This is a genomic window from Acinetobacter sp. 1124_18A, from assembly GCF_052824995.1.
This window is the reverse complement of sequence record NZ_VTDF01000002.1, coordinates 288356-346026: the sequence shown is the minus strand read 5'-3', so window position 1 is coordinate 346026 and position 57671 is coordinate 288356. Positions and strand designations below refer to the sequence as shown.

Genomic DNA, 57671 nt, shown 5'->3' with positions numbered 1-57671 from the left:
ATTATAGTGCTCGCCATGACTGGTCTACATGTTGGATGTTAGATCCTCTTGACGGAACAAAAGAATTTATTCATGAGCGTGATGAGTTCACGATAAACCTAAGTTTGATTAAGGGTAAAGAGACAATCTTTTCAGCTATTGCTGTGCCATGTGAACAAGTCGTCTACTTAGGATATCTGCAAGATTTACCTTTTAAATATAGTTTCACTCAAAAACAGTGGTATCAATATCAAATAACTTCGCCTTCGTCGGAGGAGCCTATACAAATAGGACTGAGTCATGGCAGTAAAAATCCTAAATATCAGAAATTTATTCAACCTATTGAAGAAAAACACAGCATTATTCGAAGAGAAGCAGGAAGTGCCTATAAGTTTTGCATGATGTTAGAAGGTGAAATAGATATTTACCCACGATTTCATCCCACTTCTGAATGGGACACAAGTTCTGGTCAAGGTCTATTAGAGAGTATAGGCGGTGGTTTACTTACTCTTGATGGAAAACCTTTTGAATATAACCAGAGACATACGGTTTTAAATAAGGGCTTTATCGCATTTCGTGATCAGGAAAGCAAAAAAATAGCATTTGAAGCATTGGCCCAATCGGGTGTTATAGATTGAGAGTTATGCCAGACATGTTATAGTGGCAAAGTATTGAAAAAAGATGACAAGATAACAATGGCACTCGATTTATTGCCTAAAAGTATGTTTGAAGCAATTGATTTATTGCCCGATGCTTCAACTCCTGTGACCTTATTTACGCGCCATTCTCTAAGAGAACTTGTGGATGGGCAGGGTTTAGCTGGATATGATCTGCAACTCACTCCTCAGGGGCGTGAGCTTGCGCAAGCATGGGGCAACTATTTAATTAAAAATACAGATCGTGTTATTCAACATTGTATTTCAAGCCCAATACAACGTTGTGTCGATACGGCAGCGCTCATGATTGAAGGGGCTGATGATGTAAGTCCTGAATTTAATACGCATACGATTGAAATTATTGAGCAAGGACTACTGGTTGAGCCGGGTAGCTTTGTACTAGATATACAACAAGCAGCTCCTTATTTTAAAAAGCAAGGTGCTTTGGGTTTTATTAATAGTTTTGTAAATAATGCATTACCTGGCATGAAACACCCCATTACTGGTGTTTTAGACGTGCTAGAGCTTATTTATCATACGCATCCTAAAACTCGAGGCGGACTAAGTTTAGCTGTCAGTCATGACACCATTATTGCTGCAATTGTTGCTGTAATTTCTGGTGAAAATAATATTAAGAAAGAAGATTGGCCTGAAATGATGGAAGGCTTATTTGTATGGTTTGAAGGCGAAGAATTTCCAAATTGCAAATTAAAATGGATTTGGAGAGGCAAGGCCTATGAGCTGAATGTAGCCAAATTTCGAAATACGCTATAAGCTCAAAAAAGATGGATAATAAAAAAAGCCCTATTGGGCTTTTTTTACATGCTTTAATTAGTTAGCTAACGCTTTAACTTGAGCATTTAAACGGCTCTTATGACGAGCAGCTTTATTTTTGTGGATGATGCCTTTATCAGCCATACGGTCGATTACAGGAACAGCTTTTTGGAAAGCTTCTGTAGCAACAGCATGATCACCACCAGCAATTGCACTTAAAGTGCGTTTGATGTATGTACGAACCATAGAACGCAAGCTTGCGTTGTGTTTACGTGCAGTAACGTTTTGACGCGCACGTTTTTTAGCTTGAGCAGAGTTTGCCACTCTTGCACTCCTTGAAAATAAGTTGGTCTGGGCGGGCTGTGGTCAATCCAGTAAACTGGTGCAACCATCACCAGCCCGTAAACAAGTGCCATATTGTGATGAATAGACACCGCGAAGTCAAGCCTTGAGAACGTTTTAAGCTGTTTTAGGGGCTGTTAAAACGGTAAGAAAAGGTTAAATTTAAAACAAAGTTAGATAGGGATGGATAAAAAATGACAGCAAGTAAGAAAAAAGCGATTGTGCTCGGTGCAACAGGGCTGGTCGGATTAGCACTCGTAGAAAAGCTTCAGCAGGCTCCAGAATTTGAAGCCATTACCGTAGTCGTTAGAAAAGAATCTCAAGTATTTAATACATATGACAAAGTTAATCAGCTCATCATAGAAGATTTCTTAATGTTGAATGATGAAGATGTGAATGGTCATACCCATGCATTTAGCTGTCTGGGAACAACGTTAAAAAATGCGGGCTCTAAGCAAGGTTTCTATGCCGTAGATTATGAAATCAATGCTCATTTGGCAGATTTGGTACAAGATAAACATATTCATCTATTGCTAGTGAGTGCACTTGGTGCAAATGCCAGTTCACCAATTTTCTACAATAAAGTGAAAGGACAACTAGAAGATTATATTGAGAGTTTAGAACTCGAAAAATTGTCTATCTTTAGACCATCTTTACTTATTGGTAAGCGCAGTGACGTACGGTTTATTGAGGACTTAGGGCAAAGTCTATTTAAATTTATTGAGAATAAATTACAAAAACCATTCAAATATAAGCCTGTAACTGCGGAGCAATTGGCTCATACGATGGTCGTAGCGGCGCTAACGCAAATTGAAGCCTTTAAACGATATGATAATCTGAGCATACAGAAAACTCGATAAGGGAGAATAAAAGTGTCGACAGTACCATTCGTAACATGTGATTTATTAGATGGTAACCCTGAAAAAGACTTACAGGTTGTAATTCCTTCAATGGATGGAAAGTTCTTTCAAAGTTATGGAGCGCGTAAAACTTTTGAGGGGCAGGTCGTAACAGTAAAGTGCTTTGAAGATAACTCGCGTGTAAAAGAGTTACTGGCAACAGATGGTACAGATAAAGTATTAGTGGTAGATGGCGGAGCATCTATGCGCTGCGCACTAATAGGTGACATGATTGCTGAATCGGCCGTTAAAAATAACTGGAATGGTGTCGTAATTTACGGCTGTGTACGAGATGTTGATGCACTTGCAACTTTAGATTTGGGGGTGCATGCATTGGCTGCAATTCCGCAAAAAAGTAATCGTAAAGGCATTGGCGAAGTAGGCACCACTTTGTATTTTGGTGGTGTCACAATTCAATCGGGCGATTTTATCTATGCTGATAATAATGGAATTGTGATTTCAAAAGAAAAATTAGTTTAATCACAATTTATAGAGGATTGCAGGATGGTGAATCATCAAATTAAGGTATTACAGGCAGTTGTATCTGCAATTGCTGAAGGTGGTAGGGGCGTAACAGGCACTGCTTTCCCTCAGCAACCTGTAAAAGCTTTGAAGCTATATGAGTTTGAAGGTTCGCCATTTTGTCGTCGTGTTCGTGAAGTGATTACACTTTTGAATCTCGATGTCGAAATTTATCCATGTCCTAAAGGTGGGTTGAAATATCGTTCTATTGTTAAAGAGGCTGGCGGGAAATTACAGTTTCCTTTTTTAATTGATGAAAATACTGGTGATAAGTTATATGAATCACAAGAAATTATTCATCATTTATTTAAACACTACGGTAAAACTGGAAAGACACCTCAGAAATTTTCGAATTATCCGAACATGCCGTATGTGGCATTTGCTGGAACCATATTAAATGGTGCTCGGGGTGTCTGGATAAATAAAAAAATTGTTGATAGAGCTGCGCCTGAACAAAAACTTGAGTTATGGAGTTTTGAGGCAAGTCCTTATTCGCGAATTGTAAGAGGTTTACTCTGTGAGCTTGAGCTTCCATATATTTTGCATAATGTTGCAAAAGAAAGATGGCAAGATCAGGGCCCAGCTATTCTTCGTTTAAAACCGGGTAAATATGTGCCTTTAAAAGGTGGAAAAAGAGAAAAAATATTGCCTGTTATGCAAGGTAAAATGCAGGTCCCTTATTTGGTAGACCCAAATACTGGAGTGAAGATGTTTGAGTCTGCTCAAATCGTAAAATATTTAAAGAAGCAATATGGACGTTAATTAAGATCATTTTTAGTAAGAGTTTAAGGCGCTTAACTTAAACTCTTAACAACATCAGATTTCATTACAAAATGTATGAAAATAAAGTGAGTATGCTAAATTAATAAGGTTAAATACCTAAAAGGCATATTTTATGGAATGTATGAGAATTCAGCCTGTAACAAGCGCTCCTGGTGAAAATGCATTATTTATTGTATTGGGGCTAGCTCAAGGTGATTCTGTAATAGAAAAAGTAAAAGACTTTGCTGCTAATTTTTCAGCATTAACCAGAAGCCTGTCTAATCGTTATCCAGAAAGTAAATTTAATGCTACATTGGGTTTTAGTTCAAATGCATGGGATATTTTATTTCCAGAGCAAGCGAAGCCTCAAGAGTTAGAAACATTTCAAGAAATTAGAGGGCCGAAATACACAGCTGTTTCAACCGCAGGTGATTTATTTTTCCATATTCGCGCCGATCGTCAGGCTTTATGTTACGAACTAGGCAATATAATTAATCAACAACTTGGTAAAGTAACGCATCCAATTGATGAAGTTCATGGTTTTCGTTATTTTGACGGACGTGCAATTATTGGCTTTGTAGATGGAACAGAGAATCCGGAACCTGTTATTGCAGCGCAGTGGGCATTAGTGGGTGATGAAGATCCTGATTTTATCGGGGGAAGTTATGCTTTTATCCAAAAATATACACATGACATGGAAAAATGGCGTGGGTTGAGTGATGAAGAGCAAGAAAAAGTGATTGGACGCAAAAAGTTTAATGATGTTGAACTTGGTGATGATGAAAAGCCTTTAACTGCTCATAATGTTGTAAGTAAAGCGCATGATGCAGAAGGCAATGAACTTAAAATTATGCGAGCTAATATGCCTTTTTCAAATCCTTCTAGAAATGAATATGGCACTTTTTTTATTGGCTACTCGCGTAAATTTAGTACAACGCGACAAATGCTTGAAAACATGTTTTTAGGAAATGAGCAGGGTAATCTTGATCGGTTACTTGACTTTAGTACTGCTCAGACTGGTACCTTGTTTTTTGTACCCACTGTCGATTTTCTTGATGATTTAGGCGATGAATAGTCGTTAAACTTGAAGGCTTAAATGATGGAAGTAACGAGATTGCTTCCATGACTTAAATTTAAAATTAATATGATGTGATGAAATGTTAAAGAAGATAACTCAGCTTTTTCAAGGCTCAAAAGAAACGCCGGAGCAAATTTACTTGCAAGAGAACCAATTAAAATTTGATTCTGAACGCGGACCTATCATTAACGATGTAGTGATTAATGAGAAATGGTCAGAACATCTGGAATATTTCTCAAATCGTAAATTACAAAATTTTGATAATCTTCAGAAGTTATTCCTCATTACTCCACAAATTAATGAAAAGATTGATCTGGAAATCGCAACCCAGCGCTATGTAGAAAGATTGGAAAATACGCAAGAAAATCTACTTGAGCTTAAAGCGATTATACAAATGTTAAATCAATATTACGTTTTGTTTTTGCGTGATAATTAATAATAGTTGATTGATTAAAAAATATAAAAAGTAGACCTAACTAGTAGTTTGATTTTCAAAAAAATAACTCAATTCACTAAAAACATCATGCTACTATTAGGCTTATATCTTCTTAGCTGATAAAAGCCATATACATGTTTCAACAAGAAATCTCTCAATTGAATTTACAACAGCTCAAAGCCGGTGAAAAGCGTTGGGTGGGGTCGTTATTAGGTTCATCTGCTGCATTATTATTCAAAGAAATTGCTGTTCAGCATTCGTCTTTACTTGTTGTTGTCGCTAGAAATAACCAGCATGTTGCTCAATTAGAAAGTGAACTTGAGTTTTATGGCATAAAACCGACAATTTTTCCTGATTGGGAAATCTTACCGTATGATCGTTTGTCACCTCATCAAGATATTGTTTCAGAGCGCCTCGCAATTTTATCTAATATGCCTCAGAAGGGCGTATTGCTCCTTTCAGCAAGCACTTTAGCTCAAAGAGTTGCACCATATTCATGGGTTTTAGGTGAGCATTTTGATATTCGTGTAGGTCAAAAATTTGATTTAGAGCAACAGAAATTACGTTTGGTACAAGCTGGGTATCATTTAGTAGATACTGTTTATGACCACGGTGAGTTTGCTGTGCGTGGCAGTATTATGGATATTTTTGCGTCAGGGCAAGAAGCGCCTATCCGTATCGATTTGTTTGACGATGAAATTGATACATTAAAATTCTTTGATCCAGAAACGCAAAGAACTACGGCAGCTTTAAAAAGTTTTACAGTTTTACCTGCAAAAGAATTCCCGTTAAAAGAAGCGCGTTCAATTTTTAGAGATCGGTATTCGGAGCTTTTTCCTACAGCAAACCCTAAGAAAAATCCGATTTATCAAGATGTTTTAGAGGGAATTTCTTCACCAGGAATTGAATTTTATTTACCATTGTTTTTTGATAAAGCCCAAATGCAATCGCAAAGTACACTTACAACGTACTTTCCAAATAATTGCATTGTAATTACAACTAATGATGTGGATGCTGATTTAACTAACTTTTGGAAAGAAGTTTTTCGTCGTTATGAAGATAGACGTCATAACGTAGATCAGCCAATCCTTCCACCTGAAGAGTTATTTATTGCTCCAAATCATTTGCTCAGTGCTTTAAACCAGTTCCCACGTATGCTTGTGAGTGCCGAGACGGTTGAAGAAAAAGCTGGTGCATTAAACCTTAAAGTAGAGCAGCCACCAAAGTTAGCGGTTGATCCGAAAAAAGAAAAACCGTTTGCCGTTGTTAAAAAATATATTGATGAAGCAAATCATCCCGTTTTATTGGTTGCAGAAAGTGCAGGTCGACGTGAAAGTTTAAGAGATGGTTTGCGTGCCAGTTTAGGAGATATTCCTGGCGTAGACAGTTTTGAACAATTTCAGACGAGTCAGTTTGCAATTGCTATTACAAATGCTCCGCTAGACCGGGGCTTACTTTTAACGGACCAATTGTCGGTTATTTCAGAAAATCAGTTATATGAACATCGGGTAGTTCAGCGGCGTCGTAAACGTCAGCAAGAAGTTTCAGAAGAGTTCTTAATTCGAAGTTTGACTGAATTAAGTATTGATGCCCCTGTTGTTCATATTGATCATGGTGTGGGGCGTTATGCAGGATTAGTGACTTTAGCAATTGAGGGGCAAGATTATGAATTCTTGCAGCTCAATTATGCTGAAGGGTCAAAAGTTTATGTCCCTGTAACTAATTTGCATCTTATTAGCCGCTATAGTGGTGGAGATCCAGATTTAGCTCCACTTCATAAAATTGGAAGTGATGCGTGGAGTAAAGCTAAACGTAAAGCTTTAGAACAAATTCATGATGTTGCAGCTGAATTGTTACATATACAAGCACGCCGTCAATCAAAACCCGGTTTTGGTTTTGAACTCGATCAATCGCTTTATATGCAATTTGCCAGTGGATTTGCTTATGAAGAAACGCTCGATCAGGCAAATGCTATTGAAGCCACCCTTCACGATATGCAACAAGCGAGACCAATGGATCGACTTGTTTGTGGAGATGTAGGTTTTGGTAAAACTGAAGTTGCCATGCGAGCTGCGTTTGTTGCTGTGCAAAATGGCAAGCAAGTTGCTGTTTTAGTGCCCACAACTTTACTTGCACAACAACATTATGAATCTTTTAAAGATCGCTTTGCTGATTGGCCTGTGCGTATAGAAGTGTTGTCACGCTTTGGCTCAAATAAAACCCATACAAAAAATATTGAAGATTTGATTGCTGGTAAAGTCGATATTGTTGTGGGAACACATAAGCTTTTACAAGAAAATGTGCAATTTAAAGACTTGGGTCTAATGGTCGTCGATGAAGAGCATCGATTTGGTGTACGTGATAAAGAGCGTATCAAAGCATTGCGTGCAGATGTAGATATGTTGACGCTTACTGCAACGCCAATCCCACGAACTTTAAATATGGCTTTTTCGGGAATGCGTGATCTATCTATTATTGCTACACCGCCAGCCCGTCGTTTAGCAGTTAAAACCTTTGTACAAGAACATACGGAAGCTTCTATTAAAGAAGCTATCTTGCGTGAATTACTACGTGGCGGCCAAGTATACTTCTTACACAACGAAGTCGATACGATTGAAAGGGCTGCTGAAAACATTCGTTTTCTTGTGCCAGAAGCTCGTGTGGCGGTCGCTCATGGACAAATGAGAGAACGAGAGCTTGAACAAGTTATGCAGCAGTTCTATCACAAAGAATTTAATGTATTGGTATGCTCAACAATTATTGAAACTGGTATTGATGTTCCAAACGCCAATACAATTTTGATAGAAAGGGCCGATAAACTTGGTTTGGCTCAATTACACCAATTACGTGGGCGTGTTGGACGATCACATCACCAAGCCTATGCTTATTTGTTAGTTCCTTCTATGAAGCACTTGAAAGGTGATGCAGAAAAGCGTTTGGATGCAATCCAGCGAGCTTCTACTCTAGGTGCTGGATTTATGCTAGCTACAGAAGATTTAGAAATTCGTGGTGCGGGTGAGCTTTTAGGTGAGCAACAAAGTGGTTCAATGCAGGCAATTGGATATAGTCTGTATATGGAAATGCTTGAGAAAGCCACTAAGGCAATTCAGCAAGGCAAAACACCGAATTTTGATGCACCTTTGTCATTAACTGCGGAAATTAATTTACATATTCCAGCACTTATTCCAGATGAGTATTTAGGCGATGTTCATCAGCGTTTGTTGTTTTATAAGCGTATTAGTAATACAGATACTCAAGAAAAACTCGACAATATCCGTATGGAGTTAATTGACCGTTTTGGTGTTCCACCACAATCTGTAAAACACTTATTTAGTGTTCATCAAATTAGATTGAAAGCAGAGCAGTTGGGTATTACCAAAATTGATATCAATACACAAGGCGGTAATATTGAGTTCTCACCAGATACACCTGTTCAGGCAATTAGCATTATTCAGCTCATGCAAAAGCATCCGACCTATTATCGTATGGAAGGTGGGCAGCGTTTAAAAGTGATGGTTCAGCTCGAGGAACAGGAGAAGCGCATTCAATTTATTAATGATTTGTTAGCTAAATTATTAAATGAATTACATGCTTAAACAGTGTTTTGAAGTGATTTTCATCCCCTACAAATTTTTTGTATGCTGATCTCAGAATTTTATGCACGATTTCTCCAGTCACAGGGGGAATAAGTGCATAAAATCATTGTTATTTGTAATCAAACCAGCCACTAGCAATACTCACATCAAAACTGATGTGATAGTATTAGCCATTATTGTTTATTGTCATTTATAAAAGATATGTTTAGTTTGCATCCACAACTTGCTCAAGATACTTTTTTTGTAGGCGATTTTCCGCTTTCAACATGTCGTTTAATGAATGATATGCAATTCCCTTGGCTGATTTTAATCCCTCGTGTGCCGGGAATCACAGAATTATATGAATTGAGTCAAGCTGATCAAGAACAGTTTTTACGTGAATCAAGTTGGTTGTCTAGCCAGCTAGCTCGAGTATTCCGTGCTGATAAAATGAACGTTGCAGCTCTAGGTAACATGGTACCTCAGTTGCATTTCCATCATGTCGTGCGTTATCAAAATGATGTTGCATGGCCTAAGCCAGTTTGGGGCACACCTGCAGTTCCATACACAAATGATGTACTGGCTCATATGCGTCAAACCCTTATGCTTGCTTTACGTGGTCAAGGTGATATGCCTTTTGATTGGCGCATGGATTAATCGATGCAACGCCACATTTATATGAATGTGGCTACATTGAGGTGTGGAGGATAGGGTGCAATTAGAGAGGTTTATCGATAGAGAGCCTAAGCAGTTTGCATATTTTCATCGCTTGATGGGATATTCAATTCTGTCCTTAATTTTAGTGATCTATGCTTTTACCTCACCTAATACAAATTATCAGATCTACATTCCTCCTTTTTTTCTGTTTTTACTTTTTATTAGTTCGAAGTTGGAACATTGGCTTCAATACCAATTTGATAAAAAAACTCAAAAAAGTGTATTTTTTGCAATTGATGCAATTGTCGTAGCAGTTACCTTGGCGGGTCTGCATCTTAATTTGGTGCCTACATTTATTGCAATATTTGCATTATTTTATTCTGCAATTAATAGCCGTATTTCTTTCGCAGTCATTTGTTTGACGAGCCTACTAGGCGCGATTATTTTTTATTTAAGTACGTTTTTCCTATTTGGTTTTTATACATATTTTGAACCTACTAGCCAAGAGTTAACTGTTATTACACTCTTGGGTTTGGTTATGTTTATTACCATTGGAAATTACTACCAGCATCGTTGGGTTAAAAAAATCAGTCAGCAGCGTCAACATTACTATGATCAAATGACGCGGTATATTGCTTTTGCTAATCAGTTAAGTCGTTATGCACCACTACAGTTGTGGCAATCAATCATGCGCGGTGAAGCGGAAGCAAAAATTGAATATAAACGAAAAAAAATGACTGTATTTTTTTCTGATATTCAGGGCTTTACAGAGCTATCTGAAACGTTAATTCCTGATGATTTGGCTTTTTTACTTAATGATTATTTAAGCCATATGACTGAAATTGCCAAGCAGTATGAAGCTACTGTCGATAAATTTATGGGAGATGCCATCCTCATATTTTTTGGTGATCCGAATTCTCAGGGTGTAGAACAAGATGCCAAAGCCTGCGTAGAAATGGCAATCGCTATGCGTCAACAAATGAAATTGTTGCGCGAACGTTGGAAAAAAATGGGCTATTCAGCCTTGCACATTCGTATGGGAATTAGTACCGGTTACTGTCACGTAGGAAATTATGGCGCAACACATCGTATGGCTTATACCATTGTAGGTCGAGATGTGAATTTAGCAGCTCGTTTACAATATGCTGCTGAAATAGATGAAATCTTAATTTCGGATGATACTTATCAAATAATTAAAAGTGATTTTCTTTGTGCTCCCAAAACGCCAATTTACTTAAAAGGTATTCAAGGTGCTGTAAAGACATGGCAAGTGATGGAGAAATACACAGGGAATAAGTCAGATCATCAGCAATGGTTCGACTATGAGTATAAGGGCTTCCATTTAGTACTTAATTTAGAAGAAGTACAAAACTATGAATATCCTGAATTAGTAGAAGTACTTGAGAAAATGATTCAACGACTTAAAGTTCAACAAACTTTAATTAATACTCAAGGCATTGCACGGTTAAGACTAGAAGATGAAGTTAAACCTGTTGAAATTGATCAACAAGATCAAGTTTAAAGCTTAAAATGAGAAGCAAAAAAAAGCTGCTTTAAAAGCAGCTTTTCTATTTTAATGACTTTCGGAAGCGTGATTGATTGTGTATTTAGGAATCTCAATTTCCAAATCTTCATCAACAATCTTCACTTGGCAAGAGAGACGAGAATCAGGTTCAAGACCCCAAGCCCGATCTAGAAGATCTGCTTCAACATCATCCATTTCTTCTAGGCTGTCAAAACCCTTGCGAACAACTACGTGACAAGTTGTACAAGCACACGACATGTCACATGCATGTTCAATTTTAATTCCTTGATTGAGCAAACTTTGACAAAGATTTGCATTTTGTTCGACTTCAAATTCTGCACCTTCAGGGCAAAATTGAGCATGAGGAAGTACTTTAATACGGGGCATATTGATCACCTATACCTTTAGTTTGAATTTGACCAATCTTCAAGTTTTGTACCTTTTAAGGCGTGGTCAATATGTCGATTCATACGTAGTGCGGCAAAAGCATCACTATGTACTTTAAGTTGTTCTACAGCTTTTTCAATTGCTTGAATATCATTGCCTTCAAGCTGTACTTTCAGCAAATTTTCAGCAGTTTTAAGTGCTTCAAGCTGCTCATCATTAAGCAAATCGGCATCAACTTTGAGAGCTTGTTCTAAAGCTTCAAGTTCACGTTGTGCTTCAACTTTAGTTTCTTTTAAATGACGCAGGTTTTTATCTTCTTCCGCGTGTTGGAAGCCTTCAATTAATAAGCGTTCAGTATCAGATTCTGATAAACCATAAGATGGTTTAATATCAATTTGAGCCTGTACACCTGAAGTTGTTTCACGAGCCGAAACAGTGAGTAGGCCATCTGCATCTACCTGAAAGGTAACTTCAATGCGTGCTTGACCAGCAGTCATAGGGGGAATGCCGTGAAGGACAAATCTTCCTAATGAACGACAATGTTCTACCAAATCTCGTTCACCTTGAACTACATGAATAAGCATGGCTGTTTGGCCATCTTGATAAGTTGTGAATTCTTGACGACGAGCAACAGGAATAGCGGTATTACGTGAAATAAGACGCTCTACTAATCCACCCATGGTTTCTAAGCCAAGTGAAAGAGGGGTTACATCTAAAAGTAATGAACCGTCTTGACTGTTTCCAATTAATTGGTTGGCAGTAATCGAAGCACCAATTGCAACTACTTCATCAGGATTGATCGTACAAAGTGGTTCTTGATTAAATACATTACGAACTGCTTGCTGAACAGCATAAGAACGGGTAGAGCCACCAACTAAAACAACATTCTGAATATCAGTTAACTCAAGTTTGGCATCACGTAAAACACGTTTACAAACACTGATTGTTTTATCTAAAGCAACTTGAATAATGCTTTCAAAAGTTGGGCGATCAAGTGTTAGTACGTTTTCAAGTAGTTTTAACTGAACTGATTCTTGCGTAGATAGCTGTTCTTTCGCTTGACGAGCAGCAACAATAAATACTGCATAAGTTTCATCGTTAAGAGTATCGATATTGAGCTGCTTTTTAGCCCATTTAACAATGAGACGATCTAAATCATCACCACCTAAAGCAGTGTGGCCGCCTGTCGCTAATACTTCAAAGACACCTTGTGAGAAACGCAAGATTGATACATCGAAAGTACCACCACCTAAATCATAAATTACATAGTTATGATCTGTAGCTAAATTAGTTTCTTGGTCTAAACCATAAGCGACAGCAGCAGCGGTTGGCTCGTTTAATAAACGTAATACATTTAAGCCAGCAAGTTGTGCAGCATCACGAGTTGCTTGTCGCTGAGCTTCATCGAAATAAGCAGGAACAGTAATGACGGCTCCATTTACTGGATTCTGCAAGCTAGTTTCAGCACGATCTTTTAATTGTTTTAAAATTTCAGCAGAAATTTCAACAGGGGTTTTACGACCAGCGCGTGTTTCAAAAGCTGGCATCTCATTTTCAGAACCCATTAATTCATACGGATGCTGAAATTTGATATCTGCTTTTGAACGACCCATAAAGCGTTTTACAGAAACAATTGTATTTTTAGGATCGGCAATAAGGAAAGGCTTTGCTTCTTCCCCATAGTGAGTTACATCATTTCCATAGTGCACAATAGAAGGAAGGAGTCTTCTTTCTTTTTCGTCATTGAGTACTTTAGGTTTGCCTGATAACACTGTCGCAACTAAAGAATGTGTTGTTCCTAAGTCGATACCAATCGCAATGCGGTGTTGATGTGGGGCGCTGGATTGACCCGGTTCAGCAATTTGCAAAAGTGCCATGAGTTAAATCCCTTGAATATAATTTGGAAAAAGCAAAATTAAAAATCGTCGTCTAAATCAAAGTTGTCTTCGTCATCCAACATTTGATCTTCTGCTTTTTCAATATCGTTAAGAACGCGCTGAAAGAAACGTAATTTACGTACAGTATCTCGAGCTTCACCCCAGTCTTCATCTGAGTAATCAATTTTAAATTCGCGAACTAAACTTTCTATCCACTGAAGCACTTCTTGTTTAAGAGTGCTTAGATGCTCTTGTGAGGTTGCTTCATCAAGTTGTTCACGAAGTTCCAACGCTGATTGTAAGAACTCAAAATCGCTAATAGATTGATCGAGGTGATGGTCTTGCTTTTTTAATGCTAAAAGATAAGCGGCGCGGCTGTCTATTTGCGATAGTGTTTTAAAAGCTTGATTGATTTCACTTGATTTGATCAAAGCCTGATTTTTATCTTCTGCTTTATCAGGATGATGTTGCTGCTGCAAATTCAAGAAACTAGATTTTAAGCTCGCCAAATCGATATCGAGTTCTACGGGTAAATTGAACAACTCAAAATGATTCATTAGAAAGGAGGTCCACGTTAATTAAATACATTAAAACAGTGCTATAAAAAGTCACTGTTTTAATGAGAGATGGAAGGAGAAGGGTTATACAGTGAAAGACTCACCGCAACCACATTCACCTTTTTTATTGGGATTGTTAAATTCGAACCCTTCATTAAGGCCATTTTTGACGTAGTCCATTTCTAAGCCTTCTAAATACACGTGACTTTTTGGATCTACAAATACCTTAACGCCAAATTGTTCGAAAACTTCGTCATGTTCGTCGATAGAATCAACAAATTCAAGAACGTAAGCCAATCCAGAACAACCAGAAGTTTTCACACCCACGCGAATGCCTTCACCCTTACCTCGGTTTTTAAGGTAATTGCTAATATGAGTCGCAGCATTTTCAGTTAAATGAATCATGAAAACTCCAACGTTTACAGTAATAACAAATTAAGCTTTTGATTTCTTAGTGCGATAATCTTCAATCGCAGCTTTAATCGCATCTTCAGCTAATACAGAGCAGTGAACTTTTACTGGTGGAAGAGCAAGCTCAGTTGCGATATCAATATTCTTGATTGATTGAGCTTCATCAAGAGTCTTGCCTTTTAACCACTCAGTTACAAGTGAGCTAGAAGCAATTGCAGAACCACAGCCATAAGTTTTAAAGCGTGCTTCTTCAATCACACCGCTATCGTTTACTTGAATTTGTAAACGCATCACGTCGCCACATGCTGGTGCACCCACCATGCCTGTACCTACATTTTCAGAGTTTTTATCTAAAACGCCAACATTACGAGGGTTTTCGTAATGATCAATTACCTTTTCGCTATAAGCCATTTCGCTTCTCCAAACCTCGGGGTCAGCCTAATATTAATATGAGGGTAAAAACACTAATTTCAATGAATTAGTGTTCAGCCCATTCAACTGTAGAAAGATCGATACCTTCTTTGTACATATCCCAAAGCGGAGAAAGTTCACGTAATTTCTCAACAGCGGCTTTGGTAATTGTAAGCACATGGTCAATATCTTCTTCAGTCGTGTATTTACCAAAACTGAAGCGGATTGAGCTGTGTGCTAGCTCATCAGATAGACCTAATGCGCGAAGAACGTATGAAGGCTCTAAGGTTGCAGAAGTACAAGCAGAACCACTTGATACGGCTGCATCTTTAAGTGCCATCATTAGAGATTCACCTTCAACAAAGTTAAAGCTGACATTTAAATAGTTAGCAACGTTTTGAGTTGGATGTCCGTTTAAGAAAACCTGTTCAAGGCCTTGTAAACCATTCCAAAGTTTGTCACGTAGTTTACGAATACGTTCTTGTTCTGCGTGCATTCTTTTGCCAGCAATTTCAAAAGCTTCACCCATACCAACAATTTGATGAGTCGCTAAAGTACCAGAACGCATACCACGCTCATGACCACCGCCATGAATTTGTGCTTTTAAACGAACACGTGGGCTACGACGTACATATAATGCACCGATACCTTTTGGACCATAAATTTTATGAGCAGAGAAACTCATAAGATCAATTTTCATTGTAGATAAATCAATTTCAACTTTACCAGCAGCTTGTGCAGCATCTACATGAAAGAAAGTTTTATTGGCACGTGTTAATTCACCAATTGCTGCTACATCTGTAACTGTACCGATTTCGTTGTTTACCATCATAAGAGAAACAAGAACAGTATCAGGACGAAGGGCAGCTTTTACCATTTCAGGGGTAATTAAACCAGTTTGTGGTTCTGGTTCTAAATAAGTAATTTCAAAACCTTGATCTTCTAATTCACGACAAGGATCTAGAACAGCTTTGTGTTCAATTTTACTTGTAATAATGTGCTTGCCTTTAGATGCATAAAATTGTGCTACACCTTTTAGGGCAAGGTTATCTGATTCAGTTGCACCAGAAGTCCAAACGATTTCACGTGGATCAGCTTTGATTAAATTTGCAACTTGCTCACGTGCATATTCAACTTTCTCTTCTGCCTGCCAGCCATAAGCATGGGAACGAGATGCAGCATTACCAAAGGTACCGTCGAAAGTTAAACACTCCATCATACGTTCTGCAACTTGCGGATCTACTGGAGTGGTTGCTGCGTAATCAAGATAAATTGGACGTTTCATATCAAATACCTGTACCCGATAAAAGAGCTGAATCTATGCCAGTCACATTTTGGCGTAATGCAACAGTTTGAACGTTGTCTCGGCTAATGAGGTCGGCAAGAGAGATTTTTGCTAAATAGTCGGCAATATGATGAGAGAGTTCTTGCCATAAATCGTGTGTGAGACACATTGCACCATTTTGGCAGTTAGCTTTGTGGTCGCAACGTGTTGCATCAACAGTTTCATTTACAGCTTCAATAATTTCTAACACAGTAATTTCATCAGCATTTCGAGCCAAATGATAACCACCATTTGCACCACGAACGCTAGAAACTAAGCCATGACGCTTAAGTTTTGCGAATAACTGTTCTAAATAAGCAACTGAAATGGATTGGCGAGCGGCAATTTCGGCGAGCGTGATCGTTTGTTCAGTTGGCTGCAAAGCTAAATCAAGTAGAGCAGTCACTGCGTAGCGACCGCGAGTTGTAAGGCGCATGATTCGATACACATGTTAAGACTAGATAATAGGATTTTATGAATCCCGACTAAAATAGTCAAGTTTTTTTATTTTTAATTCAAGTGCAGGAACAAAAGGGAAAAATTAATTTAAGCAACCCACAAATTATATATGAAATAAACAATAAATATTAGACTAATTATACCAAAGGCGAAGTTAATATTACGTTGACGCTGCTGTAAGCGAGTAATTCGATTTTGATGTTGTTTGATTTCGACATGAAGTGAATTGATTTCTGAACGTTGTTGATCAATTTTTTCAAGCAATGGGGCAATTCGTTTACGTGAAGCAAGAGTTTCAGCTTCATCATCAGGGGTGTTAAACCATTGCTTCCAGTCAGCTAATAGTTTAGGCAGAGTAAGATGAGAAATTAAATCCAATAACTCTTTTTTGGTTTCTGCATCACCATCAATACGCATGTTTTTAAGACTGCGCTGGTTTGAAAAAGCGAAAATCTTAATCAAATCGATAAGTGTACTATTGATTTCAAGATCAATACGTCGGTCAAAAGAGTGGATGTCGAACAATAAACCCTTTTCTGTAAATTGAACATAGAAGTCAAAAAAAGGAAGGTAGCTATTGATACGAACAGTTGTTTTGTTTGAAATAAACTTTTTCGCTTGCAAGCGAAGAACACCATCGTGGGTGAGAATAAATGAAAAGAAAGTTTCTAAAATAATTAGAACAATATTCAGCAACAGACGGGGGTGTTTTTGTCTTTGTTGCGTTTCACTCATAAAAGTTTATCCTTACAAATAGCAGTTAACCGAAGAATGGGACATCCTATCCCAAACTTTAATAAATGTCCTGTTAAATATATTTACATGACTTAATTGCTTTGTAGAACAGTTTTGTAAATGGATCAAGTCTTTACTTTGATATTATAGAAATATTTTGTGGTCAAATCAGTCATCATCTCTCTCATCTGATTAGGAGCTTAGATCAATGGATAATGCAAATATAGATACACAGGTAGAAGAGTTGGAAGAAAAAAATAAACTAAAATCAAGAGGTTCAAGAAAGTCAGCCTTGGATTTTAGAAAGTATACCAAGCAAATTTGGTTAGCTGGGCTAGGAGCTTTTTCACGAGCAGAAGAAGAAGGTAACAAGCTATTCGACTCTTTGGTTAAGGTAGGGGAAGAGCTAGAATCTAAAACTGGCGATTTAGCAGATAACACTGTGGGTAAAGTTACAGAAAAAGCAAAAGAATCTGTATCTGAAACAAAAGATAAAGTAGAGAAAATTCTTGATACTAGTGTTAACCATTCTTTAAACCGAATTGGATTGGTCACTCCGAAGGATTTACAGCACATTGAACAGCTCTTAGTGCAGCTTCATATTAAGGTGGATGCTTTAATAGAAGAAAACCAGCAATTGAAAGAAAAATTGAATAAAAAGTAAAAAATGTTGGGATTTAGCAAATATATAACAGTTTTTTAGCATTTATTTTCGCTAAAAGCCCTGCTCTAGTATTGCGTTTTCCCCCAAAGCATTGCTATAAAGGCGTCATGGCCTTTTAAACTATAGCCTTGGACCTTAAACAAACGATATTAAGAGGATGTTTTATTCATGAATAAATCAGAATTAATCGATGCAATTGCTGAAAAAGGGGGAGTATCTAAGACTGATGCAGGCAAGGCACTCGATGCGACAATTGCGTCAATTACTGAAGCACTTAAAAAAGGTGACACAGTAACTTTAGTCGGTTTTGGTACTTTCAGTGTTAAAGAGCGTGCTGCACGCACTGGTCGTAACCCTAAAACTGGTGAAGAGCTTCAAATTAAAGCAACAAAAGTACCTAGCTTCAAAGCTGGTAAAGGTCTTAAAGATTCAGTAGCTTAATCTTTTAAGATGATTAAACGCGCCAATATAGGCGCGTTTTTTATTAAAAATCTGAATTGACCAATATTGCTCATTCATTGATTGTGGTTTTTCAGTTAAAATTCTCCTCGAAATAAAATATTGGAATACTTATGGAATCGTTTCGTACAGTCATTAAGGGTTGGCTCGGCAAAGTCCTTCTAATTTTGTTTTTGACCCCTTTAGCACTTGTAGGTATTGAAGGATATTTTAATAGGGGAAACAAGGCTGATGTTGCAAAAACAGTAAATGGCCAAGAAATATCTAAAAAAGACCTCGAAACTTTAACTCAGTCTTACAAAGAACAATATTTAGCTGGAGTTAAAGGTGATGAAAGTTTACTTAATTTGCCTGTTATTCAGGCTAAAGCACTCGATATTTTAGTGTCACGTAATTTATTAATTCAACAAGCTGAAAAATTAGGTATTTCACTGAGTGATACTCAAATTGAGCAAATGTTAGCTCAGCAGCCTAGTTTGCAAGAGAATGGACAATTCTCGCAAAAACTCTATGAAAATTATTTACGTTCTATTGGTATGACAAGTCAGGGCTTAATCTCTAGCCTTCGTCAAGATCATGCTTTAAAAATGCTAACGTCAACTTTTTCTGATTATTCTCTCGTAAGTAAAGTTGATTTAATGCAAATTGCGAATTTGCAAACTGAACAACGTACATTACATTTGGCTAGTATTAAATTAGATGGTTATAAAACAGGTTTAACTGCATCGAATCAAGAAGCTACAGATTATTACAACAAACACCAAAATGAGTTTAAACAACAGGCTTCTGTTGATGTGGATTATGTTGTTCTGTCTCCATCAATGATGGCTAAACCAGCTCCTGCAACTGAAGTTGAACTTCAGCAAGCATATAGCAAGTTCGTTGAAACCCAGAAAAAAGATGCTAAACGCACTGTGAAGCATATTTTAATTACGACTGATGCTCGTGATGATGCAGCGGCTCAAAAACTTGCTAAAGAAGTATATGTAAAAATTCAAGGCGGTCTTACATTTGCACAAGCTGCATCTCAGTTCTCTGAAGATCCAAGTTCGAAAGCAAAAGGTGGTTTAGTTGAAGCATATGCACCGGGTGTTTTTTCCGATGCGTTTGATAAAACTGTAGTTAGCCTAAAAAATGGACAAGTTTCTCAACCAGTAAAAACTCAATATGGTTATCATATTATTGAGGCAGAAACTCAAGCTAATCAAATCCCTTCATTTGAAGCTGAGAAGGCGCGTTTAACGGCTGAGGTTGAAAAGAATAAAGTTGCAACTGTTTATTCAGATACCGTAAACAGTTTAAATGAAACGATTGTTGGTAATGATTCTTTAGAAGCTGTTGTGCAAGAAGTAAAAGGTACAAAAGTTGAATCATTAAATGGCGTAACTTTAGCTACACAAAATCCATATTTAAGTGATCCAAACGTTAAAATTAAATTGTTTAATGATGACGTGAAAAATGGTGACCGTAATGCATCGTCTAATATTCAGTTAGCGAATGGTGATACGGTATGGGTTAAAGTACGTGATTATCATGCTGCTGGTGTAAAACCTTTAGCACAAGCGATGAATGAAGCGAAAGCAAAAGTTATCGATGAAAAAGCGCGCAAAGCTGTTCAAGCAAAAATTGCTACAATGTTAGCTGAATTTAAAACTCAACCAGCAGATCAAGTTGTTGCTAAAAATAAAGTGGCATTTGAATCGGCTGGCGTATTTAGTCGTTCACAAGGATTAAAGCGTGAAATTGAGCGTGCAGCATTTAGTGCAGCTACACCTAAGCCAGGTATGTGGTCTGTTACGACAGCAAATTTACCAAATGAGCTGGTTGTTGTTGCGGTTTCAAATGTAAATTCATCTGCTGCAAATGCTATTCCTGCTGATCAGTTACAGCAGTTAAAGCAACTTTATCGTCAATCACGTGGTCAACAGATATTGGAAGATTACAGTCAATATTTAAAATCGCATGCGAAAATTAAATAATAATTTGATTCAATAAAAAAAGCGCCGAGGCGCTTTTTTTATTGGTAGTTAATCTAAGCTGTGTCCAATATATTGCTGTCTATATTGTTTAGGAGATAAATCAAAAATTCGTTTAAACGCCTGACTAAATGCTGTTTCAGATGAATAGCCAACCTTATTGGATATTTGCTGAATTGATAAGTTACTTGTGCGTAAATACTGACTGGCTAAACGAAAACGATAATGCTGTAAATAAGTTAGAGGTGGTTCACCAATAATACTGCTAAATAAGTTTGCAAATTTAGAACGTGACATACAGCATTGTTCAGCTAAAGATTCAACTGTCCATGTGACTTCAGGTTGGCTATGAATAGCTGATAATGCATTGCTCAGTTTGGGATGAGTTAAGGCGCTTAACCAGTTTTGTTGATCCGTCATCTGTTGGATATGATCACGAATGCATTCAATGAGCAAAATACTGACTAAATGATCAATAATTTTGTCATGACCCGGCCTGATTTTTTGAGTTTCGATTGCTAGAAAATAAAGTCCAATTTGTAGCCATTCAGGTGGATTGGTTTGATTCTCATGTTGAATATGCATAATGGATGGCAGGGCATTAATGAGTGGCCCAGCCATATGAGTATCGATTTGGCAGCGTAAACATAGCAATAATGTATTATCGGGAGATGAAGTACCAAATTCGATAGCGTCTTGTCTATGACCATTAAAAAGCGAAGTGATATCCAAATAATCTACCAACTTACTCGCTGTTGATTTTGAATCAGTTGCACTATGTGCTTTCCCCGAAGGAATTAAAATAATATCGCCAGCAGTCGCAGTTATTTTTTCTGAAGCGTTAAGTTGAATATATACTGAACCAGTTAAAACAATATAAGCAAGTAGAGCAGATTGATCTTGTGTTTTAAAAGCCCATTCTCCTTGCGCTTTTAAATAGATGTATTCAGACTTATTAAGGTGAATATCATCAAAAAATTTACTTAGTGCATCCATATTTAAATGATCAATCATTATTTTAATAAAATTATAGTGAGCTACAAGAATACATCAACATGTGTTTTTAGGACAGAAAAGTGGAAGAAAATGCCAAAGACTTTAACATAGGTTTTTTGGACGGTTACTACTGTTAACTAAACACTATTTCTTTAACTATATAGACATATAGAAAAAGGAAATATAGCTATGAATGCACCAGTAAATGTTCAGCAAGAACTTATGCCAGTGCCTGCGTCTATGCGTGAAATAGATCGCAAACGCTTTTTATGGATGATTAGTCCTGCTTTACCTGCTATCGGTTTGGGTATTTTAGCTGGTTATCAGTTTGGTCCACGTCCTTTGAAGAAAGTCTTCGCATTAGGTGGTCCACTTTTATTACATGTCGTGATTCCTGCAATTGATACTATTATTGGGAAAGATGCTCGAAATCCGACAGATGAAGAAATTAAGCTTTTAGAAAAAGATCCATATTACTCGCGTCTTGTGAAGAGCTTTATTCCTCTACAGTATGCTGCAAATGTTTATGCATGTTATTTAACAAGTCGTAAAACGACATCATTTATTGATAAGGTTTTACTTGGTATTTCAATGGGGGCAATCAATGGTATTGCGATTAATACAGCCCATGAGTTAAGTCATAAGCCTGATCGTATAGATCATATTTTGTCTCATCTTGCTTTAGTTCCAACTGGCTATAATCATTTCCGTATTGAGCATCCTTACGGTCATCATAAGCGTGCAGCAACACCAGAAGATCCAGCTTCTTCACGTATGGGTGAAACCTTCTATGAGTTCTGGCCACGTACTGTTATTGGTTCTTTTAAATCGGCAATAGAAATTGAAAAAAGTCGTTTAAAACGTAAAGGTAAAGAATTCTGGTCTTCAGATAATGAATTATTACAAGGCTGGGGAATGACTGCTGCTTTTCATGGCTCTATGGTTGGAATCTTTGGCAAAAGTACAATTCCATATTTAGCAACACAAGCATTTTATGGCATTAGTCTTTTTGAAATTATTAACTATATTGAGCATTATGGTTTATTACGTCAGAAAAAAGAAAATGGTCAATATGAGCGTACAATGCCAGAGCATAGCTGGAACAATAATAACGTAGTAACAAACTTGTTCTTGTACCAGTTGCAGCGTCATTCAGACCATCATGCTTATCCGACTCGTCCATTCCAAGCATTACGTCATTTTGATGAAGCACCAGAGCTACCAAGCGGTTACGCAAGTATGCTACTACCAGCATTAATTCCTTCATTATGGTCTAAAATAATGGATAAGCGAGTTTTTGATCACTATAAAGGTGATTTAAACAAAGCAAATATTTCACCAAAACGACGTGCAAAAATCTTTAAGAAATTTGGTGTAGTTGATAAAGCGTTAGAGAGTGCAACTGAATAAATAAAAATATTAATTCCTGAAATATGAAGCCCTTTAGTTTAATCGCTAGAGGGCTTTTTAGTTTTTGACATAAAGCTAATAAAAGAAGGAAAAAATTTCCCTTAATTATTATTTTAGTTCACTAGAAGATTTACCCAGTTCTCGGCGTGCAATAATCAACTGCTGGATTTGCTGAGTACCTTCAAAGATATCGAGAATTTTTGAGTCGCGTGCCCATTTCTCAAGTAACTCATCTTCGTTATAGCCAACGCTTGCAGCCAGTTCGACACATTTTAAAGTAATCTCGTTACCTACACGACCAGCTTTCGCTTTCGCAATAGAAGCTTCTTTAGAGTTTGGCTTTTTGTTATCTGCCATCCACGTTGCTTTTAACATGAGTAGGCGAGCAGCTTCCCACTCAGCTTCCATACGGTAAATTTGCGCTGCAAGATTAGAAGCATGCAGGTAAGGGGTAGAATAGTTAGGGTCGAGTTGGTCTTTAAAAATCTCTTTGATACGTTCGAGTGAAGCTTTAGCACAACCAATTGCCATTGCCGCGACTAGAGGACGAGTGTTGTCAAAAGTTTCCATTACTCCAGCAAAACCTTTAGCGACGTCTACTTCGGCATTACCTAAAAGGTTTTCGGCTGGTACGCGGCAATCAATAAAACTAATCACTGCTGTATCTGAAGCTTTAATTCCTAATTTATGTTCGAGACGTTCAACTTTCATTCCAGGCGTACCTTTTGGTACCACAAATGATTTAATTGCTGCACGTCCAAGTTTACGATCAAGCGTGGCCCAAACGACGACAGAATCTGCACGTTCGCCAGAGGTCACAAAAATCTTTTCACCATTTAAAATATAGTCATTGCCATCTTTGGTTGCAGTGGTTCGGATAGCAGCAGAGTCAGAGCCGCATCCTGGCTCAGTAATTGCCATTGCCGCCCATGTTCCTTTGAACCGCTCTAATTGCTCATCATTTGCCACAGCAGCAATTGCTGAGTTCCCAAGCCCCTGACGTGGCATACTTAGCAATAAGCCAGTATCGCCATAACACATCTCAATAATTCCAAGAGCGGTCGACATGTTGGTTCCGTTACGAATACCCTCACTGTCTGTATCACCGCGCTTTCCAGCCCCTGCAGCTCCAGCATTAATACCTTCGCCACCTTCATTCATGCCATCAATCAGAGAGGCGAGCATATCTAGCTCTTTTGGATATGCATGCTCAGCTTTATCATATTTACGAGAAATAGGGCGTAGAACATTGATCGCAACATCGTGTGCCTGATCAATCATCATTTTGAATTTTTTAGGATTTTGTAAATTCATTAAAGTATCCTCTGATTGATCATTTAAGCATGTAAGCCAGATTGTAAAATTGCAGTAGCCCGTAAATCACGGTACCAGCGTTCAACGGGATGTTCTTTTGTGAAACCATGTCCACCAAGAATTTGCACTCCATCTGTACCGATTTTCATCGATTTTTCAGCACAAAGTAGTTGGGCTAGATAAGCTTCACGGTGAAATGGCTTGCCTGACTCTGCAAGGCTTGCTGCGTTTAAAATCAACATACGCATTGCATCAATTTCAATTGCCATATTTGCAATCATGAAAGCGACACTTTGGCGATGAGAAATTGGTTCACCGAATGCAGTTCGTTCATTGGCATATTTAATACAATAAGCTTTTACAGCTTCACATGTACCTACAGCCATTGCACACCACATTAAATTGCCCAAATCTAAGAAAGCTGTGTAATCAAAGTCTGTTGCACCTAAGCGTAGAGCAGGAGTGTGATTAAAGTGAAGAGTTGCGGTTTCTGTGGCTTTAAGACCCATGGCCGGAGTATTTTTAATTGAAATTGTGTCACCGCATTGCACGACAAATACGTCTGGCTTGCCGTTAAAGTCTGCACTTACTAAAAATACATCAGCTAAATCACCTAAAATCACTAATGTTTTTTCGCCATCAATAAAAAATTGATCATTTTCGAGTGATGCTTTGGTTTTTAAAGCATAAGGATTAAATGCCGGAGTTACTTCTTGAACTGCAAAGGTTGCTGTAATGTCTGAGTCTTCTGCAAAACATGGAAGGTACAGTGACTGAACTTCAGCAGAACCCCAGCGTGTGATTGCATTAATGACGCTAAATGTACTGAGTAATCCTGCTGTAAGGCTAAAATCACCTTCAGCTAGTTTTTCAGCTATTAATAGATTACTTACAATATTTTGTTCGGCCGCGACACCACCTAATGCCTCTGGAAGTGCATAGTAATTAAGACCTAGATCTTCCACATATTGCCAAAGGCTTTCTGGAAACTGAGCATTCTGGTCAGCTTCATGTGCTAATCCTAATAAAACCTCTTGAGCAAATTGAGACATTGCATCAGAGGTCATTTGTTGTTCTTCAGTTAGGCTTAAATCAAATAGATTTTTTTGTTGGCGAGGTAATCGCTGTTGGGAGATCTGTTTTGGTTTAAATGCTTTTTGAGTCTGGCTTAATGCTTTAAAACCAGCTTTTGAACCTTGATAAAGAGATTTTTCAACAAATTTACGCAACTTGAGTTGATCAAGTACATCGCTTCCAGCCAATCTGGTGATCAGCGATAAACCCAAACCCTGAGCTTTATTGATCATACTTGTCATGATTATGGTGTCCTAACACGTTGTTATTGTTTTATGCTGACACGCCTCATATTAAAAAACTATGTCGTTACTGACATTCGAAAAATGAGTAGATAAATGGCAAATAGAAAATAATAAAATTATAAGTTTTTGATTTTATGTGTTTAAAATTATTTAATTATTGGGGGCGTTGAGCGGTATTGACTAGAATGACATGGAATCATTCTAGTCCTTTATTAAATTAAGCAAAGTTACGAATCATACGTCGCACATTTGTTTTTGCATCAATAACCGTCATAAATGTATAGGCCCCAATAAACTTACGGCTAATAAACATAAATTCTTTTGGAGGAACTGAGAAATAACGTGATGCCATCGATTTACTTGCTTGCTGCATAACACGGCTATGTAACTGACTTTTCTTCCAGTCATAGCGTTCATGTTCATCCATAAGGCCAGCTGGCATGTCTGGATTATTTGCAGGGGTACTAAACGCTTCTGTCGCGATTAAAAAGACATCGGCCATACCGGGTTTAATACTTTCAGGCATTGCCTCAAAAAACTCATATCCAGTCATTGCTTGGACCATCGCATTTTTATCATGCTGATAACCAGCCTGAATTAAATTACGTGCAACTGATAACAAGTGTTCATCAAACTGACGGATAGCACCAAAATCTAATAATACAATCTTATCTTGAACATCTTGGCCATTACCTAAACGAACAAGGTAATTACCAAAGTTAGGGTCGGTTTGCATTTCGCCCCATTCAAAAATTTCACGAACTGCAATTTCGAGTGAAGCTTCACCAAGCTGATTACGACGCTCTTGAGGTAAAGACAACATCACAGGGCTGTTGATTGGAACACCGCGTTCGAAAGTCATGCAAAGTACTTGATTGGTGCAGTATTCATCTACAATTGTCGGAACAATATAACGCTCGTCATCTTTTAAGCGTTCACTGAAGCGACGGGTAGTGGCAGCTTCAACATCATAGTCAACTTCGCGATGCATCATTTCACGTACTTCATCAAACCACTGATCGAATTCACGAGTTTGTGGCACCATACGTGTCAGTTTAAGCATGTTTTTAAACAAGCTCATATCTGAATCAATTGCATTTGCAACGCCAGGATATTGAATTTTTAGAACTAATTCCAAGCCATCTGATTTACGTGTTGCACGGTGCACTTGTGCGAGAGAGGCGGTGCCAATTGGCTCATGATCAATCGTTAAATCATTTAATTTAGCGCCCAATTGCTCTTGTAGATGTGGCTTAATTGCAGGCCAATCTAAGGCAACGGTTTGGTTATTTAGGGTATTTAATGCTTGTGTAATCTCTTCTGGTAAAAAGTGTTCACCATAAAGAGCCATCATTTGGCCAATTTTAACAATAGAACCCTTAAGTTTACCTATTTCAGAAACCAGATAGTTAGCTTGTTCGCTCATCGCTTTTTTGCGTTTCTTTTCTTTTTCTTCTTCATTAGAAAAAATAGAAGAAGCACTTGCAGTTGCCCAACGTGTTCCTGCAAGTAAAGAAGCTTTCGCGATTGATAAGCGTCGATCCATGGAAGAAGTTTTTAAACTCTTAAGCTTATCTTTCTGATTTGACATGAAAATAGAATCCTATGCGCATCATGCAGCCAAACGCTGTGATCTAAAATTGTAACGAATATTACATGTTTTGAGCGTATTAAAATAGTTCTCTCAGACTGAATGATAGGTCGAAATTACCATCTTTATTTCATTAATACACAAATAGCCTAAGCAATATGGAAATTTAAGAAATTAACATCTTTCAGATAAGTAAAACTAAAATAAAACGGATCTTTGATAACAAAACGGATTACATTTTAAATTGAATCTTTAATTCAGATTTCTGCATCAAATGAAGGCGATTAGTCTGAATATGTTGCAATAACATCTGTTTGACTGAATCATGCATAAAACCAAGTGCGTGCGCTTTTACAATAATGATGCTCGGCAGGGTATAAAAGAAATACTTAACATCATCAAGAGTTGCGTTATTAAAAATCCCTTGTTCAATTAGCGTCTGCTGCAAAAACTGTTTTTCATTTAATACAGAATCTGAAGATTCATCCCAAAAACGGTGACGCATCGCCATCAGATTGTTGTGTTTATAACTCATAAAATTGTCAGCTCAGACTTCAAATCTAAATAAAATATATGGAGTCGGGCAACGAATATCAAGTTGAGATTATTTTTTCTTCAGTTGCTGTTTGAATTTTTATGTAACTCTTGTAAATAGCCTAAGCAAATTTAAAAATTTTTCTAAAAAAACTATAATCGAAATAATTTCATCTATAACACCACTTATCATGACTCCTGCATGTAGATTGTTAAAAAGTAATAAAATCGAATTTTCTATTCATGAATATGAACATGATTCAAATGCCAAAAGTTTTGGATTAGAAGCAGCCGAAAAATTAGATTTAGATGTAAACGAAGTATTTAAAACTCTAATGGTAAGTGACGATAAAAATTATTTCGTTGCTGTCTTGCCAGTTAATCACCAATTAAATTTAAAAAAAGTAGCTACGGCGTTTGGATGTAAAAAATTACAGATGGCTAATCCTAAAGATGCCGAACGTTTAACAGGATATTTAGTAGGAGGGATTAGTCCTTTAGGCCAAAAGAAACGATTAAAAACTGTCATTGATGCATCAGCTCAAAACTTTCGAAAAATTTATGTAAGTGGTGGAAAAAGAGGGCTGGATATTGGTTTAAATCCAAAAGATTTAGCTCAGCTTTTAAATGCCCAATTTGTTGATGTACTTGATCAATAATAATGGTTTAGAAACATAGTTTAAGAACCAATCGTTTTTCTAGCTACATTTAGAAAATACTTTGTTGAGAGGTATTACTTGTTGTAGAACTTTTTTTCAAAAAAGAATAGAAGAACAAATAATAAAAAAAGCTTGAACTATTAAATGAAAATGATTATCATTATTTTTAATGGCGGTGTAGCCATTTCCTATGAAGGAGCAAAGAAATTGATTGTAATATCAATCTTATATTCTATTAGTTCATGCTCATTTCTTATGAATTTTAGAGTTATACCAGAAGCACCAACAATGAGGATAGCGAAAGGTGAGTTGATTTCTGGTATGTGACACCTGCGAGACATTATAAAAATATGCGGGTTCAAGTAGCGGTAAATGGAACTAAGAAAAATAAATACGATCAGCGCAACAAAAAGAATAAATCAAGAGCGGCAAGCGAGGATGGCTTGCCGTTCTTGCATTTACAGTTAGCTTCATACTTATTTATATTGTTCAACCTTTTTAGAGTTTTAACTCTGCTCAGTAACAGATCTCTTATATTTTTGATTAAAAAATAACCACTAATGTTTCATTTATTAATATCCTGCCTTTTTAACCAATTTTTTGTATACCCTGAATAAAACATGATCAAAAAAAGAGGTAAAAGCGTGCTTATTTTTCATGGAAAACCTGTTCATGGAGCAATTTTTGATATGGATGGGACAATGTTTGATACTGAGAGGTTACGGTTTCAAACATTGCAACAAGCATCTCAAGAACTCATTGGACAGGAATTTTCACACGAATATTTAATGCAATGTTTAGGTTTAAGTGCAACTACTGCTGAACAATTGGCTCAACGTTTATATGGCGTAAATGTTCCCTATAAAGAAATACGAAAAAGAGCCGATGAGATGGAACTCGAATATATTCGAAAACACGGCGTACCGATTAAAAAAGGTTTGGTTCAAGTTTTAGAACGTTTACGAAAATCTGGTTTAAGAATGGCTGTTGCGACTTCAAGCCGTAGAGCAATTGCCGAAGAATATTTAATTAATGCGAATGTTTATAAGTTTTTTGATGTGATTACCTGTGGTGATGAAGTAGAACAAGGAAAGCCGCATCCTGAGATCTTTTTAAAAGCTGCTAGTCAACTTCACTTGGATGCTAACCAGTGTCTTATGTTTGAAGATTCTGAAAATGGTTTAACTTCGGCTCACACTTCAAAAGGTTTGACGATTTTATTAAAAGATATTAAAGAACCAAATGATGAAATGCTGGAAAAAGCGCATTTTTATTATGATCAGATGTATGACTTCTTAACAGATCTCGACCAATTTATTCCTGTTATGGATATGCCACAAGTACAAGAACCTTTTCCTCAAAGTCTAAATCAGCTTACGGTAGGAATACATGGTTTCGGTGCTATTGGCGGTGGTTATGTAGCACAAATCTTGTCGCATTGGGATGGATACACAAAACCGAAGAGAATTATTGCTTCTACACGAAATAGTCTTTTCCGCGAAGCTGTGAATGCATTTGGAACTTATAGTATTCGCTATGGTCAATTTTCTTATGATGAACGTATTGAGAATATGACCATTGTTGATTCTGACAATGAGCAACAAATGCTAGAGATGTATACACATTCAAGTTTGATTGCACTTTGCTTACCTGAACAAGCGATCGAAGCTGAGTCGAAAATGATAGCAAAAGGATTATATGCTCGTTTTAACTCGCCACTTGAAACATGTATTGAACCGTTAACCTTTCTGATTATTTTAAATAAAGTCGGTGCGAAATATTTGGTTATGAAGCATCTTAGAGAAGCTCTACTAGAGTTAACTAATGATGAAGACGTGACGGAGCATATTTTAAAAGAACATTACTTTTGCGACACCGTTGTAAACCGCATGGTTTCAAAACTATCTAATCAAAATTTATATCGTCAACTTCGTATTAAGCATCACTTTCTTGAACAGCATTTATCTGATGTGGAGCATGAAGAACAAGTCGAAATTGAAGATTGCAATAAACTGACCCAAGGCCAGCAAAATCAAGCATCTTTATATGTTGATAACATGCGCCGTAATTTCCAGCCAGGTCATATATTACAAAGCATGGACCTAATTCTGTTTCATAGCGAAACGGATATGCCAATTTATGTAGAAAAAGGCAGCCCTTTACTCGAAAAGTTACGTCAAGTTGTCTTGGTTAATCAGATTACAGACATTCAATTAATCAAAAACCGATTATGGAATGGCGTGCATGCCATGCTTGCTTGGTACGCATCTTTACTAGGTTATGAGTCTATTGGTGTTGCCATGGGTGATCATTCAGTTAAAGCATTTGCAGAAAACTTAATTAGAGAAGTAAAGCAAGGGCTTGCAATTGTATTACCTAACTATGCAAAAGATCTGGATCGCATGGCACAAAGCTTTCTAGACTCATGTGAATATGCTTTTAAAGACCCTTGTCAACGAGTTGCAAGAGATCCACTTCGTAAATTAACTCATAATGAAAGAGTAATTGCGTCAATTGAGGTGAATATCGGTCATGATTTGCCCTATAAAAATCTATTAAAAGGCGCTGCGCTAGGGTATGCCTATGCGATTCAATATTTAGAAATTGAAGAGGCTGATGCGATGAAACATTTACAGCAGCAAATTCAGAAATTGGATATGAGTGCTTCCCAAAAAAGACAACTTGAAGTTGAGTTAACGCAATTAGTTCAATATTTATTTTCTGAACAAGGCAAACAGCCTTTAAATATGAATATTACCAACTCCAAAAGTACGCGTACTCAATATGCTTAAGTTCGTTTAATGAATTAGTACTCTACATTTAAAAGGCAACCATGCTTTAATACAAAAATTGAATGATTTTGAATTAAAGCTGTGCTGCTAAAACCTTCGACGTTCATGGTGCCAACATCTATACGGGATTATCCCGAATGGCATCTTGGGCGCCAAAATTATGCTTTATGGTATTTAGAAATTAATGATCAAAAAATAGTTGATTATTTAGATGCTTTGCGCGCGCATTTTTCAGAATTTTTATTAGAACCCAATAACCGTCAATATCATATCACGCTGTTTATATGTGGATTTTTAAATCACGAAACCAGAACCTATAGTGATGACTTTAGTTTGAGTGAATTTGAGCAGCAAAGAAAAATCTTAAAAAAAGAAGATTTTGCTCCGTTTCAACTAAAAATTGGTTCTGTTGATAGCTTTAGTAGCGCTTTATTTGTTCAAATCCAAGACACCGAAAATATTTTATCTCAAATACGCCAAAAGTTAGGTTTAGTTTCTAACGAAATTGCGGCTTTAGAATATTGTCCGCACATTACATTGGGGTTGTATAAAAAAGACTATAGTAGTGATTTGATTTTGCAAAAAATTTCTCAATTGCCTGTACAATACAAACACGCTGAATTTAGTCTTAAAGTTAAGCATTTAACGTTTGGTTATTATCAGGCTCAAACTTTACAGGGTAAGTTATATCCATCTCAGCATTTGTTCTTAGGTGATTCATGTTACAACTGATTTTGGGTGGAGCCCGTTCTGGCAAAAGCCGTCTCGCTGAACAAACAGCAATAAATACGCAATTAGCTGTCACTTATGTTGCTACGGCGCAAGCACTTGACCCAGAAATGCAAAGCCGAATTGAACACCATCAAAATCAGCGTCCTGCTCATTGGTCTTTGGTCGAAGAACCATTATATTTAGCAAATGCTCTACAAAAAATTGATAGTCCTAATCAAATTATTTTGGTGGATTGTTTAACGCTTTGGCTAACCAATTTGTTACTTTTAGATGATCAAAGTGTTCAACAATTTGAGTGTGAGCAGCTGCTAAAAGTTTTACCTACGCTTGAGTCAGAAGTTATTTTAGTAAGTAATGAAACGGGTTTAGGCGTTGTGCCACTCGGTGAGATAAGTCGACGATTTGTAGATGAAGCAGGCAGACTACATCAAGCTCTAGGGCAAATTGCAGATAAGGTTGTGTTTTGTGTAGCTGGTTTTCCAATGATTTTAAAAGGTGAGAAGTAAAATGAACTGGTGGTTAGAATCTGTACAGCAACCTAATTTGGATGCAAAACAACAAGCAGAGCAACATCAACTCCAACTCACAAAACCTACTGGTGCCTTAGGTGATTTAGAACTGATAGCAGTTAAACTTGCCAGTTTACAGTCAAATGCACATCCACAAGTTAACCATCCATGGATTACGATTTTTGCGGGCGATCATGGCGTGGTGGAAGAAAATATTTCTGCATATCCTCAAGCCGTAACCCGTCAAATGCTGCAAAACTTCACGACGGGTGGGGCAGCAATTAGTGTCATTGCCAAATATCATCAAGCTCATTTGCAAGTAATTGATTGCGGTACCGTAGGTGAAGCGTACGAATACGCAGGCGTTGAACGTCATTGTATCCGTGCTGGTACGGCAAATTTTGCCAAACAAGCTGCAATGAATACTGAAGAATGTCGTGCTGCTCTAGATTTAGGTAAAAATAGTGTAGACACGGCTAAAGCCAACGGTTCAGATATTTATATTGCGGGTGAAATGGGAATTGGAAATACCTGTTCTGCTTCTGCCTTAGCATGTCTTTTATTAAATGATACTGCGGAGCAATTAACTGGAGTAGGGACAGGAATTGGTGCCGATCAGTTAAGACATAAAATTGAAGTAATTGAACAAGCAATCGAGCTTCATCATAAACATGTTACGGGTGATGCGTTCAAAACATTGTGTGCAGTTGGTGGATTGGAAATTGCGGCAATTGTAGGTGCTTATATTCGATGTGCACAGATGGGCTTACCTATCATTGTCGATGGTTTTATTAGTTCAGTAGCTGCTTTATGTGCGGTACGAATGAACCCTAAAGTACGTGACTGGATGTTATTTGGCCATCAATCGGCAGAGTATGGTCATCGCCGTATATTACAAGAACTCAATGCAGAGCCGATTTTAAAAATGAATTTACGGTTAGGTGAAGGCAGTGGTGCGGGTACTGCCTTATCATTAGTTAAAATGGCATGTGTATTACACAACCAAATGGCTACCTTTGCTCAAGCTGCTGTAAGCGGGGATAAAATTGGGTAAATTCAGGATTGATTTGCTCAGACATGGCGAGAGCCAATATAGCCATACTTTACGTGGCCATTTAGATGATGAGTTAACGGAAAAAGGTTGGCAGCAAATGCAGTCAACCATTGAGCAAGTTTCAAATCAGTCATGGGATGTCATTATAAGTTCTTCACTAAAACGTTGTGCTTGTTTTGCTGAGCAATTTGCAAGGACAACTCAGTTACCTTTACTTTTAAACCACGACTTAAAAGAAATGTATTTTGGTGAGTGGGAAGGTATCTCAACTCAGCAAATTTATGAAACCTCACCAGAATTACTGGCAAATTTTTGGGAAAAACCGAGTCAATATTGTCCACCGCGTGCAGAAACATTAATGCAGTTTCAAACAAGGGTTCTTAAAGGCTTTCAGGAACTACTTGTACAGATGCAAAACCAAAACTGGCAACATGGACTGGTTGTTACCCACGGTGGTGTGATTAAGCTATTGGCTTGTTTAGCCAAGCAACAACCTTTAGATGATTTACTGAAAATGCCAGCAGAGCTTGGGAAATTATATTCATTCGAATTTTCTGAAACAGATGGTCAATTAACTTTCATGTTGAGATAGCAACCTTATATTTCGATACACATGTAAGTTATTATTTTTATAAAGATATTTGAGTATTTGTAATAGAACTGTCATTGCTAAAAATTAAGCTATTGGCATTTCTTATTAATTACTCATCTGACTTATGAATATTTTATTTAAAACGACTGTGCTTGCAGCATCATTATTACTTGTGGCTTGTAACAATAATGATGATCAAACAACTGCCCCAACAAACTCATCAAAATATTATCAAACCAAAACACCTTACCAACCACAACAAGAAATAAAAAACTATGAAACAGCACCCAATGGGTTCCAGCCAGTTTTTACAGAATTAGTGGCACGTCACGGTTCAAGAGGTCTTTCAAGTCTAAAATATGATTTGGCACTTTATAATTTATGGAAACAGGCAAAAGCAGAAAATGCCTTAACACCATTAGGTGAACAATTAGGCGCTGATTTAGAAGCAATGATGAAAGCCAATATCTTATTAGGCTATGGCGTAGAAGGAATTCGCCAGTACGGTTATGGAAATGAAACCATGACTGGTATTTTAGAACACCGTGGCATTGCAGATCGTTTATTACAACGCTTACCAAGTCTTTTAAATTCGCAAGCATCTATATTAGTACAAAGTTCTGGGGTAGATCGTGCAGTAGATAGTGCTAAATTCTTCACTGCTGAACTCATTAAACAACAACCGCAACTTAAAGATAAAATTGTGCCAACATCTTATACCAATTTATCGAGTGCAAGCGTTCCAACTGTTGAAGATGGTGGCGTTGATCGTTTTAAACTTTATTTTCATAGTTTGAATGCAGATGAAGACTTGACTCAACCACTTAGTCCTAGCCAACAAAAAATTTATGATGCTAGTCAGGCCTATCAAGATTTTGAAGAAAATAATAAAGATTTAGCCCAAAAGTTAGATGAGTTATCAAAAAATACAGAAGCTGAAAAAACTGCCCAAACTGTACTTAATCCGATTTTTAAAGCAGACTTTATTAAAAAGCTGGGCACAACAGGTTATAGCTTTAGCAATACCGGATCCTTTACGGTAACTTCACCAAAAGGTGAGCAAATTACAGAAAAAGGTAAGGGTAAAAATACAATTGCGAGTGCAGTTGATGCAGCAGCTTATATTTATGAGCTCTATTCAATTTCTGGTGGTATGAAAGATGAGTTAAAAGGTATCGATTTTGATAAATATATGCCGTTAGATGCTGCAAAATTCTACGCTGAATTTAATGATGCAAATGATTTTTACGAAAAAGGTCCAAGTTTTACAGAGTCAAATCAAGTCACAAGTGAAATTGCTCAAGGACTTAAACAGGACCTGTTCCAACAAGTTGACGCCGTGGTGAATAAAGCCCAGCCTTACAAAGCAGTTTTACGGTTTGCCCATGCTGAAATTATTATTCCTTTGGCAACCAGCCTAGATTTACATAATATGATGCGGCCTTTACCACTACGTCAGACTTATAATTATTCTACTAGCTCATGGCGTGGTGAAGTAGTTTCACCTATGGCAGCAAATGTCCAATGGGATATTTACCAAAATAGCCAAGGCAATACTTTGGTAAAAGTGCTTTATAACGAAAAAGAAACTTTGTTCAAATCTGCATGTAACTATGCACGTTATACACCAACTAGTTTTTACTACGACTACATTAAATTGAAACAGTGCTATCAAATGCAATAGATTTTCAGTTTTTGAAGTCTTTAATGGGAATAGGGATTGCTATTCCCATTTTTATTTCTTCATAATCTAATTTGTTTTCAAATATAGATCAGTTAGAGACTTGGATATGACACCTTTTTGGATTGCATTGCAATTTTTAACTGTTCTACCTATTGAGCTAAAGACAATGCCTACGGCGCAACAAAATGGTCGAGCTATTTTGTTTTATCCACTGGTTGGACTGATTATTGGTGGCGTTCTTTTTCTTACTTCGTGTCTTTTAGTTAAATTACCCGTTCTTTTGCTTGCTGCCATCATAATGACTTTATGGATTTGGCTAACTGGGGGATTACATCTAGACGGGCTAGCAGATACGGCAGATGCATGGATAGGCGGTTTTGGAGACAAACTACGCACTCTACAAATTATGAAAGATCCAAGTTGTGGTCCAATTGGAGTGCTAAGTTTAGTTATTATTTGTTTGCTCAAGTTTGTACTGATTTATGTGTTGATTGAACAGCATCAAATGTTATTTTTAGTCTTTGTTCCCGTACTTGGTCGTGTTGTGCCGTCTATTTTGTTTTTAACTACACCATATGTCCGTGAAAAAGGTTTAGGCCGTTCATTGACTGATCATTTACCCAAAACAGCCTCATGGATAATAGCTGCGATAGTTTTGTTATTGGCTTTATATTGGGAATGGCAAGGGCTCATCGCCGTTATTGGCTTTTTAATCAGTCTGGTTTATTTAAGACATCTGTTTATTAAAAGAATTGGCGGTATTACAGGTGATACAGTCGGGGCAGCGATTGAGCTTAGCGAAACTGTGCTACTTTTTGCTTTTGTGGTGAGTTATTTTTATTTAGTTTGATGTTAAATTCTGACAAAGAAAAAAAAGCCCTCAAGAATGAGGGCTTAATTGATCTTCTTAAAAAGATGTATTAACGATTTGGTAAAACGTCTTTTAAAGCCTCATGCATTTCAAGTAATGTTTTTTCAGTCGTTTCCCAGTCAATACAGCCATCAGTCACTGATTTACCATATTCGAGATCACAAAGATTCTCAGGAATATCTTGGCGGCCGCCTTTTAAATGACTTTCAACCATAAGACCAACAATTGACTTATTACCATCTAAAATTTGTTCAGTAATATTTTTAAGAACAAGTGGTTGTAAGTACGGGTCTTTATTTGAGTTTGCGTGGCTCGCATCAATCATGATTTTTGTGCTAACTTTTGCTTTCGCTAAAGCATTTTCTGCTTCTTCAACAGAGCCAGCATCGTAATTTGGCTTACCATTACCACCACGTAATACTACGTGTGCGTAAGGGTTACCACTTGTATTAATAATCGAAACTTGTCCGTCTTCATTAAGACCTAAGAAGCTATGACCATATTTAACAGACTGCATCGCATTGGTTGCAACAGTTAAACCGCCATCTGTACCATTTTTAAAACCAACTGGTGATGATAGACCAGAAGACATTTCACGGTGAGTTTGGCTTTCGGTTGTACGTGCACCAATTGCAGACCAAGAAATTAAGTCTTGGTAGTACTGCGGCGAGTTCGGGTCAAGTGCTTCAGTTGCACATGGTAAACCTTTTTCATTTAATTCAAGCAAAAGCTTACGGCCAATACGTAAACCTTTTTCAATATTAAAAGAGTCATTCATGTCAGGGTCATTAATTAGACCTTTCCAACCAATTGTTGTACGTGGTTTTTCAAAATAAACACGCATAACTAAATACAATGAATCTTTAACCTTTTCACTTAATGCTTTTAAACGATCGGCATATTCGTGAGCAGCTTTTGGATCATGAATAGAGCAAGGACCAATAACGACAAACAAACGCTTATCTGAACCATCTAAAATATTACGAATGGTATCGCGACCTTTTAGAACAGTTTGTGAAGCAACATCAGATAAAGGAAGTTCTGACTTAAGCTCAGCTGGTGTTACAAGAGTTTGAATGCTTTTAATATTAACGTCGTCGATATCTGGCTTTGAAACGGAATTTGAATGTGTAGTCATTGCTGTCACTGGTTCGATCATACTAAAGGTTGTTTTGTATACTGAATATACCATGAAATAATTATGAAAATCCTACATCTCATGGTATTTCGGTTTGGAAAAATCTTATTGATTTTGCTATCTTTCAGCTGGGTTGCTTGTTTTTTCGGCAACTACAGCTTGTTGTTGTACCACAGGTGCTTTCGGTTTTGCTTTGACTGGGTGAACTATAAAGTTAACACCGAGGGCAAATAGGGTAATCCCTAAAATTTTTCGGATTAAACGTTCTGGCATGCGAGAACTAATGAGCGTACCAACAATAATTGCTGGAATCGAACCCACCAATAACCACATCAGAAGCGTAAAGTCGACGTTACCAGCACTCATGTGCCCAAGGCCCGCCACTAAAGTGAGCAATACCGCATGTACAACATCTGAACCAATAATTCGAATCATTGGCAAGTTAGGGAACATGATCACGAGTGCCATAATACCAAATGCGCCAGCACCGACTGATGAAAGTGTTACGAATACACCTAAGATGATACCCATAACTACGATAAAGCTACGTTTTTTATGGATAGCTAAATGCTCATTCTCAGTTTGAGTGACTTCTTTACTTCTAAAACGATTGAAGAATTTTTCAATACGAGAGCGGAAAATGATAGAAACACCAGTCAAAGTCAGCATAAAACCTAACACCATAGTTAACACAGACTTATAGTGTGTTGACTGACTTAAATAATGCTCAAGTACCCATGTGGTTCCGAAAGATGCAGGAATACTGCCTACTGCTAACCATAAAACAATTGGCCAGACAATATTGAGTTTTCTAGCGTGGACCATTGATCCACAGAACTTTGAAATTGCGGCATAAAGTAAGTCGGTACCAATTGCGATATGCGGTTCAATTTTAAAAAGACTAATTAAAATTGGTGTCATTAATGAACCACCACCAACTCCTGTAATCCCTACACAGAAACCAACTAACATACCCGCTAAGATAAATTCAAAAGCACCAGACATCTTTATCGCCACATATCACGAAACGCCCATATCTTATTCCTTTTAGAGATAAACAGTTGTCATGAATAATGATTTGCTTATGCAAAAAAAAGCTAAGCAATCAAAATATTGCTTAGCTTGAGCTATTTTTCATCAAATTATTAGGGCTAAGATTATTTAGATGGTTTTAATGGGTTAAGTAGAAGGATGAGACCAAAAGTTAACGGCGTTGCAAAGATCCACAAACTGACAAAACCAATTGAAAATTTATAGTGTTTAATCAAAATAAATGCACATAAACCAAATAATATGAATGCAGCTATTTTAAAGTATCGGTAGTACTTTTGAGCTAATGATTTGAAATAGCCTGTTGATTTCGGTGATCGATATTTCTCGCTCGCCATAAATAATAAATACATACCTAATAAAATTAAGATGAAGGCTATAAAAATCATGAGCTCACCTCAACCTTTAATTTATTCAGCTTTTTTTGAATCTTTTCTACAGCTTTATGCTGAATAGGTTGAATTTTGAAGAATATAAAAATTGCTAAAGCTGCAAAGATCCACAAAAATACATCTACACGTGCAAACGTCCAATACTCTCTGAGACTTTGAACATACTCATGTCTAAGTAAATAACTTAGATTTAAGATAGGGAGTGCGATACAAAGCATAATAAAAATACTAAGTTGAGTTCGCCATAAATATTGTTTTTTAGTGATTAGTGCAATGATTAAGCTGATGAGCCAGACTAAGAAAAAGCTATAAATTTCATAATTGATTGTGGTTGAAGTGACTGTAAATAATCGATTCACGCTTAAATAGGCGACAGTTGCACAAGGTAATCCTACAAAGGCTGCAACATTTAAACGGTCAACTAAATAGTGTCCAAAGTGAAACTTACTATTCTTATTTTGAATTTGGCGTTTAAGACTCCAAAGTAACAAACCGGAGGCAATCATTACACAGCCTAGAATGCCTGAGAAAAAGAATCCTAAACGGAGTAAAGGTTGAGCAAATGTCGCCATATGCAGCCCATAGACACCCGCATTTAACGTTGCAATAGGACTATTATTACGTGTGTCTTCTAAGACTTTGCCAGTTGATGCATTTAATGTAATTTGAGCTTGATTACGAGTAATAGAGCGGTCTTCTTGCTGAATAAATGTAATTTGAGCCTGATTGGTATTCGGGTTTTTTACACTAACCGTTGATAAAGGTTGTTTACCCCAACTTTGTTGAACTTGGCTTAATAACTTATCAATAGCTAAGTTCTGAGCTGGCTGAATCGATTGGTTCTCAGGCACAGTCTTTGTGCGGATTTCGGTAAAATATTGATAAGGGTTTTCAGGGTAAATCTTTTGCATTCCCCAAGGCAGATATAAATAAAAGAAAATGGCTAAGCCTGTAAATGTAATGGTTAAAAAGAAAGGCAGGGCAATGACCGAAGAAATATTATGGAAGTCTAGCCATGAACGCTGAGACTTAAATGTGCGTAAAGTAAAAAAGTCGGTAAATATTTTTTTATGGGTAATAATGCCCGAAACCAAAGCAATCAGCATAATAAATGCGGCAAGACATACGACTAATCGCCCAACTATTATTGGAATGCCAAAAAGTTGGTAATGGAAGCGGTAAAAAAATTCACCGCCTAGAGTTGCCGAAAGTTGAAGTTCTTTTCCAGTGTTAGCATCAAGTGTGGCATTGCCATAACCACCGTCAGCTTTTTCCCAATACATAGTATTGACGGGACTTTCTGGTGTAGCCACAGTTAAATACCAAGATTTGGCATCTGGGGCGTTTTCTTGTAAATATTGATATGCTGTTTTAATGGCAATATCTTGCTTTACTTCATATTGTGCAAGTGCAGGCTGCATCCATAAATTAATTTCGTGGCGGTAATAGGACAAACTTCCCATTAAGAAAATGGCAAACACGAGCCATCCAAATATTAAGCCAGTCCATGAGTGTAGCCATGCCATAGATTGACGTATACCCTTATGCATAACCCACCATACGCGTTGCAAAAAAGAAAAGGGTGCACAAAACAATTGATAGCCCAGTGAGTTTCAAAAGTGATTGAACGCAGAAACCAACGATCACAAAGATGACGTAAAATAAAATGGCTATAAATGCTGCGAGATAAATAGCTTCAGCTTTATCGAGGGTCAAAAGGAAAATTCCAATGAGTCCAAGACTTAAATACGCCATACAGGCAAAGCCCATACCGAAAACTAGCAAGAATCGATAGAAAACTTTTATACGATATGACACTGGGAGATTTACAGTTTTGGACATCTTTACTGACACATACACAAAGAATAATAAATAAAGCCAATCCCTAAATTGGGATTGGCTACGATATTAATATTTAAACTTTACAGCAACTGTATAGTTGGCTGGAGCGCCATAGTAACCTTGGCCACCAGATAAACCTGTCAAATATTTTTCATTTGTCAGATTGTTTCCATTTACTTGGAACAGTACATGTTCGTTTAAATCATAACTGGCCATAACGTTAAGCAATGCATACGCATCCTGTTTTACAGTTGAGTAAGAGGTGTCATGTATATCATCTTGCCACTTAATGCTTGCACCAACTTTTAACTTTGGAATCTGTGGAACAGTATAAGATGCCAAAAGGTTAAGCGTTTGAGTTGGGATATTAGGTCTGCCTCTTTCACCCGTTTCCATATTTTTTAGACTAAATGTTGAAAAACCAAAAACTAAATCTAAGTTATCCGTTAATTTTCCAGTTAATCCGACCTCAACACCTTGCGATCTAATCGTTCCGATTGGAGAGGAATATTTGTTATAAAGCGGATCCCATAATGGGTTTAGTGCAAAATTATCTTCATCTGTTCTAAAGATGGCGATATTCCCTGTTAAAGCTCCATCTAACCAAGCGCTTTTTACACCTAATTCATAGCTTTCACCCTCTACTGGTACAGCTGTTTGTTTAGTAGAAAGATCGATAACAGTTTGTGGTCTAAAAATAGAGGTGTAACTCATATAACCTGTGTATTCAGGAGTAAAGTTATATGTAATACCTGCATATGGAGAAACTTTATTCTTTTTATATTCTAAAGTGTCGATTTCAGTGTAGTTGGCACCTAAGATAAATTTCAGATCCTTACCTAAATGAAGACGAGTCGCACTGTAAACGGACTTCATGGTTCTTTCTTCTGGGTCTGCATAGGTAAAGTCTCCCCAAGTCGGTTCTTCAGGAGTCCAGCTTGGTAAGTCTGTGGTAATAACACCTAAACTACTGCCATACGAATAAACACTTTGAGCACTATATTTTGACCAGTTATAACCAATATTTGCTTCGTGTTGCTGCCCTAATAAATTAAAAGTACCTTGAATATCTGCATTAGCAGTAGTTTCTTTAAATTTCTGATTATAAATTTCTGGTAATAGTGAAATACCAGATGTATTGTCAGTAGCAGAAGGAAATCCATTGAGATAAAGCATTTTATCTTTAACATCTGATTTTTTTAGGTTATATCCTAATCTTAACTTCCAGTCTCCCCATAATTTTTGTTCTATATTGGCAAAATAATTATCTATTTCCCAATCGTAGTATGTCCATGATGGTGCATAATTATAGTTACGAGAATAACTTAATGGTTCACCTTTGGAGTTAACCAAGGGTAGAGCACCCCATTGAGAACCATTAGCGTATTGACGAGTTTTCGAATATCCTGCTGAAACATTTGTGTTGTCTGTAACGTCAGCTTCTAAAATTCCTTGAAATCCATTTTTTTCTTCTGAATAGCGGTCCAGATAAGAATTACCTACTTTCTCATAGCCTACGAGACGCCCTCGGACTCTTCCATCTTGTGTAAGAGAGCCTGAGATATCCGCTTCATAACGTTGTGTATCCCATGAACCATAACTCACCCCAGCATTTGCTTGAAATTCTTTAGTGGGACGTTTACGGATATAGTTAATTGTAGCGCCAGGATCCCCAAGAGCATTTGTTAAGGCATCAGCACCTTTGACAATTTCAACACGATCATAGAAATAACTATCTGCATCACTATTATTATAGTTATAGCTGTCAACTTGAGGGATACCGATTCCATCAACCAAAATGTTTGAAATATCAAAACCACGAGCAGTATAAGTTGTTCGGTTTGTTTCTAATCCAGTTACAGTTACACCTGGTGTATTACTTAAAATATCTCGGGTACTAGTAAGTCCGAAATCTTCAATTTGTTGACGAGTAACGACATTAATGGTTTGAGGAGTTTCTTTAGCTTCAATATTAAGCTTAGTTGCGCTACTCGAGTTCTTAACATTATATGCTTTGGTCTGTTCAGAGGATTGCTCAGCACTTGTGGCTTTAACTTGAATCGTCTGTAAAGCTTGTACCTCTGAGTCTTGAGCATAAGAGAGGTTCGCATAACAAATCGCGAAGGCGATCACGGTAAGCTTAAATGGTCGAGGTGGGATATTCATAAGATTAAGGATAATGTAAATAATTCTCATTTATTCTATTGTTTGTAAATGTTAGCTACAATTCAAATTGCATTGTTAATTTAGATTAAAAAATGGTAAATGAATGTAATTTTAGATAGTTTGTGCTGTGACTGCTTTTGGTAAGTACATATCGATCAAGTTCAAGATTGATAAACCTCTATGCTAGAATGCATTATTTCAAATTCTTGGGTAAATCGCCTTGGCAAACCGAAAACTTAAAATAGGCATTGTAGTTGGGGAAGTTTCTGGAGATACGCTTGGTGTGAAACTTATGCGTAGTTTTCGAGAACAAGGAATCGATGCCGAATTTGAGGGAATCGGTGGTCCTCAAATGATTGCTGAAGGTTTTAACAGTTATTACCCAATGGAAACTCTGTCTGTGATGGGGATTGTTGAGGTATTAAAAGACTTAAAAAAACTATTCGCTGTACGTGATGGTTTAATTAACCAATGGACTCAAAATCCAGTTGATATTTTTATTGGTATTGATGCACCGGATTTTAACCTCAGACTTTCTAAAAGTATTAAAGAAAAGAATCTTCCAATAAAAACAGTTCAATATGTCAGTCCTTCAGTTTGGGCGTGGCGTCAAGGACGTGTTCATGGCATTAAACAGAGTATAGATTTAGTACTTTGCTTATTTCCTTTTGAAAAAGTTTTTTATGAACGATATGAAGTTCCAGCAGCGTTTGTAGGTCATCCATTAGCTAAACAATTGCCACTTGAGAACCCAATTCAAATTGCCAAACAGCAATTAGGTCTTAATGAAAATCAAAAACATATTGCTTTGTTACCAGGTAGCCGAAAAGGTGAGGTAGAACGACTTTTGCCTATGTTGCTTGGAACTGCCAATATTCTGCATAAGAAATATCCAGACATTCAATTTTTAATTCCCGCAATTAACGATGCTCGTAAGCAACAGATTGAGCAGGGTGTTGAACAATTAGCACCTCATTTAAAAGCTGTAATTCATATTTTAGAAAATACAGATAGTGAGTCTAAAGTTGGCCGTATGGTCATGAATGCAAGTGATATCATTGCTTTAGCTTCTGGGACTGCAACATTAGAAGCCATGCTCATGCATAGACCGATGGTCACTTTCTATAAGTTGCATTGGTTGACCTATATAATTGCTAAGCTTTTGGTGAAAATTCCTTATTATTCTTTACCTAATATTATTGCGGGTAAGAAAGTCATTGAAGAGCTTATTCAGGCTGATGCAACACCAGAACATTTAGCCACTGAAATAGAAAAACTAATGAATGTTGAGACAGCTCAAATTCAAGTGATGCAACATTTAACCATGCATAAACAACTTATTTCTGGAAATACAGAAGATCCAGTACAGGCAATTCTGCAATGTCTCGAGAGTTAACTTTTAAGATTTGATTGGCTAATTGCTTTTAAGCCAGCTAATGAAAATTTCTTAAAATGTTCAACTAAATCGTGTAATGGCATCTGGGCAATTTTTTTAAGTGGCTCAGGTGCTTGAGCATTGGGTCCGGCAATAATGAGCATCATGCAAGGTGTCATCACGCTTAAAATACAAGGCAACACCGCTGGATCATTTTCATCTAAACCAGCAACTTGACTAATGAGGTTACGAATAAGAAAAAACTTTCTCATGCCTGCAAGTTCAATAAAACTTAATAAATGCTCAGAAGGTGAAAAGAGTTCACGAATAAACACCTTGCCATGCCAGACATCTTTTTCAGTTAATTTATGCAGCAAGGTCTCAAGTAATAAGCTTAGCTTTTCTTCTGGTGAGTGAGTACTTTCAACAAGTTCTAGTAAGTATTTTTCATCTAGATAGTGAGCGTGAGCTTCCAATAAAACAGCTTGATATAGCCCGTCTCGACCATCAAAGTGATAATTAATTGCAGCTAAATCGACATTTGCAGCGTTGGCAATCGTTTTGTTCGCTGTATTTGCAAAACCATATTGAGCGATTAAAGGTCCTGCTGCCTCAATAATTTTAGACTTGGTCAAGTCACCATCACTTCGTCTAGATCTGGACATGTTTAACCCTAATTTTCACTCACCATAAAAGTATATCTTTTATTCAAAGATTGGAGTAATTTAAATTTAAATTGAATTTAAACTAAGAAAATTTGAATTTAATAAGAAGGCTAATAAGATGAATAAAAAACTGATTGCCGTCGTCTTGGTTGTTATAGCTGTGGTTATCATCGGCTTTTGGGCATGGAAATATCATAATAAAAAACAATTAGATAGTTTTTTGACTTTATATGGAAATATTGATATTCGCCAAGTTTCACTTGCATTCGAACAGTCTGGCCGTATAGAGAAACTTTTAGTTCAAGAGGGCGACAAAGTTAAAGCTGGGCAAGTACTAGCGACTCTGAATACCAATGCATTACAGATTCAGGCAAAGCAAGCTCAAGCACAACTTAAAGCTCAACAAGAGGCAATTGTTAAACAAGATGTGGGAGCTCGCCCAGAAGAAATTAGTCAAGCAAAAGCACAACTCGCTTCTGCCCAAGCCGAGCTTGATAAAACCAACAAAAACTTGCAACGCTTACAAATTTTGGTAAGTAGTACTGATGGTCGGGCAATTAGCCAACAAGAGCTAGACTATGCCAAAAGTAATAAAGATAGTGCTGAGGCAGCGGTCCGTGAAAGACAAGCTAATTTAGAATTGATCATTAAGGGGGCTAGACAAGAAGATCGTGAAGCGACCAAAGCACAGTATGAAGTAACTAAGGCTAATTTAGATCTAATTAACTATAACCTTACTCAAGCTGAACTAAAGTCTCCTGTAAATGCAGTGGTACGAGCGCGGTTACAAGAAGTTGGCGATATGACAACTGCGCAAAAGGCCGTTTATACATTGGCTTTGACTGATCCTAAATGGATTCGTGTGTATGTAAACGAACAAGATTTAAGTTCTATTAAGATGGGCGGGACGGCTCAAGTTATTCGTGATGCATACCCTAAGCAGCCTATTCATGGAAAAATTGGCTATGTATCTTCAGTGGCTGAGTTCACGCCGAAAACAGTACAGACCGAAGAGATTAGAACAACACTTGTTTATGAGGTTAGGGTCTATGTAAATGATCCTAATGATCAATTGAAAATGGGTCAACCTGTTACGGTAAAAGTTCCACTTGCTTCAGGTGAAAAAGCTCATGACTGATGAAAAAGCAGTTGTTCAAGTTAAAAATTTGTTCGTGACTTTTAAGGCTGAGAGTAAAAAGTCAGCAGAAATTACGGCAATTGATGATTTAAATATTGAAATCAACAAAGGAGAACTTACCGCTTTAGTTGGTCCAGATGGCTCTGGAAAAACAACTTTATTAAGGTTAATTGCAGGACTATATAAAGCGACTTCGGGTTCATTAAATGTACTTGGAATTGACGTGAGTAAAAACCCACAAGCTGTACAAGACCGTATTAGCTATATGCCACAACGTTTTGGACTGTATGAAGATTTAAGCGTACAAGAGAATTTAGACTTATATGCTGACTTACACGGCGTTTCAAAGGATGTACGGGGGCAAAGGTTTAAGCGGTTATTGGAAATAACGGATCTTACTCAATTCACTCAACGTCTAGCAGGCCAACTTTCTGGTGGGATGAAACAAAAACTAGGGCTGGCATGTACGTTAGTCCGTTCCCCAGAATTGCTCTTACTTGACGAGCCTAGTGTTGGGGTAGATCCTTTATCAAGACGGGATTTATGGATCATTATTGAACAGCTTATTCAGGAAGAAAACTTAAGCGTAATTATAAGTACTGCTTATATGGATGAGGCAGAAAAATGTGCTCACGTGTATATCATGCATGAGGGGAAAATTTTAAAACAAGGTTCACCTAAACAATTAAAAGAAATAGCACGTGGACAAACATGGAATATTAAACCTTCAGAGCAGATTAAGGCTCGGACATTACAAGCCCAGTTACTTGGTAATTCTGTCGACATTATTGATGCTGTTCCAAAGGGTGAACAAGTGAACTTTATTAGTCGTCAAAAAGAGCTATTAGCCGATACTTTACCTGAAGGGCTAAAAGCAAATACGCGACCACCTGAACTTGAAGATGCATTTATGATGCTGTTGCAGCAGGCTCAAAAGCAATCAAAACATATACCTATTTCTGATCAAGCTTTTCAATTAGAACAAAACAATAATTTGAAATCAGAGCAACCCATCATTGTAGTTAAAGATTTAGTCCGAACTTTTGGAGATTTTACTGCCGTTGCCAATACTTCATTTACTGTACTACGTGGCGAAATATTTGGATTACTTGGACCAAATGGCGCGGGTAAAACGACAACATTTCGAATGTTGTGTGGATTGCTACCAGCAAGTAGCGGGTATTTGGAAGTTGCAGGTAAAAATTTACGGACAGCTCGTGCTGAGGCAAGAGCAAAAGTAGGCTACGTCTCGCAAAAATTTGCACTGTATAGCAATTTAACTGTCTTAGAAAACTTGAAGTTTTTTGGGGGAGCTTATGGGTTATCTGGCAAAAAACTAAATCAACAAATTGATAAAGCCTTACAGCAATACGATTTAAAACCTCATAGTAAAAGTGGTGATTTACCGGGTGGGTATAAACAACGGCTATCTATGGCTGCTGCACTATTACATGAACCAGAAATTTTATTTTTAGACGAACCCACGAGCGGAATTGACCCGCTTGCACGGCGATCATTTTGGTACAGCATTGGTGAACTGGCAAATCAGGGCATTACCATCATTATTACGACGCATTTTATGGAGGAAGCAGAATATTGTGACCGCATTGCCATACAAGATGCTGGAAAGTTATTGGCCTTAGGCTCACCCCAACAAGTACGCGAATTGGCGAGTAAAGATAAACATATTGGTGATATGAATGAGGCTTTTATCGCAATTGTGGAACAAGCACGCGCGTTAAGGCACGCTGTTTAGGAGAACTGCGATGAGCTTTGGATTTTGGAATCGACTGACAGCATTAGTCCGTAAAGAAACTAAGCAGCTCATTCGTGATAAAAGCAGTCTCGGGATTGGTCTGGTTTTGCCTGTTATTTTAATTCTACTGTTTGGTTATGGACTTTCATTTGATTTAAATCAGGCCCGAGTCGGCGTTGTCGTTGATCAGTCTTCACCACAGATCAATCAGGCTTTAGCTGGTTTAAATGGCTCACGATATATAACAAGTCAAGAGTTTCATAATTTGCCTGAAGCAGAGCAGGCCATTCGAGATGGCGAAATTGATGCCATTTTGCATTTTCCTTCAGATTTTGCCAGTCAGGCGCAGCAAGGTAATGCCAAGGTTCAACTATTATTAAATGGGACATCCACCACCATAGCAACAGCTCTAGAGGGATATGTTGCAGGTGCTTTAGCTACCGCACTGTCTATACAGTTTGATCGTAGTCCAATATTAGCAACGTCAAGCGCCGTTAATATTGAACAAAGAATATGGTTTAACGAATCTGGTAACAGTACTTGGTTTTTAGTCCCTGGTTTAATGGTGCTCATTTTAACTTTAATTGGCGCATTTTTAACTGGTTTACTTATTGCCCGTGAAAGGGAACGGGGAACTCTAGAGGCTTTATTTGTTACGCCTGTACGGCCATTTGAAATTGTATTAGCAAAACTCATTCCCTACGTGGTGGTCGGCATGATTGATATTGTGATTTGTATTGTTGCTGCATATTTTATTTTTGAAGTGCCCATGCGCGGTTCATTATTCTCAATTTTGTCGGCTTCCTTTCTGTATTTAATCGTTTCATTATTACTTGGTCTAACTATATCAGGCTTTGCTCAAAGTCAGTTTCAAGCAAGTCAAATTGCTTTATTGGCAAGTTTTATGCCTGCACTTATGCTTTCTGGGTTTGTTTTTGATACCCGTAACTTACCTTTGGTTGTACAAATTATTAGCCAGTTGCTACCAGCTACACATTTTATGATTTTAATTAAAACCTTATTTATGGGAGGTGATGATTGGAAGTTATGGTTTAAAGAGTGCGGTTTTCTGTTGGGATATATCGTTGTTTTGATATGTGCTGTGAACTTTTCACTGAAAAAACGGTTGAGATAAAGTTATGTGGCAGCAGCTAATCGTTTGGCTAAAACACTTAAGTTTTTTAGTCAAAAAAGAGTTCTTAACCATTTTTAGTGACCCTGCAAATAGAGTCATTCTATTTGTACCAGCCCTCATGCAGGCACTTTTGTTTGGTTATGCTGCTACTTATGACGTTAACCATGTGGATTATGCAATTTTAGACCAGAGCAATGGACAGGTCTCACATGAACTCATCTCAAAACTAGATGGCTCTGGTATTTTTAAGCGTGTTGCAACACTTGAATATACTGGTCAAATCAAACAGGTTATTGATAGCCGTCAGGCAGTGGTTGTAATTACGATACCGTCCGACTTTGAAGACAAATTAAATAATAACCAAAGTTCATCTATACAAGTGATTGTTGATGGCAGGAACTCATCAACTGCTGTTGTGGCGGGTTCATATCTAAATAAAATTGTTGGTCAGTTTAATCAGCAAAAATTTAACTCAGCTTTGCCCATTAGCCTTGAAACAAGAACATGGTACAACCCAAATCAGGAATCTCGTTGGAGCCTAATGCCTTCATTAATTGCAGCATTAAGTATGATGCAGACACTACTTTTATCCGCTTTATCAGTGGCGCGTGAACGTGAGCAGGGCACATTTGATCAGTTATTAGTGACACCGTATACGCCATTACAAATCATGATTGGTAAGGCCTTACCGCCAATTTTTGTAGGGCTGATGCAGTCAACCATTATTTTATTGATTATTTTGTTCTGGTTTAAAATTCCCATGAATGGCTCTATTGGGCTGCTTTATTTTGGTTTATTGAGTTTTAATGTGGCTGTAGTTGGGGTGGGCTTATCTATTTCAGCACTATCTTTAAATATGCAACAAGCCATGCTTTTTACGTTTTTATTGATTATGCCTTTGATGTTACTCTCAGGTTTACTTACTCCCATAGAAAACATGCCGGAAGCATTACAAATAGCAACGTATGCAAATCCTTTAAGGTTTGGAATTAACTTGGTACAACGGGTTTATTTAGAGGGTGCAAGCTTTGCACAAGTCAAATTTAACTTTATTCCAATGATCATTCTGGGAATAGTGACTTTGCCTTTGGCAGCTTGGCTATTTAGAAACAGATTATCTTAATTAAAAAGCCCCATTTTAGGGGCTTTAAAACTTACTTAGGCACGTATAATGAGTTCGTAACCCGTATATTTACGGATGTTAATAACACCCATATCAAAAATTAAATATTGGCCTTTAATGCCTTGTAATACACCACGAATTTTTGGTGTTTTATCCAGATTTAGAGACTTAATTTTTTCAGGATATTGTTCAACTGGGTAAACAAATTCACGTGGTAACTCATCTTCTAAGAATTCAACAGTTTCGTTAAATTCAAGATTTTGGCTAAATTCCTCACGAATTGTTTGAATTTTGGGTGCAAACTCTTCGATTAACTGATCACGTTGTTCTGTCAGTTTCAGAGGTTCAGCTTCACCCTTAAGAAGTTTACGCCAATCAGTTTTGTCAGCAACCAAAGAACCAAACATAGTTTCAAGTTGACCAGATAAACGGCGTGATCCAACTTTTAAAATAGGTAAGGCTTGAGTTGCTCCTTGATCTAACCAGCGACCTGGCATGTGATTGAGACGAGTAATACCTACTTTCAAAGCACTCGAATTTGCCAAATATACAATATGAGGTTGGAAACAAACATTGTGGGCAAAATCATCTTCACGGCACGTACCTAAGTGGTAGTGGCACGTTTCTGGTTTCATAATGCAGAGGTCACATTCTGCTTTAGTTTTAAAGCATTTAAAACAGTGGCCTTGAGAATAAGACTTCGGTGTTTTAGTGCCACAAGAGGTGCAATAAATATTACCTGTCCATTCGATTTCTAGTTCTTGTCCTAAATTAAAAGGAAGATCAATTTCTGAACGGTCTAATACAAATTTGTATTCAACATTTGCCTTGGTTGTCTGTTGATCAGTTACACTAGCATCTTTTAGGCCTGCATGCATTTTATGGCAAATGCCTTGTAGTTCCATAAAGTTTAAACTCACATCTTTCAATTAAGGGTTGCAGTTATGGCTGAACAAAATGTCATCACTTCTATGCTAGACGATTTATCAAACGAACAGCCCATTCATACTGCACTTTGTATTGGCCAGAAAATTGACCAGAATAACGCAATTCAATGGCACTATTTTACCGTAACTGAGCTTTTAAGTCTGCCTTTTACTCAGCGTTATGATTTGGGTTTTGTATTGTTTGATACAGATGAAATGCAGAACATAACTGAAGTACAAAAATCACAATTATTAGTAAAACTACGGGACTTATTAGCAAAACGAATTGTTGTGGTGAGTAAACGAAGTGATGAACAGTTATTGCGTTCTTTAGGTTTTACACAACTCATTGATAAAACTTCACATGATAGTGATTTTGCTTTATGGCAATTTAACATCTTGACCTATAAACATGTTCCAGATTGGTTTAATTCAAAGTTCTGGGCAAACCCAGAGAACTGGAATAAATTCCGCTGGTAAAATGGCACCAAATCTTTTTCAAAATTTAACAATTTGGCTTTTGCTGCCTTAACAAGAATCCGCGTATGCTCGTGTATAAACCATACATAAGAGTTACACATGACAAATTTAAGCAACATTGTAGAAGTTTTGGCTCAGCAGGCTTTAGGTGGGAACCAGCAAGCATCAGGTCAAGGTGGTTTAGGTGGAATTTTAGGTTCAGTACTCGGGCAAATGGGGGGCAATACTTCTTCTGGCACACAAGGCGGTCTTGGAGGAGTACTAGGTTCTGTATTGGGTCAAGTGACTGGAAATAATAATAACGCACCTCAAGCAGGTGGTGGCGTACAAAGTTTATTAATTGCAGTTGTACCTTTAATTTTAGGTTGGGTTCAACAACAAGGTGGTTTGCAAGCTGCTTTAGAAAAGTTAAAAGGTGCGGGTTTAGGTAACCAAGTTCAAAGCTGGGTTGATCCAAATCAAAGTAATAGCGAAGTTCCTACTCAACAATTACAGAGTTTATTTAATCCAGCTGACATTGAGCAAGTTGCTGCGCAAGCTCAAGCTCCAAAAGAGCAAGTTTACGGTGCAATTGCTTCAGTCTTACCTCAAGTCATTGACTCATTAACACCTCAGGGTGAAAGTACCGATCATCAAGAAGCAAACCAAGATATTCAAAACGTAATGAATCTTGTAAGTGGTTTCTTAAAGTAAGCTACAAACTAAAAAAGCCGGTATAAAATATCGGCTTTTTTAATCTGAACAATAAAATAAAAGGGCGTTAGCCCTTTTATTTTAGATATGAATCAAAGATAACTAATTAGAAGTTATATTCGATACCAGTACCTACAACAGTTTGCTTGTCGTCATCATTCAACCAGTCGCGTTTTTGTTGAGCAACGATACCGTAGAAGCGAGCTTGTTTGTTGATTTGGTAATCAAGACCTAAGCCGTACAAATCAATTTTACGATCTGATTGACCACTTACTTGGGTTTCAGCTGAAGCATATTCTGCTTTCACTTTAAGTTTAGTGTTAGGAATTTTATAAGCAGCTGTTACTGCATATGCTTGTTCCTCTAAACCACGGTAAGCCTTACCAGCTTTATCGATTGAACCATCTGATTTATATGATTGACCATATGCAGTCAAATCATCAGTAGGTTCAGCATGTTGCCATAAAGCACCTACAACAAAGCCAGATTTTGCGATGTCATAAGAACCAGTTACACGGTAAGCATCTGTATAAACATCTTTCAGACCGTAAGCAGCATATTTACCTTTAATACCGAAGTCACCAGCGGCAGCCACTGCTAAGCCAAGGTCTTTGTTTTCATAACCAAGAGAAGTTGATACTGAGTCAAAGCTATCATTTTTGCTGTCTTTACCAGTTTCACCATCTTTACTGTCAGAAGTACTTTCGCCAGTTTGAGCCATGATGTTGAACGTTAAACCAGCTAATAATTTAGGGTCTAATTCAAAACCTACTACGTTATCTAAGCGGTTTTCACCGTACATGATATTGGTAATATCTAAACGTGTATCGTCATTAAAGATGTCTTGGTTACCACCAGCAGCGGTTTTAAAGTAAGAGTCATATTTACCTACTTTTAAAGTACCAACACCTTCAGTTTTTAAACCGATGAAACGGTTACGAGCGCTAAGGTCACTATCAGAACCTGAACCATCAGTAGAAATTGCCCATTCAGCTAAATAAACAGCAGATAACTTGTCAGTTAATTTCTCTTCGCCTTTTACCCCAATGCGAGAAGAGTTTGAGTTAACTTCGGTAACATCACTTTTACCATCGAAATTTTTATTATCAACTTGGTTAATAGAAACATTTAGTTTGCCATACAAAGTTGGCGCTGCTTGCACCGCGTTTATGCTCAAAGTTGCAACTGCGGCAGCGAGTAGCAATTTCTTCATTGAGATTTCTCCAAAAGGTATTTAAAAATGGCGTATGCCTAGTTAACTATTTATTTTGTAGTTGACTTATGTACAAAAAGTTACAAAAGCTCACCAACTTGCTAAGCAGTATCGGCAAACTTTGTGACAGGGGCGTGAAAAATAAATGACAGTTTTATGACGATTAAAATTTAGAAATAAATTAATTATTTTAATTTTTTATAGTTTTTGGACGAAAAAAAGCGGAGTAAAAACTCCGCCTTAATACATTAAAAATCAAAGAGCTGCTTTAATTTTTTCAGCTAATCCCTTAATTTTTTCTTGATCTCCTAACTCTACAGCATGGCGTCCAAGTTGATGCACATTGGTAGGAATAAGGTGAAAATGAACATGGGGAACAGTTTGTCCTGCTGCTGCTCCAGAAAGTTGCATTAAGACAATACCTTCTAAATTGAAGGCTTTTTCCATTGCTTTTGCAATTTTCTGAACAACTTGTATGGTATATGCAGCTGCTTCTGGAGGTAAATCAAGCAGCGTTACAGCAGGTGTTTTTGGAATAACTAATGTATGACCATCGGCTTGAGGCATAATATCCATAAAAGCTAGAACTTGATCATCTTCATAGATTTTTATCGCTGGAAGTTCATTGCGTAAAATTTTTGCGAAGATATTTTGATCATCGTATGCCATGTATTATTCCTTTAAAATTATTTACATTTCAATTCTTTCTGACGCTCTTTAATAGCATCAAGACGTTGTTGCTCTTTGTCAGAAAACTTTGGTTTTGTCGTATGACAGTTTTCATTACCATATTTTTCTTTAGCATCAGGATCTTTAAAACAAAAGCCTTTTGATGCATAAATCAAATTATAATCGTCTTGCAATTTCTGACATTCTTGCTCAGGCGTTGCAGCTTGAACGCTTAAACCAGCAATGCTCACCATGCCAGTAAAGACTGCAACCATAAATTTATTCATGAGCGTTTCCTCAGTTAAAGGTATGAACCTGTACTCAATATAAGGTTTATTACCAATATTTCAATGACTATTAATTACTCAAGTGTCATTTTGGTTGATAATTTGTTCACAAAGTAAAGAAAAACTTTAGATATCAATAATTTATAAAAATCAAATAAAAACATAAACTTAAGCTAAATTTTATATATATTTCCAGAATTTGATTCTCGTTTAATCGACTTTAACTCTCACTGATGGTGGACAAATATGTTTCTAGTTGGGTTGAGCACACATAAAAAATTGCAGAAAAAGATAAGATTTTATAGTCTATTTGATTTGCTAAATAGACGGCTTAAGTTTGAAATTAGGTCAATGAAAAAGAAATATATCAATGACATTATGAAAATATAAAGCGTGATAATTATCACATTTTGTACTCTAGGATTAAGTGGAATTCACTGGGCCCATTTTAATTTAGACGGAAATGGGCTTTTTTCTTTTGATTTGTAAAATATAAATAAGTCAAAATTAATCTTAGTTTACAATTCAACTGAAAGATGTATTGATTTTACATGTTTTAGCTTATATTATATTGTCCTTAATTGCTGCGTTTGATAGTTTTTTGTTTTTGTAGCCCATTTCTAAAATTGAGATGGGCTTTTTTTTATTAAAGTTATTTCGAAATATATTAATTTAAACTTATGTATTGTGATGTATTTATCTTTATATTTAATTTGTGTGATTTATTTGGTGGGTAGCTTTCATGTTTACCATTGTGGTTACTTTTTAATCTAATCAACTTACATATAGCAATGTTATATGCATCATACTTCCTTAAAGAATCTGATTATTCATCGGAGACAAGATTAAAGGGAAATAGAGAATGTCACAGTTTTTACTCGTTGCTGAAAGCGTTTATATAAAATCTGAAGAAGATAAGTTTTTCTCGAAAGATATTATTGAGCATTTAAATAGCTTAATAAGTATTATTAGACAAGAGATAAAAGGAACTTCATACAGACTAAAATATAACTTTATTGATTTTGAAGAGTGCTTAAATAAGCCTAGTGAAGAATGTACAGTTAAGCTTGATATTAGCTTAATGCCAGCATTTAAGAATAAAGGCGAATACATTATGTGGTTGGCAAGTTTCATTGAAAAAATAACATTAGGAGGAAGAGAAAATTTTCCTCCACTTGCAAATACTTTGCTACCGAGCTGTATGCTTGCCAATTCTTATTTAAAAACAATGGAACAGGCTAAGGTTGTGTCTGAAAAAAGTGCGCAGATGATTGTTAATTACTTCAAATCACCTGATTACAAAAACATTATTCGAGTACCGACATAGCATAAAAGCTTTCTAAAATTTCCCATATTCAATTTTTCAGGCTATAGAAAAGTTCTTTAGAAATATACTTACTTTAAATAATCGAGTTTTCACGCCCTCATTTTTCATCTTATTAAAATAAGCATCTTTAATAAGTAGTCATTTAAAAGGTCAAATTTATTCTAAGGTGATCTTTGTCCATGCTTCATACATTTTCACTGCCGCAGAGAAATCGCTGTTGTCTTCAGCCGTTAAATGAGCAGCTTGGATTAAACTTTGTGTTAATGACAAAAGCGGGGCAGGAAGCTTTGCTTGCTTGACTAAATCCAAAGCAATTCCTGTATCTTTGGCAAGAAGAGCCAAGCCAAAGGTTACTGGAAATTCGCGACTCAATACACGCTGTGGGAATATAGTCTCTGTTACCAGACTTTTACCACTTGAAGCGTTAATACACTCTAAAGCTTCGTTCAAGCTTACTCCATGCGCTTTTAAAGCACTGAAACCTTCTGCAACAGACCAAAGGTTAACTGCGAGTAACATATTATTAACGGCTTTTACGGCAAATCCAGCACCAGACTCACCCACATGTTTAATTAATTTTCCTACCGCTTGTAAAGCTGGCAATGCGCGTTCGAAGGCTGCTGCATCACCACCCACCATTACAGTCAAAGTTGCGTTCTCAGCACCCACGGTTTGACCGCTTACTGGCGCATCTAGAAAATCAACATTTAATTGCTTTAATGAGCTGGCTAATGCGCGGGCAGAATCAGGAACACCACTGGTACAGTCTATCCAGATTTAATTTCTACACTACTAATAAGCGCTTCTACATCAGTGCTTGTCGGTAAGCATGAAAAGATAATATCTGCTTGTACCGCTTGCTCTAATGAGACAGCCTTAGTGCCATAGTCTGCTGCATGTTGTTTGGCTTTTTCAAAATTTCGATTCCATACATAGACAGTATCGAAGTGTTTTGGTAAATGCGCTGCCATACGGTAGCCCATTGCACCCAAACCAATAAATGCAACAGATTGACTCATGACCTTATCCTTAAAGTTGTGTTGAACGTTCGGCGAGCCATGCCGCCAGTTTCGGCCAAAACTCCAGAGCACTTGCTTGACTCGACATTAGGCCTAAATGACCGCCGGGGATGAGAGTAAACGTGACATCCTGACTGTTTGTCAATTGACTTAATGGCGAAGCAGCGTCAGCAGTGACCAACTGATCACTACGACCCGCGCCAACTAAGAGGGAACAATCTATATTTTTTAATTCGATTTTCTTATCTTTTAACTGAATAAAGCCACGTTTTAACGGATTTTGTAGCCAGACATTAAACAACATGTCCTGATTAATCCCACCTGGATAATCAATCATGTTATTTAAAAAACTACTTAAGGTTGCATGCTCTTGTACAAATTGCAGGTCATCAAGGTTTTTTAGCAATTGCAGATGTCCATCAAACCAACCTTTAGGATCAAGAATTTTGAAACCTAATGAATTTAAAATTCCGGGACTGTGGATCAGACGTTTTGGCAACCCAGAATAAATACGTTCCTGAATTTTCTTATTACGACCAATCAAATGATTTATGGTTCGATAGAGCTTGCCAATATGGCCAGATGCATAACTATCTATTGGACTACCCAGAACAATTAAATTTTTAATATGGTTGGGTTGGTTCAGAGCGGCATATAAAGTAACGAATATGCCTGCCATACTCCAGCCATGGAGCGAGATTTGCTCACTTTTTGAATGTGTTCGGATGATTTCAATCGCTTTAGGAATGAAATCT

The 57671-nt window shown here is 37.1% G+C and carries 56 protein-coding genes and 1 pseudogene (2 of these 57 running past the window's edge); 30 read left to right on the top strand and 27 right to left on the bottom strand.

The window, feature by feature from the left end; genetic code table 11:
- Nucleotides 1–617: the 3' portion of a 3'(2'),5'-bisphosphate nucleotidase CysQ family protein gene (locus FY048_RS06090; protein ID WP_446090526.1), read on the top strand. 241 nt of this gene lie to the left of the window's left edge; 617 of the gene's 858 nt are visible here — the last part of the coding sequence; its start codon lies off the left edge, out of view; the stop codon is at nt 615–617.
- 57 nt (nt 618–674) lie between these two features.
- Complete coding sequence (locus FY048_RS06085; RefSeq protein WP_016138273.1) at nt 675–1409, top strand: histidine phosphatase family protein; 735 nt, start codon at nt 675–677, stop codon at nt 1407–1409.
- Nucleotides 1410–1466: 57 nt separating this feature from the next.
- Here the strand turns inward: FY048_RS06085 and rpsT are convergent, their stop codons facing one another.
- On the bottom strand, nt 1467–1733 hold the full coding sequence (gene rpsT / locus FY048_RS06080) for a 30S ribosomal protein S20 (RefSeq protein ID WP_016138272.1): 267 nt from the start codon (nt 1731–1733) through the stop codon (nt 1467–1469).
- Nucleotides 1734–1945: 212 nt separating this feature from the next.
- Here rpsT and FY048_RS06075 point away from each other — a divergent pair, with 212 nt between their 5' ends.
- From FY048_RS06075 to FY048_RS06040, 8 genes are all read left to right on the top strand, one after another.
- On the top strand, nt 1946–2611 hold the full coding sequence (locus FY048_RS06075; RefSeq protein ID WP_336166208.1) for an NAD(P)H-binding protein: 666 nt from the start codon (nt 1946–1948) through the stop codon (nt 2609–2611).
- A gap of 12 nt (nt 2612–2623) precedes the next feature.
- Nucleotides 2624–3130 (top strand): ribonuclease E activity regulator RraA, encoded by a 507-nt coding sequence (gene rraA / locus FY048_RS06070; protein ID WP_446090525.1) that lies wholly within the window; start codon nt 2624–2626, stop codon nt 3128–3130.
- Between the two features lie 24 nt (nt 3131–3154).
- The gene (locus FY048_RS06065; RefSeq protein ID WP_446090524.1) at nt 3155–3934 is read left to right on the top strand and encodes a glutathione S-transferase N-terminal domain-containing protein; all 780 of its coding nucleotides are present in this window, start codon (nt 3155–3157) and stop codon (nt 3932–3934) included.
- Nucleotides 3935–4076: 142 nt separating this feature from the next.
- A complete protein-coding gene (locus tag FY048_RS06060; protein ID WP_446090523.1) occupies nt 4077–5009 on the top strand; it encodes a Dyp-type peroxidase in 933 nt (310 codons plus the stop codon).
- Nucleotides 5010–5091: 82 nt separating this feature from the next.
- Nucleotides 5092–5448 carry a hypothetical protein gene (locus FY048_RS06055; RefSeq protein ID WP_016138267.1) on the top strand — a complete coding sequence of 119 codons (357 nt, stop codon included), beginning with the start codon at nt 5092–5094 and terminating at the stop codon, nt 5446–5448.
- A gap of 134 nt (nt 5449–5582) precedes the next feature.
- Nucleotides 5583–9044, top strand: a complete 3462-nt coding sequence (gene mfd / locus FY048_RS06050) for a transcription-repair coupling factor (protein ID WP_446090522.1) — start codon at nt 5583–5585, stop codon at nt 9042–9044.
- Between the two features lie 201 nt (nt 9045–9245).
- Complete coding sequence (locus tag FY048_RS06045; RefSeq protein ID WP_004792657.1) at nt 9246–9680, top strand: HIT domain-containing protein; 435 nt, start codon at nt 9246–9248, stop codon at nt 9678–9680.
- 55 nt (nt 9681–9735) lie between these two features.
- Nucleotides 9736–11202, top strand: coding sequence for an adenylate/guanylate cyclase domain-containing protein (locus FY048_RS06040; protein ID WP_446090521.1), 1467 nt, complete (start codon nt 9736–9738; stop codon nt 11200–11202).
- A gap of 51 nt (nt 11203–11253) precedes the next feature.
- Here the strand turns inward: FY048_RS06040 and fdx are convergent, their stop codons facing one another.
- The 8 genes from fdx to FY048_RS06000 form a co-directional block, all read right to left on the bottom strand.
- Nucleotides 11254–11592, bottom strand: a complete 339-nt coding sequence (gene fdx / locus FY048_RS06035; RefSeq protein WP_446090520.1) for an ISC system 2Fe-2S type ferredoxin — start codon at nt 11590–11592, stop codon at nt 11254–11256.
- Between the two features lie 17 nt (nt 11593–11609).
- Entirely contained in the window at nt 11610–13469 is a 1860-nt protein-coding gene (hscA, locus tag FY048_RS06030; RefSeq protein WP_446090519.1) for a Fe-S protein assembly chaperone HscA, read from the bottom strand.
- Nucleotides 13470–13507: 38 nt separating this feature from the next.
- Nucleotides 13508–14026, bottom strand: coding sequence for a Fe-S protein assembly co-chaperone HscB (gene hscB / locus FY048_RS06025; RefSeq protein ID WP_252608308.1), 519 nt, complete (start codon nt 14024–14026; stop codon nt 13508–13510).
- Between the two features lie 84 nt (nt 14027–14110).
- Complete coding sequence (gene iscA / locus FY048_RS06020) at nt 14111–14431, bottom strand: iron-sulfur cluster assembly protein IscA (protein ID WP_238611192.1); 321 nt, start codon at nt 14429–14431, stop codon at nt 14111–14113.
- A gap of 30 nt (nt 14432–14461) precedes the next feature.
- A complete protein-coding gene (iscU, locus tag FY048_RS06015) occupies nt 14462–14848 on the bottom strand; it encodes a Fe-S cluster assembly scaffold IscU (protein ID WP_252608307.1) in 387 nt (128 codons plus the stop codon).
- A 67-nt stretch (nt 14849–14915) separates the two neighbouring features.
- Nucleotides 14916–16133 carry an IscS subfamily cysteine desulfurase gene (locus FY048_RS06010; RefSeq protein ID WP_446090518.1) on the bottom strand — a complete coding sequence of 406 codons (1218 nt, stop codon included), beginning with the start codon at nt 16131–16133 and terminating at the stop codon, nt 14916–14918.
- 1 nt (nt 16134) lies between these two features.
- Entirely contained in the window at nt 16135–16608 is a 474-nt protein-coding gene (locus FY048_RS06005) for an Rrf2 family transcriptional regulator (protein ID WP_016138261.1), read from the bottom strand.
- 110 nt (nt 16609–16718) lie between these two features.
- A complete protein-coding gene (locus FY048_RS06000) occupies nt 16719–17366 on the bottom strand; it encodes a hypothetical protein (protein ID WP_446090517.1) in 648 nt (215 codons plus the stop codon).
- A gap of 208 nt (nt 17367–17574) precedes the next feature.
- On the opposite strand from FY048_RS06000, the gene FY048_RS05995 reads away from it, so the two are divergent.
- The 3 genes from FY048_RS05995 (at nt 17575) to FY048_RS05985 (ending at nt 20468) form a co-directional block, all read left to right on the top strand.
- Nucleotides 17575–18030, top strand: coding sequence for a phasin family protein (locus tag FY048_RS05995; protein WP_446090516.1), 456 nt, complete (start codon nt 17575–17577; stop codon nt 18028–18030).
- A 168-nt stretch (nt 18031–18198) separates the two neighbouring features.
- Nucleotides 18199–18471 carry an HU family DNA-binding protein gene (locus FY048_RS05990; protein ID WP_001043034.1) on the top strand — a complete coding sequence of 91 codons (273 nt, stop codon included), beginning with the start codon at nt 18199–18201 and terminating at the stop codon, nt 18469–18471.
- Nucleotides 18472–18602: 131 nt separating this feature from the next.
- Nucleotides 18603–20468: a SurA N-terminal domain-containing protein gene (locus FY048_RS05985; RefSeq protein ID WP_446090515.1), complete on the top strand. Its 1866-nt coding sequence runs from the start codon at nt 18603–18605 to the stop codon at nt 20466–20468.
- A gap of 48 nt (nt 20469–20516) precedes the next feature.
- On the opposite strand, the gene FY048_RS05980 is transcribed toward FY048_RS05985, so the two are convergent.
- Nucleotides 20517–21461 (bottom strand): AraC family transcriptional regulator, encoded by a 945-nt coding sequence (locus FY048_RS05980; protein WP_446090514.1) that lies wholly within the window; start codon nt 21459–21461, stop codon nt 20517–20519.
- Between the two features lie 189 nt (nt 21462–21650).
- Between FY048_RS05980 and FY048_RS05975 the strand changes: the two genes are divergently transcribed.
- On the top strand, nt 21651–22871 hold the full coding sequence (locus FY048_RS05975; protein ID WP_446090513.1) for an alkane 1-monooxygenase: 1221 nt from the start codon (nt 21651–21653) through the stop codon (nt 22869–22871).
- 108 nt (nt 22872–22979) lie between these two features.
- Here FY048_RS05975 and FY048_RS05970 read toward each other — a convergent pair whose 3' ends face one another.
- The 4 genes from FY048_RS05970 to FY048_RS05955 all read right to left on the bottom strand — a co-directional run bounded on the left by FY048_RS05970 (nt 22980) and on the right by FY048_RS05955 (nt 27630).
- Complete coding sequence (locus FY048_RS05970) at nt 22980–24185, bottom strand: acyl-CoA dehydrogenase family protein (RefSeq protein WP_446090512.1); 1206 nt, start codon at nt 24183–24185, stop codon at nt 22980–22982.
- Between the two features lie 23 nt (nt 24186–24208).
- Nucleotides 24209–25492: an acyl-CoA dehydrogenase family protein gene (locus FY048_RS05965; protein ID WP_446090729.1), complete on the bottom strand. Its 1284-nt coding sequence runs from the start codon at nt 25490–25492 to the stop codon at nt 24209–24211.
- 229 nt (nt 25493–25721) lie between these two features.
- The gene (locus tag FY048_RS05960; protein WP_446090511.1) at nt 25722–27095 is read right to left on the bottom strand and encodes an ABC1 kinase family protein; all 1374 of its coding nucleotides are present in this window, start codon (nt 27093–27095) and stop codon (nt 25722–25724) included.
- A gap of 232 nt (nt 27096–27327) precedes the next feature.
- Nucleotides 27328–27630, bottom strand: coding sequence for a hypothetical protein (locus tag FY048_RS05955; protein ID WP_004792622.1), 303 nt, complete (start codon nt 27628–27630; stop codon nt 27328–27330).
- A gap of 190 nt (nt 27631–27820) precedes the next feature.
- Between FY048_RS05955 and ybaK the strand changes: the two genes are divergently transcribed.
- The 8 genes from ybaK to FY048_RS05915 all read left to right on the top strand — a co-directional run bounded on the left by ybaK (nt 27821) and on the right by FY048_RS05915 (nt 36501).
- Nucleotides 27821–28288, top strand: a complete 468-nt coding sequence (gene ybaK, locus FY048_RS05950) for a Cys-tRNA(Pro) deacylase (RefSeq protein WP_446090728.1) — start codon at nt 27821–27823, stop codon at nt 28286–28288.
- Nucleotides 28289–28932: 644 nt separating this feature from the next.
- The gene (gene mtlD, locus FY048_RS05945) at nt 28933–31080 is read left to right on the top strand and encodes a bifunctional mannitol-1-phosphate dehydrogenase/phosphatase (protein ID WP_446090510.1); all 2148 of its coding nucleotides are present in this window, start codon (nt 28933–28935) and stop codon (nt 31078–31080) included.
- Nucleotides 31081–31185: 105 nt separating this feature from the next.
- Complete coding sequence (locus tag FY048_RS05940; RefSeq protein WP_446090727.1) at nt 31186–31812, top strand: 2'-5' RNA ligase family protein; 627 nt, start codon at nt 31186–31188, stop codon at nt 31810–31812.
- Nucleotides 31800–32318 carry a bifunctional adenosylcobinamide kinase/adenosylcobinamide-phosphate guanylyltransferase gene (cobU, locus tag FY048_RS05935; protein WP_446090509.1) on the top strand — a complete coding sequence of 173 codons (519 nt, stop codon included), beginning with the start codon at nt 31800–31802 and terminating at the stop codon, nt 32316–32318. The genes FY048_RS05940 and cobU overlap by 13 nt, the downstream gene beginning before the upstream one ends.
- Nucleotide 32319: 1 nt before the next feature.
- Complete coding sequence (gene cobT, locus FY048_RS05930) at nt 32320–33375, top strand: nicotinate-nucleotide--dimethylbenzimidazole phosphoribosyltransferase (RefSeq protein WP_446090508.1); 1056 nt, start codon at nt 32320–32322, stop codon at nt 33373–33375.
- Nucleotides 33368–33967 (top strand): histidine phosphatase family protein, encoded by a 600-nt coding sequence (locus FY048_RS05925; protein WP_446090507.1) that lies wholly within the window; start codon nt 33368–33370, stop codon nt 33965–33967. The genes cobT and FY048_RS05925 overlap by 8 nt, the downstream gene beginning before the upstream one ends.
- A 124-nt stretch (nt 33968–34091) precedes the next feature.
- Entirely contained in the window at nt 34092–35651 is a 1560-nt protein-coding gene (locus tag FY048_RS05920; RefSeq protein WP_446090506.1) for a histidine-type phosphatase, read from the top strand.
- 106 nt (nt 35652–35757) lie between these two features.
- On the top strand, nt 35758–36501 hold the full coding sequence (locus tag FY048_RS05915) for an adenosylcobinamide-GDP ribazoletransferase (RefSeq protein ID WP_446090505.1): 744 nt from the start codon (nt 35758–35760) through the stop codon (nt 36499–36501).
- Between the two features lie 70 nt (nt 36502–36571).
- On the opposite strand, the gene FY048_RS05910 is transcribed toward FY048_RS05915, so the two are convergent.
- The 6 genes from FY048_RS05910 to FY048_RS05885 all read right to left on the bottom strand — a co-directional run bounded on the left by FY048_RS05910 (nt 36572) and on the right by FY048_RS05885 (nt 43110).
- On the bottom strand, nt 36572–37681 hold the full coding sequence (locus tag FY048_RS05910) for a 3-deoxy-7-phosphoheptulonate synthase (RefSeq protein ID WP_013198033.1): 1110 nt from the start codon (nt 37679–37681) through the stop codon (nt 36572–36574).
- Nucleotides 37682–37777: 96 nt separating this feature from the next.
- The gene (locus tag FY048_RS05905; protein WP_446090504.1) at nt 37778–38665 is read right to left on the bottom strand and encodes a sulfite exporter TauE/SafE family protein; all 888 of its coding nucleotides are present in this window, start codon (nt 38663–38665) and stop codon (nt 37778–37780) included.
- Between the two features lie 152 nt (nt 38666–38817).
- Nucleotides 38818–39099 carry a DUF1634 domain-containing protein gene (locus FY048_RS05900; protein WP_446090503.1) on the bottom strand — a complete coding sequence of 94 codons (282 nt, stop codon included), beginning with the start codon at nt 39097–39099 and terminating at the stop codon, nt 38818–38820.
- Nucleotides 39096–40652 (bottom strand): PepSY-associated TM helix domain-containing protein, encoded by a 1557-nt coding sequence (locus FY048_RS05895; RefSeq protein WP_446090502.1) that lies wholly within the window; start codon nt 40650–40652, stop codon nt 39096–39098. The genes FY048_RS05900 and FY048_RS05895 overlap by 4 nt, the downstream gene beginning before the upstream one ends.
- Entirely contained in the window at nt 40645–40944 is a 300-nt protein-coding gene (locus tag FY048_RS05890) for a hypothetical protein (RefSeq protein WP_446090501.1), read from the bottom strand. The genes FY048_RS05895 and FY048_RS05890 overlap by 8 nt, the downstream gene beginning before the upstream one ends.
- A gap of 66 nt (nt 40945–41010) precedes the next feature.
- Complete coding sequence (locus FY048_RS05885) at nt 41011–43110, bottom strand: TonB-dependent siderophore receptor (protein ID WP_446090500.1); 2100 nt, start codon at nt 43108–43110, stop codon at nt 41011–41013.
- 220 nt (nt 43111–43330) lie between these two features.
- Here FY048_RS05885 and lpxB point away from each other — a divergent pair, with 220 nt between their 5' ends.
- Nucleotides 43331–44506, top strand: coding sequence for a lipid-A-disaccharide synthase (gene lpxB, locus FY048_RS05880; RefSeq protein WP_446090499.1), 1176 nt, complete (start codon nt 43331–43333; stop codon nt 44504–44506).
- On the opposite strand, the gene FY048_RS05875 is transcribed toward lpxB, so the two are convergent.
- On the bottom strand, nt 44503–45150 hold the full coding sequence (locus FY048_RS05875; protein WP_446090498.1) for a CerR family C-terminal domain-containing protein: 648 nt from the start codon (nt 45148–45150) through the stop codon (nt 44503–44505). The genes lpxB and FY048_RS05875 overlap by 4 nt on opposite strands.
- Nucleotides 45151–45268: 118 nt before the next feature.
- On the opposite strand from FY048_RS05875, the gene FY048_RS05870 reads away from it, so the two are divergent.
- Genes FY048_RS05870 through FY048_RS05855 form a run of 4 tightly spaced genes read left to right on the top strand, consistent with a single transcriptional unit; the run spans nt 45269 to nt 50302 of the window.
- Nucleotides 45269–46288 (top strand): HlyD family efflux transporter periplasmic adaptor subunit, encoded by a 1020-nt coding sequence (locus FY048_RS05870; protein WP_446090497.1) that lies wholly within the window; start codon nt 45269–45271, stop codon nt 46286–46288.
- Complete coding sequence (locus FY048_RS05865; protein WP_446090496.1) at nt 46281–48044, top strand: ATP-binding cassette domain-containing protein; 1764 nt, start codon at nt 46281–46283, stop codon at nt 48042–48044. The genes FY048_RS05870 and FY048_RS05865 overlap by 8 nt, the downstream gene beginning before the upstream one ends.
- Before the next feature lie 10 nt (nt 48045–48054).
- Nucleotides 48055–49179 (top strand): ABC transporter permease, encoded by a 1125-nt coding sequence (locus tag FY048_RS05860; protein ID WP_446090495.1) that lies wholly within the window; start codon nt 48055–48057, stop codon nt 49177–49179.
- A 4-nt stretch (nt 49180–49183) separates the two neighbouring features.
- Nucleotides 49184–50302 carry an ABC transporter permease gene (locus tag FY048_RS05855; RefSeq protein ID WP_446090494.1) on the top strand — a complete coding sequence of 373 codons (1119 nt, stop codon included), beginning with the start codon at nt 49184–49186 and terminating at the stop codon, nt 50300–50302.
- 35 nt (nt 50303–50337) lie between these two features.
- Here FY048_RS05855 and FY048_RS05850 read toward each other — a convergent pair whose 3' ends face one another.
- Nucleotides 50338–51207, bottom strand: a complete 870-nt coding sequence (locus FY048_RS05850; protein WP_446090493.1) for a DUF2797 domain-containing protein — start codon at nt 51205–51207, stop codon at nt 50338–50340.
- Between the two features lie 39 nt (nt 51208–51246).
- Between FY048_RS05850 and FY048_RS05845 the strand changes: the two genes are divergently transcribed.
- The gene (locus tag FY048_RS05845; protein WP_016138231.1) at nt 51247–51708 is read left to right on the top strand and encodes a DUF6231 family protein; all 462 of its coding nucleotides are present in this window, start codon (nt 51247–51249) and stop codon (nt 51706–51708) included.
- Nucleotides 51709–51807: 99 nt separating this feature from the next.
- Entirely contained in the window at nt 51808–52401 is a 594-nt protein-coding gene (locus tag FY048_RS05840) for a YidB family protein (protein WP_049836562.1), read from the top strand.
- Between the two features lie 106 nt (nt 52402–52507).
- On the opposite strand, the gene FY048_RS05835 is transcribed toward FY048_RS05840, so the two are convergent.
- The 3 genes from FY048_RS05835 to FY048_RS05825 all read right to left on the bottom strand — a co-directional run bounded on the left by FY048_RS05835 (nt 52508) and on the right by FY048_RS05825 (nt 54570).
- Nucleotides 52508–53614, bottom strand: a complete 1107-nt coding sequence (locus FY048_RS05835) for a porin (protein ID WP_016138229.1) — start codon at nt 53612–53614, stop codon at nt 52508–52510.
- Between the two features lie 255 nt (nt 53615–53869).
- The gene (locus tag FY048_RS05830; RefSeq protein WP_016138228.1) at nt 53870–54283 is read right to left on the bottom strand and encodes an HIT family protein; all 414 of its coding nucleotides are present in this window, start codon (nt 54281–54283) and stop codon (nt 53870–53872) included.
- Nucleotides 54284–54300: 17 nt separating this feature from the next.
- Nucleotides 54301–54570 carry a YARHG domain-containing protein gene (locus FY048_RS05825; RefSeq protein WP_004792570.1) on the bottom strand — a complete coding sequence of 90 codons (270 nt, stop codon included), beginning with the start codon at nt 54568–54570 and terminating at the stop codon, nt 54301–54303.
- A gap of 862 nt (nt 54571–55432) precedes the next feature.
- On the opposite strand from FY048_RS05825, the gene FY048_RS05820 reads away from it, so the two are divergent.
- Complete coding sequence (locus FY048_RS05820; RefSeq protein WP_446090492.1) at nt 55433–55897, top strand: hypothetical protein; 465 nt, start codon at nt 55433–55435, stop codon at nt 55895–55897.
- Between the two features lie 156 nt (nt 55898–56053).
- On the opposite strand, the pseudogene FY048_RS05815 reads toward FY048_RS05820, so the two are convergent.
- A pseudogene (locus tag FY048_RS05815) lies at nt 56054–56916 on the bottom strand (NAD(P)-dependent oxidoreductase).
- A gap of 10 nt (nt 56917–56926) precedes the next feature.
- Nucleotides 56927–57671, bottom strand: partial view of an alpha/beta fold hydrolase gene (locus FY048_RS05810; RefSeq protein WP_446090491.1) — the 3' portion only. Its footprint extends 341 nt past the window's final position; 745 of the gene's 1086 nt are visible here — the last part of the coding sequence; its start codon lies beyond the right edge, outside the window; its stop codon occupies nt 56927–56929.

Coding starts and splice junctions, on each gene's coding strand:
- FY048_RS06065 (WP_446090524.1), top strand. CDS start 3,155: ATGGTGAATCATCAAATTAAGGTATTACAGGCAGTTGTATCTGCAATT.
- FY048_RS06010 (WP_446090518.1), bottom strand. CDS start 16,133: ATGAAACGTCCAATTTATCTTGATTACGCAGCAACCACTCCAGTAGAT.
- FY048_RS05920 (WP_446090506.1), top strand. CDS start 34,092: ATGAATATTTTATTTAAAACGACTGTGCTTGCAGCATCATTATTACTT.
- ybaK (WP_446090728.1), top strand. CDS start 27,821: ATGACTCCTGCATGTAGATTGTTAAAAAGTAATAAAATCGAATTTTCT.
- iscA (WP_238611192.1), bottom strand. CDS start 14,431: ATGATTCATTTAACTGAAAATGCTGCGACTCATATTAGCAATTACCTT.
- FY048_RS06005 (WP_016138261.1), bottom strand. CDS start 16,608: ATGCGCCTTACAACTCGCGGTCGCTACGCAGTGACTGCTCTACTTGAT.
- FY048_RS05940 (WP_446090727.1), top strand. CDS start 31,186: ATGGTGCCAACATCTATACGGGATTATCCCGAATGGCATCTTGGGCGC.
- cobU (WP_446090509.1), top strand. CDS start 31,800: ATGTTACAACTGATTTTGGGTGGAGCCCGTTCTGGCAAAAGCCGTCTC.
- FY048_RS05860 (WP_446090495.1), top strand. CDS start 48,055: ATGAGCTTTGGATTTTGGAATCGACTGACAGCATTAGTCCGTAAAGAA.
- FY048_RS05820 (WP_446090492.1), top strand. CDS start 55,433: ATGTCACAGTTTTTACTCGTTGCTGAAAGCGTTTATATAAAATCTGAA.
- FY048_RS05990 (WP_001043034.1), top strand. CDS start 18,199: ATGAATAAATCAGAATTAATCGATGCAATTGCTGAAAAAGGGGGAGTA.
- FY048_RS06000 (WP_446090517.1), bottom strand. CDS start 17,366: ATGAGTGAAACGCAACAAAGACAAAAACACCCCCGTCTGTTGCTGAAT.
- FY048_RS05840 (WP_049836562.1), top strand. CDS start 51,808: ATGACAAATTTAAGCAACATTGTAGAAGTTTTGGCTCAGCAGGCTTTA.
- FY048_RS05875 (WP_446090498.1), bottom strand. CDS start 45,150: ATGTCCAGATCTAGACGAAGTGATGGTGACTTGACCAAGTCTAAAATT.
- hscA (WP_446090519.1), bottom strand. CDS start 13,469: ATGGCACTTTTGCAAATTGCTGAACCGGGTCAATCCAGCGCCCCACAT.
- FY048_RS05915 (WP_446090505.1), top strand. CDS start 35,758: ATGACACCTTTTTGGATTGCATTGCAATTTTTAACTGTTCTACCTATT.
- FY048_RS06085 (WP_016138273.1), top strand. CDS start 675: ATGGCACTCGATTTATTGCCTAAAAGTATGTTTGAAGCAATTGATTTA.
- FY048_RS05885 (WP_446090500.1), bottom strand. CDS start 43,110: ATGAATATCCCACCTCGACCATTTAAGCTTACCGTGATCGCCTTCGCG.
- FY048_RS05870 (WP_446090497.1), top strand. CDS start 45,269: ATGAATAAAAAACTGATTGCCGTCGTCTTGGTTGTTATAGCTGTGGTT.
- FY048_RS06055 (WP_016138267.1), top strand. CDS start 5,092: ATGTTAAAGAAGATAACTCAGCTTTTTCAAGGCTCAAAAGAAACGCCG.
- FY048_RS05970 (WP_446090512.1), bottom strand. CDS start 24,185: ATGAATTTACAAAATCCTAAAAAATTCAAAATGATGATTGATCAGGCA.
- FY048_RS05890 (WP_446090501.1), bottom strand. CDS start 40,944: ATGTCCAAAACTGTAAATCTCCCAGTGTCATATCGTATAAAAGTTTTC.
- cobT (WP_446090508.1), top strand. CDS start 32,320: ATGAACTGGTGGTTAGAATCTGTACAGCAACCTAATTTGGATGCAAAA.
- FY048_RS06060 (WP_446090523.1), top strand. CDS start 4,077: ATGAGAATTCAGCCTGTAACAAGCGCTCCTGGTGAAAATGCATTATTT.
- iscU (WP_252608307.1), bottom strand. CDS start 14,848: ATGGCTTATAGCGAAAAGGTAATTGATCATTACGAAAACCCTCGTAAT.
- FY048_RS05865 (WP_446090496.1), top strand. CDS start 46,281: ATGACTGATGAAAAAGCAGTTGTTCAAGTTAAAAATTTGTTCGTGACT.
- FY048_RS05835 (WP_016138229.1), bottom strand. CDS start 53,614: ATGAAGAAATTGCTACTCGCTGCCGCAGTTGCAACTTTGAGCATAAAC.
- hscB (WP_252608308.1), bottom strand. CDS start 14,026: ATGAATCATTTTGAGTTGTTCAATTTACCCGTAGAACTCGATATCGAT.
- FY048_RS05975 (WP_446090513.1), top strand. CDS start 21,651: ATGAATGCACCAGTAAATGTTCAGCAAGAACTTATGCCAGTGCCTGCG.
- FY048_RS05965 (WP_446090729.1), bottom strand. CDS start 25,492: ATGATCAATAAAGCTCAGGGTTTGGGTTTATCGCTGATCACCAGATTG.
- FY048_RS05855 (WP_446090494.1), top strand. CDS start 49,184: ATGTGGCAGCAGCTAATCGTTTGGCTAAAACACTTAAGTTTTTTAGTC.
- FY048_RS05960 (WP_446090511.1), bottom strand. CDS start 27,095: ATGTCAAATCAGAAAGATAAGCTTAAGAGTTTAAAAACTTCTTCCATG.
- FY048_RS06075 (WP_336166208.1), top strand. CDS start 1,946: ATGACAGCAAGTAAGAAAAAAGCGATTGTGCTCGGTGCAACAGGGCTG.
- mfd (WP_446090522.1), top strand. CDS start 5,583: ATGTTTCAACAAGAAATCTCTCAATTGAATTTACAACAGCTCAAAGCC.
- FY048_RS05995 (WP_446090516.1), top strand. CDS start 17,575: ATGGATAATGCAAATATAGATACACAGGTAGAAGAGTTGGAAGAAAAA.
- FY048_RS05845 (WP_016138231.1), top strand. CDS start 51,247: ATGGCTGAACAAAATGTCATCACTTCTATGCTAGACGATTTATCAAAC.
- FY048_RS05985 (WP_446090515.1), top strand. CDS start 18,603: ATGGAATCGTTTCGTACAGTCATTAAGGGTTGGCTCGGCAAAGTCCTT.
- FY048_RS05830 (WP_016138228.1), bottom strand. CDS start 54,283: ATGGCATACGATGATCAAAATATCTTCGCAAAAATTTTACGCAATGAA.
- FY048_RS05900 (WP_446090503.1), bottom strand. CDS start 39,099: ATGATTTTTATAGCCTTCATCTTAATTTTATTAGGTATGTATTTATTA.
- FY048_RS05955 (WP_004792622.1), bottom strand. CDS start 27,630: ATGAGTTATAAACACAACAATCTGATGGCGATGCGTCACCGTTTTTGG.
- FY048_RS05910 (WP_013198033.1), bottom strand. CDS start 37,681: ATGATCGAACCAGTGACAGCAATGACTACACATTCAAATTCCGTTTCA.
- FY048_RS06045 (WP_004792657.1), top strand. CDS start 9,246: ATGTTTAGTTTGCATCCACAACTTGCTCAAGATACTTTTTTTGTAGGC.
- FY048_RS05825 (WP_004792570.1), bottom strand. CDS start 54,570: ATGAATAAATTTATGGTTGCAGTCTTTACTGGCATGGTGAGCATTGCT.
- fdx (WP_446090520.1), bottom strand. CDS start 11,592: ATGCCCCGTATTAAAGTACTTCCTCATGCTCAATTTTGCCCTGAAGGT.
- FY048_RS05895 (WP_446090502.1), bottom strand. CDS start 40,652: ATGCATAAGGGTATACGTCAATCTATGGCATGGCTACACTCATGGACT.
- FY048_RS05980 (WP_446090514.1), bottom strand. CDS start 21,461: ATGGATGCACTAAGTAAATTTTTTGATGATATTCACCTTAATAAGTCT.
- FY048_RS05905 (WP_446090504.1), bottom strand. CDS start 38,665: ATGTCTGGTGCTTTTGAATTTATCTTAGCGGGTATGTTAGTTGGTTTC.
- FY048_RS05850 (WP_446090493.1), bottom strand. CDS start 51,207: ATGGAACTACAAGGCATTTGCCATAAAATGCATGCAGGCCTAAAAGAT.